The organism is Pauljensenia sp. 20925_1_25 (genome assembly GCF_041433955.1).
Taxonomy (GTDB): Bacteria; Actinomycetota; Actinomycetes; order Actinomycetales; family Actinomycetaceae; genus Pauljensenia.
Genome location: NZ_JAPWCL010000002.1, coordinates 1 through 57,671, shown reverse-complemented (window position 1 = coordinate 57,671; position 57,671 = coordinate 1). Strand labels below are relative to the sequence as shown.

Annotated in this window: 51 protein-coding genes (1 of these 51 running past the window's edge); 41 read left to right on the top strand and 10 right to left on the bottom strand. The window is 65.8% G+C overall.

The window, feature by feature from the left end:
* From O3932_RS01545 to glmM, 13 genes are all read left to right on the top strand, one after another.
* Window positions 1–175: the end of an adenylate kinase gene (locus O3932_RS01545; protein WP_009649085.1), read on the top strand. It extends 401 nt beyond the left edge of the window; the window shows 175 of its 576 coding nt (coding positions 402–576); its start codon lies off the left edge, out of view; it ends in the stop codon at window positions 173–175.
* Window positions 176–178: 3 nt separating this feature from the next.
* Window positions 179–1,087 (top strand): type I methionyl aminopeptidase, encoded by a 909-nt coding sequence (locus tag O3932_RS01540; RefSeq protein WP_371535732.1) that lies wholly within the window; start codon window positions 179–181, stop codon window positions 1,085–1,087.
* 758 nt (window positions 1,088–1,845) lie between these two features.
* On the top strand, window positions 1,846–2,067 hold the full coding sequence (gene infA, locus O3932_RS01535; RefSeq protein WP_003790580.1) for a translation initiation factor IF-1: 222 nt from the start codon (window positions 1,846–1,848) through the stop codon (window positions 2,065–2,067).
* 40 nt (window positions 2,068–2,107) lie between these two features.
* Window positions 2,108–2,221 (top strand): 50S ribosomal protein L36, encoded by a 114-nt coding sequence (rpmJ, locus tag O3932_RS01530; protein WP_003790577.1) that lies wholly within the window; start codon window positions 2,108–2,110, stop codon window positions 2,219–2,221.
* A gap of 148 nt (window positions 2,222–2,369) precedes the next feature.
* Entirely contained in the window at window positions 2,370–2,744 is a 375-nt protein-coding gene (gene rpsM, locus O3932_RS01525) for a 30S ribosomal protein S13 (RefSeq protein WP_034504845.1), read from the top strand.
* Window positions 2,745–2,805: 61 nt separating this feature from the next.
* Window positions 2,806–3,216, top strand: coding sequence for a 30S ribosomal protein S11 (gene rpsK, locus O3932_RS01520; RefSeq protein WP_003790556.1), 411 nt, complete (start codon window positions 2,806–2,808; stop codon window positions 3,214–3,216).
* Between the two features lie 124 nt (window positions 3,217–3,340).
* Entirely contained in the window at window positions 3,341–4,336 is a 996-nt protein-coding gene (locus O3932_RS01515; RefSeq protein WP_009648071.1) for a DNA-directed RNA polymerase subunit alpha, read from the top strand.
* 43 nt (window positions 4,337–4,379) lie between these two features.
* Entirely contained in the window at window positions 4,380–4,964 is a 585-nt protein-coding gene (gene rplQ / locus O3932_RS01510; RefSeq protein ID WP_009648078.1) for a 50S ribosomal protein L17, read from the top strand.
* Window positions 4,965–5,048: 84 nt separating this feature from the next.
* The gene (locus O3932_RS01505) at window positions 5,049–5,798 is read left to right on the top strand and encodes an ROK family protein (RefSeq protein WP_034504840.1); all 750 of its coding nucleotides are present in this window, start codon (window positions 5,049–5,051) and stop codon (window positions 5,796–5,798) included.
* Window positions 5,795–6,700: a tRNA pseudouridine(38-40) synthase TruA gene (gene truA, locus O3932_RS01500; RefSeq protein ID WP_371535899.1), complete on the top strand. Its 906-nt coding sequence runs from the start codon at window positions 5,795–5,797 to the stop codon at window positions 6,698–6,700. The genes O3932_RS01505 and truA overlap by 4 nt, the downstream gene beginning before the upstream one ends.
* Window positions 6,701–6,903: 203 nt before the next feature.
* Window positions 6,904–7,347, top strand: coding sequence for a 50S ribosomal protein L13 (rplM, locus tag O3932_RS01495; RefSeq protein ID WP_009054754.1), 444 nt, complete (start codon window positions 6,904–6,906; stop codon window positions 7,345–7,347).
* A gap of 38 nt (window positions 7,348–7,385) precedes the next feature.
* A complete protein-coding gene (rpsI, locus tag O3932_RS01490) occupies window positions 7,386–7,877 on the top strand; it encodes a 30S ribosomal protein S9 (protein WP_009054763.1) in 492 nt (163 codons plus the stop codon).
* A 180-nt stretch (window positions 7,878–8,057) separates the two neighbouring features.
* Window positions 8,058–9,410: a phosphoglucosamine mutase gene (gene glmM / locus O3932_RS01485; RefSeq protein WP_034504843.1), complete on the top strand. Its 1,353-nt coding sequence runs from the start codon at window positions 8,058–8,060 to the stop codon at window positions 9,408–9,410.
* A 150-nt stretch (window positions 9,411–9,560) separates the two neighbouring features.
* On the opposite strand, the gene O3932_RS01480 is transcribed toward glmM, so the two are convergent.
* Window positions 9,561–11,798 carry an exo-alpha-sialidase gene (locus tag O3932_RS01480; RefSeq protein ID WP_371535729.1) on the bottom strand — a complete coding sequence of 746 codons (2,238 nt, stop codon included), beginning with the start codon at window positions 11,796–11,798 and terminating at the stop codon, window positions 9,561–9,563.
* A gap of 262 nt (window positions 11,799–12,060) precedes the next feature.
* Here O3932_RS01480 and O3932_RS01475 point away from each other — a divergent pair, with 262 nt between their 5' ends.
* Both O3932_RS01475 and O3932_RS01470 read left to right on the top strand, forming a co-directional pair.
* On the top strand, window positions 12,061–13,536 hold the full coding sequence (locus tag O3932_RS01475) for an MFS transporter (RefSeq protein WP_314735660.1): 1,476 nt from the start codon (window positions 12,061–12,063) through the stop codon (window positions 13,534–13,536).
* A 5-nt stretch (window positions 13,537–13,541) separates the two neighbouring features.
* Window positions 13,542–14,444, top strand: a complete 903-nt coding sequence (locus O3932_RS01470) for a DUF4862 family protein (RefSeq protein ID WP_299238824.1) — start codon at window positions 13,542–13,544, stop codon at window positions 14,442–14,444.
* A gap of 128 nt (window positions 14,445–14,572) precedes the next feature.
* Here the strand turns inward: O3932_RS01470 and O3932_RS01465 are convergent, their stop codons facing one another.
* Entirely contained in the window at window positions 14,573–15,511 is a 939-nt protein-coding gene (locus tag O3932_RS01465; RefSeq protein ID WP_371535727.1) for a hypothetical protein, read from the bottom strand.
* A gap of 195 nt (window positions 15,512–15,706) precedes the next feature.
* Window positions 15,707–16,804: a LacI family DNA-binding transcriptional regulator gene (locus tag O3932_RS01460; RefSeq protein WP_371535725.1), complete on the bottom strand. Its 1,098-nt coding sequence runs from the start codon at window positions 16,802–16,804 to the stop codon at window positions 15,707–15,709.
* A 110-nt stretch (window positions 16,805–16,914) separates the two neighbouring features.
* Here O3932_RS01460 and O3932_RS01455 point away from each other — a divergent pair, with 110 nt between their 5' ends.
* The 5 genes from O3932_RS01455 to O3932_RS01435 all read left to right on the top strand — a co-directional run bounded on the left by O3932_RS01455 (window position 16,915) and on the right by O3932_RS01435 (window position 27,114).
* Window positions 16,915–19,743 carry a glycoside hydrolase family 2 TIM barrel-domain containing protein gene (locus tag O3932_RS01455; RefSeq protein WP_371535723.1) on the top strand — a complete coding sequence of 943 codons (2,829 nt, stop codon included), beginning with the start codon at window positions 16,915–16,917 and terminating at the stop codon, window positions 19,741–19,743.
* Between the two features lie 164 nt (window positions 19,744–19,907).
* Window positions 19,908–21,305: an extracellular solute-binding protein gene (locus O3932_RS01450; RefSeq protein WP_299238697.1), complete on the top strand. Its 1,398-nt coding sequence runs from the start codon at window positions 19,908–19,910 to the stop codon at window positions 21,303–21,305.
* 104 nt (window positions 21,306–21,409) lie between these two features.
* Window positions 21,410–22,321: a carbohydrate ABC transporter permease gene (locus O3932_RS01445; RefSeq protein WP_009648072.1), complete on the top strand. Its 912-nt coding sequence runs from the start codon at window positions 21,410–21,412 to the stop codon at window positions 22,319–22,321.
* Window positions 22,318–23,250, top strand: coding sequence for a carbohydrate ABC transporter permease (locus O3932_RS01440; protein WP_371535720.1), 933 nt, complete (start codon window positions 22,318–22,320; stop codon window positions 23,248–23,250). The genes O3932_RS01445 and O3932_RS01440 overlap by 4 nt, the downstream gene beginning before the upstream one ends.
* A gap of 159 nt (window positions 23,251–23,409) precedes the next feature.
* Complete coding sequence (locus O3932_RS01435) at window positions 23,410–27,114, top strand: cadherin-like beta sandwich domain-containing protein (protein WP_371535718.1); 3,705 nt, start codon at window positions 23,410–23,412, stop codon at window positions 27,112–27,114.
* A 71-nt stretch (window positions 27,115–27,185) separates the two neighbouring features.
* Here the strand turns inward: O3932_RS01435 and coaA are convergent, their stop codons facing one another.
* The gene (gene coaA, locus O3932_RS01430; protein ID WP_371535897.1) at window positions 27,186–28,133 is read right to left on the bottom strand and encodes a type I pantothenate kinase; all 948 of its coding nucleotides are present in this window, start codon (window positions 28,131–28,133) and stop codon (window positions 27,186–27,188) included.
* Between the two features lie 180 nt (window positions 28,134–28,313).
* Between coaA and glmS the strand changes: the two genes are divergently transcribed.
* The 15 genes from glmS (at window position 28,314) to tsaD (ending at window position 43,462) form a co-directional block, all read left to right on the top strand.
* Window positions 28,314–30,227 carry a glutamine--fructose-6-phosphate transaminase (isomerizing) gene (glmS, locus tag O3932_RS01425; protein ID WP_371535715.1) on the top strand — a complete coding sequence of 638 codons (1,914 nt, stop codon included), beginning with the start codon at window positions 28,314–28,316 and terminating at the stop codon, window positions 30,225–30,227.
* A 202-nt stretch (window positions 30,228–30,429) separates the two neighbouring features.
* Complete coding sequence (locus O3932_RS01420; protein WP_371535712.1) at window positions 30,430–30,981, top strand: hypothetical protein; 552 nt, start codon at window positions 30,430–30,432, stop codon at window positions 30,979–30,981.
* Between the two features lie 40 nt (window positions 30,982–31,021).
* On the top strand, window positions 31,022–31,411 hold the full coding sequence (locus tag O3932_RS01415; RefSeq protein ID WP_083836227.1) for a helix-turn-helix domain-containing protein: 390 nt from the start codon (window positions 31,022–31,024) through the stop codon (window positions 31,409–31,411).
* A complete protein-coding gene (locus O3932_RS01410; RefSeq protein ID WP_371535710.1) occupies window positions 31,404–31,859 on the top strand; it encodes a hypothetical protein in 456 nt (151 codons plus the stop codon). The genes O3932_RS01415 and O3932_RS01410 overlap by 8 nt, the downstream gene beginning before the upstream one ends.
* A gap of 373 nt (window positions 31,860–32,232) precedes the next feature.
* Window positions 32,233–33,132 (top strand): GRP family sugar transporter, encoded by a 900-nt coding sequence (locus O3932_RS01405; protein ID WP_009648119.1) that lies wholly within the window; start codon window positions 32,233–32,235, stop codon window positions 33,130–33,132.
* A 312-nt stretch (window positions 33,133–33,444) separates the two neighbouring features.
* Entirely contained in the window at window positions 33,445–35,190 is a 1,746-nt protein-coding gene (locus tag O3932_RS01400) for a bifunctional ADP-dependent NAD(P)H-hydrate dehydratase/NAD(P)H-hydrate epimerase (RefSeq protein ID WP_299241504.1), read from the top strand.
* Between the two features lie 60 nt (window positions 35,191–35,250).
* Window positions 35,251–36,513 carry an alanine racemase gene (gene alr / locus O3932_RS01395; RefSeq protein ID WP_299241501.1) on the top strand — a complete coding sequence of 421 codons (1,263 nt, stop codon included), beginning with the start codon at window positions 35,251–35,253 and terminating at the stop codon, window positions 36,511–36,513.
* A complete protein-coding gene (gene tsaE, locus O3932_RS01390) occupies window positions 36,510–37,103 on the top strand; it encodes a tRNA (adenosine(37)-N6)-threonylcarbamoyltransferase complex ATPase subunit type 1 TsaE (RefSeq protein ID WP_371535706.1) in 594 nt (197 codons plus the stop codon). Before alr ends, tsaE begins: the two co-directional genes overlap by 4 nt.
* A gap of 9 nt (window positions 37,104–37,112) precedes the next feature.
* Window positions 37,113–37,808: a tRNA (adenosine(37)-N6)-threonylcarbamoyltransferase complex dimerization subunit type 1 TsaB gene (gene tsaB / locus O3932_RS01385; RefSeq protein WP_371535703.1), complete on the top strand. Its 696-nt coding sequence runs from the start codon at window positions 37,113–37,115 to the stop codon at window positions 37,806–37,808.
* The gene (gene rimI / locus O3932_RS01380) at window positions 37,805–38,254 is read left to right on the top strand and encodes a ribosomal protein S18-alanine N-acetyltransferase (protein ID WP_371535699.1); all 450 of its coding nucleotides are present in this window, start codon (window positions 37,805–37,807) and stop codon (window positions 38,252–38,254) included. The genes tsaB and rimI overlap by 4 nt, the downstream gene beginning before the upstream one ends.
* Before the next feature lie 231 nt (window positions 38,255–38,485).
* On the top strand, window positions 38,486–39,199 hold the full coding sequence (locus tag O3932_RS01375; protein ID WP_296505225.1) for a succinate dehydrogenase cytochrome b subunit: 714 nt from the start codon (window positions 38,486–38,488) through the stop codon (window positions 39,197–39,199).
* 16 nt (window positions 39,200–39,215) lie between these two features.
* A complete protein-coding gene (locus tag O3932_RS01370) occupies window positions 39,216–41,195 on the top strand; it encodes a fumarate reductase/succinate dehydrogenase flavoprotein subunit (protein ID WP_296505223.1) in 1,980 nt (659 codons plus the stop codon).
* The gene (locus O3932_RS01365; protein ID WP_009648120.1) at window positions 41,192–41,935 is read left to right on the top strand and encodes a succinate dehydrogenase/fumarate reductase iron-sulfur subunit; all 744 of its coding nucleotides are present in this window, start codon (window positions 41,192–41,194) and stop codon (window positions 41,933–41,935) included. The genes O3932_RS01370 and O3932_RS01365 overlap by 4 nt, the downstream gene beginning before the upstream one ends.
* A gap of 152 nt (window positions 41,936–42,087) precedes the next feature.
* Complete coding sequence (locus tag O3932_RS01360) at window positions 42,088–42,327, top strand: hypothetical protein (protein WP_009648114.1); 240 nt, start codon at window positions 42,088–42,090, stop codon at window positions 42,325–42,327.
* Between the two features lie 79 nt (window positions 42,328–42,406).
* Window positions 42,407–43,462 carry a tRNA (adenosine(37)-N6)-threonylcarbamoyltransferase complex transferase subunit TsaD gene (tsaD, locus tag O3932_RS01355; protein WP_371535695.1) on the top strand — a complete coding sequence of 352 codons (1,056 nt, stop codon included), beginning with the start codon at window positions 42,407–42,409 and terminating at the stop codon, window positions 43,460–43,462.
* Between the two features lie 23 nt (window positions 43,463–43,485).
* Here the strand turns inward: tsaD and O3932_RS01350 are convergent, their stop codons facing one another.
* The 4 genes from O3932_RS01350 to O3932_RS01335 form a co-directional block, all read right to left on the bottom strand.
* On the bottom strand, window positions 43,486–45,051 hold the full coding sequence (locus O3932_RS01350) for an esterase family protein (protein ID WP_009648104.1): 1,566 nt from the start codon (window positions 45,049–45,051) through the stop codon (window positions 43,486–43,488).
* A gap of 2 nt (window positions 45,052–45,053) precedes the next feature.
* Window positions 45,054–47,732 carry a bifunctional lysylphosphatidylglycerol flippase/synthetase MprF gene (locus O3932_RS01345; protein ID WP_371535693.1) on the bottom strand — a complete coding sequence of 893 codons (2,679 nt, stop codon included), beginning with the start codon at window positions 47,730–47,732 and terminating at the stop codon, window positions 45,054–45,056.
* Window positions 47,733–47,895: 163 nt separating this feature from the next.
* Entirely contained in the window at window positions 47,896–49,065 is a 1,170-nt protein-coding gene (locus O3932_RS01340; protein WP_371535691.1) for a glutamate--cysteine ligase, read from the bottom strand.
* 66 nt (window positions 49,066–49,131) lie between these two features.
* Complete coding sequence (locus tag O3932_RS01335; protein ID WP_371535689.1) at window positions 49,132–50,373, bottom strand: methyltransferase; 1,242 nt, start codon at window positions 50,371–50,373, stop codon at window positions 49,132–49,134.
* A gap of 261 nt (window positions 50,374–50,634) precedes the next feature.
* Between O3932_RS01335 and groES the strand changes: the two genes are divergently transcribed.
* Window positions 50,635–50,931 carry a co-chaperone GroES gene (groES, locus tag O3932_RS01330; RefSeq protein WP_009647648.1) on the top strand — a complete coding sequence of 99 codons (297 nt, stop codon included), beginning with the start codon at window positions 50,635–50,637 and terminating at the stop codon, window positions 50,929–50,931.
* 110 nt (window positions 50,932–51,041) lie between these two features.
* On the opposite strand, the gene O3932_RS01325 is transcribed toward groES, so the two are convergent.
* Window positions 51,042–51,860: a DsbA family protein gene (locus tag O3932_RS01325; protein ID WP_371535687.1), complete on the bottom strand. Its 819-nt coding sequence runs from the start codon at window positions 51,858–51,860 to the stop codon at window positions 51,042–51,044.
* A 103-nt stretch (window positions 51,861–51,963) separates the two neighbouring features.
* Window positions 51,964–52,260, bottom strand: a complete 297-nt coding sequence (locus O3932_RS01320; protein ID WP_003790481.1) for a WhiB family transcriptional regulator — start codon at window positions 52,258–52,260, stop codon at window positions 51,964–51,966.
* A 290-nt stretch (window positions 52,261–52,550) separates the two neighbouring features.
* Here O3932_RS01320 and O3932_RS01315 point away from each other — a divergent pair, with 290 nt between their 5' ends.
* The 5 genes from O3932_RS01315 to O3932_RS01295 form a co-directional block, all read left to right on the top strand.
* Window positions 52,551–53,471 carry a MerR family transcriptional regulator gene (locus O3932_RS01315; RefSeq protein ID WP_371535684.1) on the top strand — a complete coding sequence of 307 codons (921 nt, stop codon included), beginning with the start codon at window positions 52,551–52,553 and terminating at the stop codon, window positions 53,469–53,471.
* A 118-nt stretch (window positions 53,472–53,589) separates the two neighbouring features.
* Window positions 53,590–54,861: an AGE family epimerase/isomerase gene (locus tag O3932_RS01310; protein ID WP_371535682.1), complete on the top strand. Its 1,272-nt coding sequence runs from the start codon at window positions 53,590–53,592 to the stop codon at window positions 54,859–54,861.
* A 174-nt stretch (window positions 54,862–55,035) separates the two neighbouring features.
* The gene (gene guaB, locus O3932_RS01305) at window positions 55,036–56,559 is read left to right on the top strand and encodes an IMP dehydrogenase (protein WP_371535680.1); all 1,524 of its coding nucleotides are present in this window, start codon (window positions 55,036–55,038) and stop codon (window positions 56,557–56,559) included.
* Window positions 56,560–56,663: 104 nt separating this feature from the next.
* On the top strand, window positions 56,664–57,353 hold the full coding sequence (locus tag O3932_RS01300) for a transaldolase family protein (RefSeq protein WP_296505207.1): 690 nt from the start codon (window positions 56,664–56,666) through the stop codon (window positions 57,351–57,353).
* Between the two features lie 16 nt (window positions 57,354–57,369).
* On the top strand, window positions 57,370–57,671 hold a 302-nt coding region (locus tag O3932_RS01295), incomplete at its 3' end, for a hypothetical protein (RefSeq protein ID WP_371535678.1).

The following is a 57,671-nucleotide window of genomic DNA, read 5'->3' as shown; positions in this document are numbered from 1 at the left end:
CACCGACGACACCGAGCCCGTCATGCGCCACCGCCTCGAGGTCTACCACCAGCAGACGGAGCCCGTTGCCACGTACTACGTGGACCAAGACCTGCTCGAGGTCGTGGACGGACGCGGCACCATCGACGAGGTGACGGAGCGTATCTTCGCGATCCTGGACTCGGTGGCGAAGTAAACGATGCCTCACATCGAGCTCAAGACCGTCGAACAGCTCCGCTGGATGCGCGAGGCCGGACTGGTCGTCGCGTCTATCCACGAGGCGCTGCGGGCTGCGGTTCGCCCGGGAGTTACGACTCGGGAGCTGGACGAGGTGAGTGCTCAAGCTATTGCTGACGGCGGCGGCACATCGAACTTCCTCGGCTACTACGGCTATCCGGCGACGGTGTGCATCTCTGTCAACGACGTCATCGTCCACGGCATCCCCGGCGACTACGAGCTGGCCCCCGGCGACATCGTGTCTTTCGACTGCGGAGCCTTCATCGAACGAGGCGGCAAGCAGTGGCACGGCGACGCCGCGTTCAGCGTCATCGTCGGCGAGCAGTTCATTGAGGACGCGGACTTCGCGGCTGGCACACGCGCCACTGGCGCAATCGCCGGAGTCGACGAGGACCTGCTCCGGGAACGTCGCGAGCTCGACGCCGTTACGCGCGAGTCACTGTGGGCCGCCCTCGCGGGCCTCGCGACCGGCAAACGAATCAGCGCCGTCGGCAAGGCAGTCGAGACGGTTGTCGCCGAGAACGCCCTCATCAACGGCTGGGAGGCCGGCATCGTCGAAGAGTTCGTGGGACACGGCATCGGCACGAGGATGCACATGCCTCCGGACGTCCTCAACTACAACGTTCGCGGTATCCAGGCCCGCCTCAAGCCCGGCATGGTCCTCGCAGTCGAGCCGATGCTCACACGCGGAGATATCGCCTCGCAAACTGATGACGACGAGTGGACGGTGCGCACGGTCGACGGCCGCGACGCAGCCCACTGGGAGCACTCGATTGCGATCACGGCGGACGGTGTGAGCGTCCTGACCGCACGCGATGGGGGAGTGGCAGGCCTGGCACCCTACGGTGTCACGCCCGTCTCGCTCGACTGACATCACAGACGGTTTCGGGCCCGGTACTCGGTGAAGTGCCGGGCCCGAGTCTTATATCGACGAGGTCGTGGCTGCGTCGCCGGTGTTCTGGGTGCCGTCGGGCCCGCCCGCTCACCACACGGGTTCGCGGTGCCTTCTGGACCTGGTGAACCTGTCTTGGTGCCTGAGGGCGGCGGCCCGCCCGCGAGATCGCCACACGCGAGCCTTCGGCTCGGAGTAGTCGATCTCGAAGCCCGGCCAGGCCCTGCCGCCGCCCTCAGGCACCCGGGAATGCACCTTGGCCCGTCGGCACCCTCCGCGCTGGTGGCGTGGGTGTGTCGTGGGCGGCCAGGCCCTGCCGCCGCCCTCAGACACCGAGGTTGTGGCTGCGTCGCCGATGTTCCGGGTGCCGTCGGGCCCGCCCGCCCGCTCGCCGTCCGCGCCGCGAGCCTATGGCTCGGCGCGTCGGCTCGAAGCCCGGCCAGGCCCTGCGGTCCCGCCGGCACCCTCCACACTGGTGGCGCGGGTGCGTCGTGAGTGGCCAGGCCCGAACGTGGCGGATCCACGGTCTCGGCGCAGAATTACCGTGCACACGACGGCGTGTGCGAAAAATGTGACGGATTGAACGTGAGCGAACCGACAGAGCATAGCACTATCGCCCGGGGTGCGCATGCCGTAGAGTAGTTCCTTGGGCGTATCCACATGTCATCCCTGACAGGGGTGCGCCCAGCGGCATCCGCCGCAACCTATCCGAGACATGTAGAGGATAAACGGAGGATATGGCGAAGAAAGACGGCGTCATTGAGATGGAAGGCACGGTCGTTGAGGCCTTGCCTAACGCGATGTTCCGTGTGGAACTCAAGAATGGCCACGTGGTTCTCGGCCATATTGCGGGAAAGATGCGTCAGCACTACATCCGCATCCTGCCCGAGGACCGAGTTGTCGTCGAGCTGAGCCCCTACGACCTCTCCCGAGGCCGTATCGTCTACCGCTACAAGTGATCCGACACAAACTGCCCGACGGGCAGTGGAGGTAACAACCATGAAGGTCAAGCCGAGTGTCAAGAAGATCTGTGACAAGTGCAAGGTGATTCGTCGCCACGGCAACGTCATGGTCATCTGCGACAACCCCAGGCACAAGCAGCGCCAGGGCTGAGACCCGCTGCGACCCGCGGGGCATCACGCCCCACAGCATCACTCTAAGCGCCCACCCGTGGGCGACCCTCGGTTCGGAGGCCGGGGCCGGGCTGCTCGCCCGGACTGAGCGATGACGACCTCCGATGAACAACTGGAGCAACATCACCATGGCACGTATTGCCGGCGTCGACCTCCCCCGCGAGAAGCGGCTCGAGATCGCGCTCACATACATCTACGGAGTCGGCCGCACCCGCGCGGCAGAGACCCTCGCCGCCACCGGCGTCAGCCCGGACACCCGCGTCAAGGATGCGACGGAAGAGGATCTCGTCAAGCTTCGTGACTATATTGAGGCAAACTTCAAGGTTGAGGGTGACCTCCGCCGTGAGGTTCAGGCCGACATTCGTCGCAAGATCGAAATCGGTTCGTACCAGGGCCTTCGCCACCGTCGTGGCCTGCCGGTCCACGGTCAGCGCACCAAGACCAACGCGCGTACCCGCAAGGGCCCCAAGCGCACCGTTGCAGGCAAGAAGAAGGCCAAGTAAGGCCTAGGAGAGTCCGTCCCCTCGGGGACGCTTTCCGCGACAAGAAGGAACTGAACCAGAAATGGCAGCAGCAAAGACCTCGCGCTCGGGCGGTGCCCGCAAGCCGCGTCGCAAGATTTCGAAGAACGTCACCAACGGCCACGCCTACATCAAGTCGACGTTTAACAACACCATCGTTTCCCTGACGGACCCCACCGGCGCGGTTGTCGCCTGGGCGTCCTCCGGCCAGGTTGGCTTCAAGGGTTCGCGTAAGTCCACCCCCTTCGCCGCGCAGCTCGCGGCCGAGGCGGCGGCTCGTCGCGCCCAGGAGCACGGCATGAAGAAGGTTGACGTCTTCGTCAAGGGTCCCGGCTCCGGTCGTGAGACCGCGATCCGCTCCCTGCAGGCCGCCGGCCTCGAGATCGGCTCGATTCAGGACGTCACGCCTCAGGCCTTCAACGGCACCCGCCCGCCGAAGCGCCGCCGCGGCTGACTTGTGGACGGGAGGGCGCGTCCCTCCCCACGTCTGAACCTTCGCGTTCACACTCCCTTAGCCTGCTCACGCAGGTTCCCACATCCGGTGTCATATAGCGGGCACCGGTCAGAAAGGAATAGACGTGCTCATTGCAGAGCGACCCATCCTGACCGAAGAAAAGGTCAGCGACCTGCGCTCCCGTTTCACCCTGGAGCCCCTCGAGCCCGGGTTCGGCTACACGCTGGGTAACTCCCTGCGTCGTACCCTCCTGTCCTCGATCCCGGGTGCAGCGGTGACGTCCATCCGCATCGATGGCGTCCCCCACGAGTTCCGCACGATCGAAGGTGTGAAGGAAGATGTCGCTGAGATCATCCTGAACATCAAGCAGATCGTCCTGTCCAGCGAGAATGACGAGCCTGTCGTCATGTACCTGCGCAAGGCTGGCCCCGGCGAGGTCCTCGCCGGCGACATCACGCCTCCCGCCGGTGTCGAGATCCACAACCCCGATCTGCGTCTTGCCACCCTCAACGAGAAGGGCAAGCTGGAGATCGAACTGACCGTCGAACGTGGCCGTGGCTACGTCTCCGCCGCTCAGAACAAGGATCCGCAGGCCGAGATTTCCCGCATCCCGATCGACTCGATCTACTCGCCCGTCGTCAAGGTGACCTACAAGGTCGAGGCGACGCGTGTCGAGCAGCGCACCGACTTTGATCGCCTCGTCATCGACGTGGAGACCAAGCCGGCGATCACCCCGCGCGATGCCCTGGCCTCGGCCGGCAAGACGCTGGTGGAGCTGTTCGGCCTCATGCGTGAACTGAACGAGGAAGCGGAAGGCATCGAGGTGGGTCCGTCCACTACGGACGCCACCCTCGCAGCCGATCTGGCTCTCCCGATCGAGAACCTGAACCTGCAGTCGCGTTCCTACAACGCGCTGCGTCGCCGCGGCATCCTGACCGTCGGCGAGCTGGTTGCTCACTCGGAGGCCGACCTGCTCGACATCCGCAACTTCGGTACCAAGTCGATCGAAGAGATCAAGGAGTCCCTGGCGGCTCTCGGCATGACGCTGAAGGACTCGGTGATGCCGAGCTTCGGCGACTCGGAGTCCGCCGCGATCTTTTCGGACGACCAGTCCATCTGACCCCGTGCGTCCGATGGACGCATTGAATCCGTAGGAGAAACACATGCCCACCCCCAAGAAGGGTGCTCGTCTGGGCGGAAGCCCGGCACACCAGAAGCTGATTCTGTCGAACCTGGCGGCTCAGCTCATCGAACACCGCGGCCTCACGACCACGGAGGCGAAGGCCAAGATGCTGCGCCCCTACGTCGAGAAGCTGATCACCAAGGCCAAGCGCGGCGACCAGCACGCTCGCCGCACGGTCCTGAAGAAGATCCCCAACAAGGGCATCGTCGCGATCCTCTTCGAGGAACTCGTTCCCGCGATGGATTCCGAGCGCGCTGGCGGCTACACCCGCCTGATCCGCGTCGGCAACCGCAAGGGTGACAACGCTCCCCTGATGCGCATCGAGCTCGTCATGGAGAAGGTCGAGAAGAAGGCTGTCGTCAAGGCCGCCGAGAAGACGGCTGAGAAGGCCGCCGAGGCCAAGGCTGTTGCCGCCGAGGCTGAGGAAGCTGCTGAGGCTGCTGCCGAGCGCGCTGAAGAGGCTCGCGAGGAAGGCGATCTCGCCAAGGCCAACGAGGCCGAGGAAGTCGCCGAGGAGGCCGGTAAGGCTGAAGACGCCGCCGAGCAGGCCGCCGAAGAGAAGTGACGCCTGATCACTGATCGACTCGAGTAAGGGCCGGATACCCCGCGAGGGGTATCCGGCCCTTGCCGTATCCGGTAGCCTGAAGCCATGACACGTGAGATGACGCTGGCTATTGACTGCGGCGGGGGTGGCATCAAAGGATCCGTCGTGGATGAGCGCGGAACCATGATGGCTCCGGCACGCCGCGTACCGACACCGTACCCGCTGCCCCCGGAGCTGCTCGTGGAGACCGCGGTGGGCCTCGCGAAGGAGCTGCCGCCCGCGACCCGCGTGACGATGGGCATGCCCGGCATGATCCGTCACGGTGTCGTCATCGCGACCCCTCACTACATCACCCGCGATGGGCCGCGTTCGCGCGTGCTTCCCGAGCTGGTCGAGCGCTGGGATCACTTCGACATGGGCCGCGCGATCGAGCAGGCGCTGAGCCTGCCGACGAAGGTCCTGAACGACGCTGAGGTCGCCGGCGCGGGTGCGATTACGGGCCGCGGCCTTGAAATGATCATTACGCTGGGGACCGGCTTGGGCAACGCCGTGTTCGACGGCGGGCAGCTTGCCCCCCACGTCGAGGTCTCCCAGGGGCCCGTGCGTTGGGGCCTGACCTACGACGACTACATCGGCGAGCATGAGCGCCTGCGCCTCGGCGACGTGCACTGGTCGCGCCGCATCCGCCGCGTCGTAGACGGCCTGCGCCCGATGTACATGTGGGATCGCCTGTACCTGGGTGGCGGTAACTCGAAGCGAATCACGGCTTCGAACCTGCGGCTCATGGGCGACGACGTCATCGTCGTGCCCAACGACGCGGGAATCATCGGTGGCGTTCGGGCGTGGGAACTGTGACACGCCGCCTGCGCCTAGACCTTGGCTACGACGGCACCGACTTTCGCGGGTGGGCCGCCCAGCCGGGCCTGCGTACCGTCCAGGGAGAGATCGAAGCGGCCCTCGCCATGGCCTCGCGCGAAGAGGCGGCGACGACCGTCGCTGGACGCACCGATGCGGGCGTGCACGCGCGCCATCAGGTCTGTCACGTCGACCTCAGCGACGAGGCCTGGGCGCGGCTGACGCCCAGGGGAGGGGAGACCGCGGAGGCGACCACGGCCTCGTCCATCGTGCGCAGACTGAACAAGATCCTCTCGGGGCGCTACGGCGAGCGCGCACGCGGGCGTGACCTGGCCGCCGCGCGAGGCACCTGCGACGTGCGCATCTACTCGGCGGAGGTCGTCGATGGGAGTTTTGATGCGCGATTCTCCGCGCTCGGTCGCCGCTACGCCTACCGTGTGTCGGATCACCCCGAGCCGCTCGGGCGCTGGGACCGACTGTGGGTCGAGGACCCCCTGGACGAGGCGGCCATGAACGAGGCCGGGGCGCGCCTCCTCGGGGAACACGACTTTCTCGGGTTCTGCCGTCCGCGTGAGGGCGCAACGACGATTCGTACCCTGCGGACTCTGCGCGCCGAGCGAGATGTCGAAGGTACCCTCGTCTTCCGTGTTGAGGCCGACGCTTTTTGTCACTCGATGGTCCGTTCGCTCGTCGGTGCCCTCCTCCTCGTGGGGCAGGGGGTACGCGACACCGACTACCCGGCGCAGATTCTGCGCGCCCGCTCCCGTGCGAACGCCGCACCTATCGCGCCGGCCCACGGCCTTACCCTCGAAGGCGTTGACTATCCCGAGCCTTCCCAGTGGGCCGCGCGCGCCAAGCAGGCCCGGGCCAGGCGCGATGCGTGCTGCGGTGATAAGTGCTGAGGAATGTGACACAGTGTCCGTCGCGCTTTGACCGTCGGCCTGCGTGCCGATAATATGGCAAGTGCTGTGCGTTGGCAGAGTACCTAGTGTCTCCCACTCGCTAGGAGCGCTCGCCGACGCCTCGCGCGAACCGTTTCATCGTGGATGCCCCCGGAAAAACCGGCGCGGCGTCCCATGACCAACAAGAATTGAAGGTTACGCCCGTGCGCACCTATTCACCCAAGCCCGGGGACGCGGACAAGAAGTGGTACGTCATTGACGCCACCGACGTCGTCCTCGGTCGCCTGGCAGCTCAGACCGCTGCCCTCCTCCGTGGGAAGCACAAGCCGACGTTCGCCCCTCACATGGACATGGGCGACTACGTCATCATCATCAACGCGGACAAGGTTGCCCTTACCGGCAAGAAGCTGGACCAGAAGATGGCGTACCGCCACTCCGGACGTCCCGGCGGCCTGACCGCGACCGCTTACCGTGACCTCCTCGCCGCGACGCCCGAGCGCGCCGTCGAGAAGGCCGTTAAGGGCATGCTTCCCCACAACTCCCTCGGCCGCGCGCAGTTCAAGAAGCTGCACGTCTACGCTGGCCCGGAGCACCCCCACGCCGGCCAGTCGCCGGTTCCCTACGAACTGACCCAGGTGGCTCAGTGACCTTTGGTCACTGAACGCCTTTGACCCTGAGGAGAACCGTGGCTGAGACCATCGTTTCCGCTGAGCTGGACGAGGAAGTCGTCCCCAGCTCCTACACGTCCGAGACCGAGTCGGCTCCCGCCGGCGCCGGTCAGTCCATCACCGCGCCCGGCGCGGGCCTGGGCCGCCGCAAGGAGGCCGTCGCCCGCGTTCGCCTGGTCCCCGGCTCCGGCAAGTGGACCATCAACGGACGCACCCTCGAGGACTACTTCCCCAACAAGCTGCACCAGCAGCTGGTGAAGTCCCCCTTCGTCTTGCTCGACATTGACGGCCGCTTCGACGTCATCGCCCGCATCAACGGCGGCGGCGTCTCCGGCCAGGCCGGTGCCCTGCGCCTCGGCGTGTCGCGCGCCCTCAACGAGATCGACCGCGACGCCAACCGTCCGGCCCTCAAGAAGGCTGGCTTCCTGACCCGCGACGCCCGCGCCACCGAGCGTAAGAAGGCAGGCCTCAAGAAGGCCCGCAAGGCTTCGCAGTTCTCGAAGCGCTGATTTCATTCAGCATCTTTTCTGTTGGTCGCGCCCCGCTCTTGCGGGGCGCGACTTTCGTCTCCCGTCAACCCTGCCCAGGATGTGAGCGCTGACGCAGTTATGGCCCCGGCCTCGTACAAGGTGACGGGCGCAGTAGCGGTACGCTTAGACCAGTCATATGACCCACTGAACGGAGACACTATGCCCAGAATGTTCGGCACGGACGGCGTGCGAGGACTGGCAAACGTTGACATCACCGCGGACCTCGCGCTGCAGCTCGGCGAGGCCGCCGCCCGCCAGTTCGGTTCCGCCCGGCGAGCGGACGGCTCCAAGCCCCGCGCAATTATCGGACGCGATACCCGTATTTCGGGTGAGTTCCTGGATCACGCGCTCGCTGCGGGCCTTGCCAGCGCTGGCATGGACGTGACGCGTATCGGCGTCGTGACCACCCCGACCGTCGCCCACCTGACGGCCACGGAAGACACCGTGGACCTGGGCGTCATGATCTCGGCATCCCACAACCCTATGCCCGACAACGGCATCAAGTTCTTCGCGCACGGCGGCTACAAGCTGGCGGACGCGGTCGAGGACCAGATCGAGGCGCTCGTGAACACCGAGTGGGAACGTCCCACCGGCGACGGTGTTGGCGAGGTCAATGCGGACCATGCGTGGGCCCGCGAATCCTACATCGCGCACCTGATCGAGGCGACAGGCACCGACCTGCGCGGCATGAAGATCGCCATCGACTGCGCGAATGGTGCCGCCTACGAATTCGGGCCGGCGGTGTTCCGCGAACTCGGCGCCGATATCACGGTCATCAACGCCGAACCGGACGGACGCAACATCAACCGCAACGCCGGTTCGACGCACCCCGAAGGCCTGCAGGCCGCCGTCGTCGAGGCCGGCTGCGACTTCGGTGTCGCCTACGACGGCGACGCGGACCGTTGCCTGGCTGTCGACCACGAGGGCAACCTCATCGACGGCGACAAGATCATGGGTGCGCTGGCAGTTAACGCCCGCGACCGCGGCGCTCTCGCCAACGACACACTCGTTGTGACCGTCATGAGTAACCTCGGCCTGATCCTCGCCATGCGTGAGGCCGGCATCAAGACCGTGCAGACCGGCGTCGGTGACCGCTACGTCCTCGAGGAAATGTTGGCCTCCGGCTACTCCCTGGGAGGCGAGCAGTCCGGTCACATCATTGCCCGCGACCATGCGACGACTGGCGACGGCATTCTCTCTTCGCTGCTCATCTCGCGCATGGTGAAGGAATCTGGCCGCTCCCTGGCCGACCTGACCTCTTTCGTTCAGCGCCTGCCGCAGACCCTCATCAACGTGGGCGGCGTGGATCGCGCGGCCGCTTCCACGAACCAGGCCGTTGCGGACGCCGTGGCCGCCGCCGAGGCTCGCCTGGGCGACACCGGCCGCGTTCTTCTGCGCCCCTCGGGCACCGAGCCCCTCGTGCGCGTCATGGTCGAGGCTGCCACCCAGGAGGAGGCCGACTCCGTGGCCTCTTCGCTGGCGGATGTCGTGAAGGAACACCTGGCGCTGTGAACGCCTGAGATACATACGCGGAGGGCGGGCACCGGTTGGTGCCCGCCCTCTTTCTTTCTTCGGTCCTCACATATGGGGGACGCTGAGGAGGTTTTCGCCTGCCGTAGGCCGGGGAAGGTGCCAACGGCAGGCGGCCTCCTCACGGCGGTGTCAGATCTTGGCGGCCTTGATCCACTCCAGCGGGATGCGTGTGAAATACAGGCCCTGCATCTCGCGCTCCCACAGAAGGCCCAGTGTTCCGTCGGGCAGGATCGTCATGCACTGGTAGACGTAGTGCGCCGGGTTAAAGGTGCGCGACGCGATCCAGGTGCGGCCCCCGTCTTCCGACAGGCGCAGGACACCACGGCCTCGATACGGCCGCATCTGCGAGGCGTTGGCGAAGACGACGCGCTCAGGGCAGTCCTCCGTCGGCCAGGGAACGGCGTTGGGCTGGCAGAAGATCTCCGTGATCTCGTGCGCAAAATACACGTCGCCCCAGGTCTCGCCTCCGTCCGTGCTGACGGTGGCGGCCACCTTCCCGCTCGGATGCTGGTTGCGCATGAGCATGAGGAGCGAACCGTCGGCGCGCTCGATGAGCGTGGCCTCGTGCGTCGCCGCGGCCTCGGTGTCGAGCGTGCGCGAGTCAATCTGGCGGCCCTCGAAGATGCGCCCGTCATTGGGAGACTTGCCGCGCTTCCACGTGGCACCCCCGTCGTCAGAGTAGACGACGGACGCGGAGAAGTGACGCTTGTGGTCGCCGTTGTAGTAGATCGGGATCACGAGGCGTCCGCTGCGCAGCTGTACGCCCGTGCCCGGGGAAGTCCCGCAGAAGGACATCCACTCTTCCTTCACGTCCTGGTTCAGGTTGAAGGGACCCTCCCAGGTTTCGCCATCGTCGTCGGAGTAGACCATCTGCAGGTAGCAGGTGCGCGTCGTCAGCAGCGTCTGGTTCGGGTCCTCGCCGTCGGCCAGGAAGACGTTGCCGCCGGGCTGTTCCTCCCCGTCCTCGGTGACGGTGACGTCACCGCGCTCCGAGACCTTGAACGGTGTCTTGCATCCGTGTGCGTCCGTGACGGCTCCGTCCTCCATCCACGTGTAGGTCGCGCCCTCGGCGTCGTGCAGGATGTAGCGGCCCTTCTCGTCAACGCCGAGGCCGGCCTCGGCGTTCGGCTGACCGATGCCTCCCGGGAAGTGGTCGATGAGGACGACGAGGCGTCCGTTTCGGCGATCTTGGACGACGCAGGAGTCGATGACGGACGCGCCTGTTGCCCCGTGACCGGGGTAGCTGATGACTGTCTGGAGATCGCCCCACGTGTGCCCGCCGTCGAAGGAGCGGCGGACCGTGAAGTTGATCGAGTTGGGAGAGTCGTTCGCGATGGTCTCTCGCTGATCGGCTCCCGCGACGACGACCCCCGAGGCCAGGGTGATCAGCGAGGGAATGCGGTAGCTGATCGAGTCGTGAAAACCGGCGTCGAAGAGACACTGGGTGTCGAGGGGCGCGACCGACGACAGTTTCTTGATCTGCGCGTCATTGAGGATCGACGAGTAGACCGCGGCGTTGCGAACCTCGCCAAAGAGGCGCGACCCGGAGGTATCCTGCCCGATCACGACCTCGTCGAGGCTGTCGACGCCCGCGAAGAACGCCTGGCCGGGAAGGTGGGCCTCGAGGTAGCCGTCCACGTAGATCTGGACCGCGCCGTGACCGACGCGCACCACGACGTCATGCCAGTGTCCCTGATCCCAGCGCCCGTGGGCCGTAAATGTGCGCCACTGGCCCCTGCGGCCCAGGACTCGGTATTCGATGCCTTCTTCCGTCACGGACAGGTTGAGCTGCTCGCGCCCGGCCCCGCCGGCGGCGAGGATCGTGCCGTGCTGGCCGGGGCCTCGTACGCGGTAGCGGGCAAACACGGTGCCTGAGGTGAGTTCGGACAGCTCGGCGACGTCGTAGTCGGACAGGTGGGCTGCGGCGAATTCAATGAGGGGAGTCGGTGCGGGGGAGAGGGCAAGGATCTCTTCTGCGGAGAGGACGGCATCGTGCTCTGCGAAGGATCGGATTTCGATGCCAGCGCCCGGGGTGAGGGTGAGTGCAGCTTCGGGGCTGCTTCCGGCGGGAGAGAGGTCTGCGCAGGTTGAGAAGCACTGGTAGCCGTCGAGGAAAATCTTGGAACCGGCGGCCGTCGCCGTGATCGCGAGGCTGTGCCAAGTCCCGTCGGTCAGGTACGCGGTGTCCTCCATGTCGAGAGCGAGGGACATGGAGGAGGTCGTTCCTTCGAGGAAGAGTGCGCCCGCTCGGATAAACAGATCCCAGCCGGTGCCCTCGGGGCTACGCAGGCGCAGCAGTGAACCGTCGATGCGTGCGCGGAACTGTAAAACCCAGGAGATTCCCGGGTGACCTGCGTCGATACTCATGTTTGACACCTTTCTGTCGGTTGTGTGTTTCGCTTCGCATCATTACGAATCGAAGCATGTGATTGGTCACAGGAAATAAGTTGTCAGACAGATTATCATCCTGATCTTTTGTTGGCAATGTGCACCTTAAGCTGAAATTTACTGTTGACTCTAGGATGAGAGAGAGCTAACATTACCGCAAGTTGTCTGACAACTTGCTAGTTAGACATCTGGACTCAAGTCCCTCGTTATTCGACGATGAAATTTCAGGAAGGCACTCATCATGAGTACGTCCCCCGTACAGGCGCTTCCGACAAAGCCCTGGTATCGATACCTGACCAAAGAAGACCGCAAGGCGTTCTTCGCTGCCTGGATCGGCGTGCTGCTGGACGGCTACGACTTCGTCCTCATCTCCTTCGCCCTGCCCGCGATCAAGACAGCATTCGACCTGTCGCTCGTCCAAAGCGCATCCCTGATTTCGGCCGCGTTTATTAGCCGATGGATCGGTGGCCTCGTCCTGGGAGCCATCGGCGACCGCTACGGGCGCAAGCCGGCCATGATCCTGTCGATCTTCATGTTCGCTTTCGGATCCATCGCTTGCGCGCTCGCGCCGAACTTCTGGATCCTCTTCGTCCTGCGACTCATCATCGGCTTCGCGATGGCCGGCGAATACTCGGCCTCCGCCGCCTACGTCATCGAGTCGTGGCCCAAGCACATGCGCAACAAGGCCTCGGGCTTCCTGCTGTCGGGCTATGCCTTCGGCGTCATCGCCGCCGCCCAGGTCGACAAGTACTTCGTGACATGGGTCGATTCGATGCACCCCGGATGGGGCTGGCGCGCCCTGTTCCTCACCGGCATCATCCCGATCGTCGTTGCGATCTACATGCGAAAGACTCTGCCTGAAGCCGCCGACTGGAGCGAAGCCAAGGAGAAAGGGCACGGCGAAAAGAACGACATGCTTCAGGTGCTCTTCGGCGGGGAACGCAAGATCCTTAACTACGTCGTTGTAGCCATCGCGTTCGTCGCCCTGCTCCTGATCTTCACTCAGCAGGTCGGCGGCGTTGTGGCCGTGAGCGTGCTCGGTGTCCTGTGTGCGGTCATCTTCATCTACCTCATCATCCAGTTCGACTCCAAACGCTGGATCATTGGCATTGCGATCATGCTGACGATCTTTGCCTCCTTCATGTACACGTGGCCTATCCAGGGCCTGCTCCCCACTTACCTGCGCGGGGTGGGCATGGACCAGACGGTTGTTGCCAACGTGGTGTCTTTCGCTGGCCTCGGCAACGCTGCGGGCTACATCATTGCTGGCTTCGCGGGCGATAAGTTCGGCATGCGCCGCTGGTACGCCATCTCTCTGCTGCTCTCGCAGATCATCGTCTTCCCCCTGTTCATGCAGAACGGCAAGTACGTGGCGCTCGTGGCGGGCTTGCTCTTCTTCCAGCAGATGTTCGGCCAGGGCGTCTCGGGCCTGCTGCCCAAGTGGGTCTCGTCCTACTTCCCGGTCGACAAGCGCGCTGCGGGTCTTGGCTTCTGCTACAACGTGGGTGCCCTCGGCGGCGCGGTTGGCCCGGTTCTCGGTGCTGCTATCGCCGCGCAGTTCTCCCTCGGCTTCGCCCTGGCGATCCTGTCCTTCGGTTTTGCTGCGGTCGTCATGGTGTCGATCGGTGCGAACGTGCCGCGCCTGCTTCAAAAGAAGATTGGGCCGCAGTATGTTCGTCCTGAAGACGGTAACGACGAGATCATCAAAGAAGGCTGATCATCATGGCATGTCCATTCATCATTGGTGCTTACGCGTCGCACCCGGCACCTGAACTCGAGGCGGACTACTACCAGCTTCTCGCCGACCAGCCGTGGGTCGCCGGCGTCGAGATTCCCTACCCCGGGCAGCTCGCAACACAGCTCGACGTACTGGCCAGCCACCTGTCTCCGCATTGGGATTTCAACACCATCACGGCGATTCCCGGCACGATGCAGAACGTCTGGAAGGACGAGAACTTCGGCCTGGCCTCGCCCGACGAGGCGGGACGCGAGGCGGCCCTCGCCTTTACCCGACGCCTCTGCGACGACCTCGACAACCTGTGCGACAAGGCGGGTCGCCTGCTGGTCGGGCGGGTGCAGCTGCACTCGGCACCCACGCGTCTGGCGAACGCCGACGCATTCAAGCGTTCTCTCGAGGACGTCCTGGGCTGGGATTGGTGCGGCGCGACGCTCGTCGTCGAGCACTGCGACGCCTACATCCCCGGGCAGAACCCCGAGAAGGGCTTCCTGTCCCTCGCGGACGAGATCGACATCGTCGCCGAGCTTGGCGTCGGCATTCACCTCAACTGGGGCCGCTCCGCCGTGGAGGGACGCAGCGCGGAGACTGCCTTCGAGCATGTGCGCGAGGCCGGGGAACGCGGGGTGCTTGACGGCATCGTGTTCTCGGGTGCCGGGCCGGAGGAGACTCAGTACGGCTACTCCTGGATCGACGGACACCTGCCCGCCCAGGCCGATGAGCCGACCTCCCTCATGGACGCCGAGCAGATCGGGCGCTGCGCGCAGGCAGCGATCGCGGGCGGTGCCGAGTACCTCGGCGCGAAGGTCTGCGTCCCCAAGGACGCCTCCCTCGAGCAGCGCCTCGCGATGTTGACGGGGATCTACCGGGCCTGCCACCTCCAGGGGTGACGGTTAGCCGGGCCACGGCCTCGTCGTTTGCGAGTGTGACGAGGCCGTGGCCCGGTTCGGTCTTCATGGTGACAGCGTGCGGACGGGTGCTGGCACCTGCCTGCGCAGTCGCCGCGGGCCGTCAGGCGTCACATGTTCGAGGGATAGAAACGGGTGCGGAATCCCTCGAAGAAGTTCATGTTTTTCACGGCGAGTTCCACGAGACGATCCGCGTCCAGGTCTGGCGTCGTGAAAAGTTCCTGCACGTCGGGGTGGCCGCTTCGCGTGATGGCACCGAAGGAGCCGTCGGGCGAGCAGTAGAACAGGTCTTTGCTGAGCGTGTGCGCGGGCGTGGACCGGAGGCGCCGCATGAAGTCGATGCGGAGGTAGTCGAGGAGGCGGAGGTACTGCTCGGTGATGACGGTCGGGTCGGCGGGCGCGTAGAAGAGGACGGAACGATCAGGGATCGCGAACAAGAGTCCGTGGGGCGCGTCGATGTGGAGCGTCGAGACCAGGGGGGCGATGTGTGCGGCCTTCGATGCGATGAACAGTGATTCCCCGGCGATTCCCGTGAAGGGGCCGCAGGCGGTGTGCTCGTCGATGGCTTCGTTGTCGGTGTTGATCTGCCCCCAGTGGTAGAGCTCGTCGAGGCTCAGGGGGTACTTGTCGATGTGCTCGTTGGTGACGGTTGTGACGGTGTTAGGAAAGTCGAGGCACAGGGCGAGGGCGAGGCCACCGGGGAAGGGGCGCGCGTAGCTGAGGTGGGGGTCCGCGGCCAGGTCCGCCGGGATGATGCGGGTGCGCACGCGTTGGCGCAGCTCGTCGGGGTCGGTGACGGACTGTTCGGCGATACGGCCGGATTCCATGATGAACGCCACCCATCGCTCGATTCTGACCTCGTGCTTGGAGGGATCCGTCTGGGCGAGTTCGTCGATGAGGTTTTCCACGTTGATGCGCCTCCACCCGTCGATTTCCAGGTGGGTGCTGCCCGTGTGCTCGTCCGTGTGGGGCGTCGCGGAAATCCCCGCGTCGTGCAGCCGTCGCAGGAGGAAAGGCAGGGCGCGTTCGGTGAGCTCGTGGCGGTCCATAGGTTGATTCTACGGGGATATCCCGGGGAATTTGGGACGAGGCCTGGGTACTTTCGCGGTGTCGAGCGCGGCGGGCGGTCGCCTAGTGGGAGAAGAAACGCTGCTCGAAGGTGGGGGAGGGAGAGAGGTATGTGCGTGTGCTGACGTGGTAGTCGGCGGAGCTGCGCAGAAATGCCGCCGGGGTCGACGGGCGCGTTAGCTCCGTCGGGCGACCGATGCTCGCCATACCGGGCGCGTGGGGATCGTGGCGACGGGGATCGTCTGGGACGAGGCCGGGGTGGCTTCCTCGGTGACGGCCAGGGGGGCGGGGAGGAGGGAAGCGGTGGGCGGGCGTCCTTCGATGACGTTGATGATGGAGGTGACGGCGGCTGACGTCATGTCTGTGAGGGGCCAGTCGACGGTGGTCAGTCCCAGGGCCTCGGCACTGCGGTGGTCTTGGTTACCGAATCCGAGGATGGACAGGTCGGTGGGGACTGACAGGTCGAGGTCGGCGGCGGCCTGGAAGACGCCGGGTGCCTGCGAGTCGTCGGCGAGCGCGATGAGAGAGATGCCGGGGTTCTCGGTCAGGAGGCGAAGGGCGGCCTGGTAGGCGGTGGCGGGTTCCCAGTCGGGCAGGGAATAGAAGGTGAAGTTGGTGCCGAAGGCGCGTGCGATGGGGTGTTGGCGAGCGTGGTTGGTGTTGGGACCGGCGAGGAAGACGGCCTGGCCTGAGCCGATGCCGGTGTTTGGGTCGACGAGGGCGCAGGAGGAGATGATGTCGTGGACGCCTGCGCCTTCGTCGATGCGGATGAGGGAGGACTCGGAGCCGGTGGGGTCGGCCTCGATCATGGACATCGCGACGACGGGGATCCCGAGGTTCGCGAGGAGGCGTGAGGTGAAGGCCTCGGCTGACGTGGTCTCGCGGATGATGCCGGCCAGCTGAGTGTCGCCCAGGACCGAGCGGATGACTTCGGCGTCGGAGGCGCCGTCGCCAGCCTGGAAGAGGGGGAGGAGGAGGTAGCCGCGGCGCTGGATGTCGATCATCGCGGTCGTGAGAACCGTGTGGACGACGGGCACGAAGGGGTCGTCGGGCAGTTCGGCCATGAGGAGCGCGATGAGGTGGGATTTGCCGCGGCGCAGCGAGCGTGCGGCGGCATTGGGGATGTAGTTGAGTTCGCGTGCGGCCTGCTTGACGCGCTCGATCGTGGCGGGTGCGATCTTGACATCACGGCCGCGGCCGTTGAGGACGAGCGAAACAGTGGAGGGTGCGACGCCTGCTGCGCGGGCGACGTCGGCCCGGGTTGCGCGCTCCATGGCGGACTCCCAATCCTCGTGTGTGTTCGAAGAAACACAATAACTATAACGTGTTAGTCTTGTAGGTGACGATCGGAGTTTCGACGATGACATCCGAAAGGCACGCAGACGTGATATCGATACTACCTTCCTACGCCCCCGGTGCGGGAGCACTCCTGCCGCCGCGCGCGCATCTGGCCGATGATCCCGGCGTTCTGAGCCTCGACGGTACCTGGTCCTTCGTCTATCACTGCACCGACCCGACTCCCTGGGCGAATGTTGAAGAACCCTGGGATGAGCCAGCCGTCAGCGACGACGCGGACACGATTGACGTGCCCAGCCACTGGGTGCTGCGAGGCAACGGGCGTTACGGCCGCCCCGCCTACACGAACGTTGACTTCCCCTTCCCGGTGGACCCGCCCTACCCGCCCGAGGCGAACCCCGTCGGCGACTACCACCGCACCTTCGAGATGCCCGACGGGTGGGAGGACGACCTGGTCGCCCTGCGCTTCGACGGCGTCGAAAGCCAGGCGAGCGTGTGGGTCAACGGCGTATGGGTGGGCATGGCCCGTGGTTCGCGCCTCGCCCACGAGTTTGACATCACCGACCGCGTGCACCCCGGAGAGAATACGATCACCGTGCGCGTCCACCAGTTCAGCCCCGGGAGCTATCTGGAGGATCAGGACCAGTGGTGGCTGCCCGGCATCTTCCGATCCGTCAGCCTGCGCCGCCTCGCCCCCGGCAGCATCGAAGACCTCTGGATCGACACCGACTACGAGGCTGGGGTCGGGTATGCGACCGTCGAGGCGCGGGTGCTCGGCGCCCGCGAGGCCTCCCTGGTCGGTCGCCTCGCAATCGACGGCCTCGGCACCTATCTGCTCGCCCTCGAGAAAGGCGACGACGGGCGCTACCGCTCCGACCGCCTCCAGGTGGGAGACGTACGCCCGTGGAACCCGGAGGACCCCGCCCTCTACGAGGCGCGCGTGAGTATCAATGGGGGAGACGGCCTCGTCGATGGGGACAGACGCCTGCGCATCGGATTTAGGCGCGTCTCCATCGAGGACGGCGTCCTGACAGCCAACGGGAAGCCCCTGCGCCTCAACGGCGTCAACCGTCACGAGGTGCGCGCCGACGAGGGCCGCGTCTTTGACGAGGAGTGGGCGCGCGCCGACCTGGCACTCATGAAATCCATGGGCATTAACGCGATCCGCACCTCCCACTACCCGCCGCACCCGCGCCTGCTGGACCTGGCCGACGAGATCGGGCTGTGGGTCATGCTCGAAGGAGACATCGAGACGCACGGCTTCGAGGGGGCGGGGGAATGGATCGACAACCCCTCCGACGATCCGCGCTGGGCCGACGCCTACCTGGACCGCACGATGCGCGCGTTCGAGCGCGACAAGAACCACCCCTCGATCATGAGCTGGAGCCTGGGCAACGAGTCGGGTACCGGGGCGAACCTGGCCGCCTGCGCGCGCTGGATCCATGAGCGTACGGGTGGGCGAGCCGTTGTCCACTACGAGGGCGACCATGCCCTGGAATACACGGATATTTACTCGCGCATGTACCCGACGCTCGAGGAGGTCGCTGCCGTCCTCGACGATAGTGATCTCCACGCAGAGGTCGCCGTGCCCACGCACGTGGCAGCACAGGTCGACGACGCGGCGCGCGAACGCATCCGCCGCGCCCCCTACCTCATGTGCGAATACCTGCACGCCATGGGAACCGGCCCCGCGGGCGCGCCCGGCTACGCCGCGCAGATGAGCCATCCCCGCCACGCCGGCGGATTCGTCTGGGAATGGCGCGACCATGCCCTGTGGCGAACCCTGCCGGACGGACGCCGCGCCCTGTCCTACGGTGGCGACTTCGGCGAGGAGGTCCACGACGGCAACTTCGTGTGCGACGGACTCGTCGACGCTCTGTCTCGCCCCTACGCGGGCACCTGGGCGTGGGTGGCGGCGATGGCCCCCGACGCTCCCGCGCTCGCCCGCGCGATTGTGGAAGCCGACTCCGGCTCGGTGGGGGAGCGGGATCGCCTGCGCGCGCTCGCGGAGACCGACCTCGTGCCCTGCGCTGACGAGGCCGACTCGCCCTACGCTCTCGATGAAAGCGGGCGCGTGGCGCGGATCGGCGACATGCCTGTGCGCATCGACCTCAGCGTGTTCCGCGCGCCCACCGACAATGACCGAGGTCGCGGTCCCGTCGACTACTGGGGCATCGATGCCTCGAACCTGGGACCCCTGGGCGTCGGGCGCGGCGAAGCCGGAACATCGCACGCCATGCGCTGGGAGCGCGCGCGCCTGCACCTGCTGCGCCGACGCCTCGCCTCCATTGAGGAGGACGGGGGTGTTCGCCGCGTCGTCGAACGCTGGGCGCCACCGGCAGGCCAGTTCGGCGTCACTCTCACATGGGAATACGCACCCGTACGCATTGGTGAGGAGGGGCCGAACGCTTTGTCCGTCTTCCTGCGCGTCGCGCCCTACGGTACCTGGCCGCCCCGCGTCCCGCGCCTCGGTCTGCGCCTCGAGCTGCCGGGATCCGCGTGGCACGCCACCTGGCTGGGAGACACCATGATCGGATACGCCGACATGAGCGTGCCGGGCGCTCGCGGATGTGGCAGCGGCGATGCTTGCGATCTGTGGGATGTGTGCGTGCGCCCCCAGGAAGGCGGGCATCGCCAGGGCCTGGAGGCCCTCTCCCTTCGTGGTGAGGCCGGGGAGTTCCTCATCCTCCCCGGCTCGCCCCTGGGGTGGAGCGTCAGCCGGTGGAGCGAGCGTGAACTGGCCCAGGCCTCGCATTGGGAGGACCTGCCCGACTCGGAGCGCCTGTTCCTGTGGCTCGACGTCTTCCAGGACGGCATCGGGACCCGCTCGTGCGGCCCCGATGCGCGGCCTGAAGCTGCCGGGCGCATGCGCGACGTTGACGTCCGTGTGGTGATTGCCCAGGTTAGGGGTGATTGAGCCTGTGCCGCGTATGTTGCGTCTTGATAACGATGTGACAGCTTTCTGACAAATGATGCGTAGCACACACGAAGTCGCTATGATTCATATATCAACTAACACGAGATAGTTAGTGACTCGATCCCATCGATCGACCAACAAAAACGGACCAATGGAGGTTTCGCATGTTGAAGAAGAAGATGGCCGCCGGCATCGTTGCCCTTGCCATGTTCAGTACCCTCGGCTTGGCCGCCTGCGACAGTGGCGGCTCCGGTGGCGGTGGATCCGCCTCCGGTTCCATCCCAGCACCCGACGTCGCCTGTGACATTCCCGCTGGGAACATCGATGGCTCAGCAATCGACACCTCGAAGGTGGAAGGCGAGATCACCTTCCAGACCCAGGGTCTGCAGAATGACTTCGGCGACTTCTTCAAGGCCAAGATCAAGGAATTCGAGGACGCTAACCCCGGCGTCACGATCAACTGGACCGACCAGGGCGGCGGTGCCGAGTTCGACCAGACCATCACGGCCCAGGCCTCGAACTGCAAGATGGCGGACGTCGTCAACGTTCCCTCCTCCACGATCCTCGCGCTGTCCAAATCCAACCTCCTCATGGACTACGACGTGAAGGCCCCCGGCATCGGCGACAAGTTCGTGCCCTCCATTTGGGATTCCACCGCCCTGGGCGCGAGTGGCCACCACACGGCGCTGCCCTGGTACTTCGGTCCCTACATCACCACCTACAACAAGGAAGTCTTCAAGCGCGCTGGCCTCGACGAGAACAAACCGCCCGCAACGATGGACGAACTCTTCGACGCCGCAGCCAAGGTGGGGGCCGACGGACAGGGTGACTACGGCATCTACGGCTCACCCGAGTGGTACATGATCGCTCAGCTGCACGGCATGGGCGTCACCCTCCTCAACGAGGATAAGACCGCCTTCAACTTCGCCGACAACGAGGCTGCGATCAACTACGTCACCAAGCTTTCCGACCTCTACGCTGCCGGTGCCATTCCGAAGGACTCCCTGACCGGTGAACCCGACCCGGGCAAGGCCTACACCGACGGTAACCTCGCCTTCGGTACCCCCAACGCCTCGTTCCTGAAGTCGGTCAAGAGCAACAACGCGACCGTGTACGAGAACACCGGCGTTGGTCCCTTCCCGACCAACCCCGGCATCAAGCCCGTCTTCGAGGGGCAGTACATCGGAGTCTCGGTTACAACCAAGAACGCTCCGCTGGCCATGAAGTTTGCCGAGTGGATCACCAACGCCGAGAACGAGTACGCCTGGACGCACGACGGCGGTGCGATCATCTTCCCCGCGGCCACCGATGCTCTGGACAAGCTCGTCGCCAACCCGCCGGAGATCGCTGACGACCCGGTCTTCAAGGCCGCCTACGAGGAAGCCGCGAAGGCTGCCAAGGACGCCGAGGCCTACACCGACGTCTTCTACGCGACCGGTGCCGTGAAGGATGCCCTCATCGAGAACGTCAACAAGGCTATCCGCGGTGAGGTTGATCCCAAGACCGCCCTCAAGACCGCACAGGATCAGATGAACGAGAAGCTCAAGGCTCTCGAAGACTGATTGAACGCGGGGGGTCGAGGCCAGGCCTCGACCCCCCGACGCACCCCTCACCTCGCGCAACGCCGCAGGCTCACGGTCGCGCGCCCCTCATGAAGGACACTGGTATGCCGATACGTACGAGCGCGCAGTCGCGCTCCCTCAATGGCGCCGCCCGATTCCGCCCCGGCTGGGTTCCCTGGCTGTGGGTCACCCTGCCGGTCCTCGCCATCATCTCGTTCTACATCTATCCCTTTATAACGACCGTCTACGTGTCGTTCACGAAGACAAAACCGATGGGGCGAATCGGCCGCTTCGTCGGAATCGACAACTACGCAGCCGTCCTGGGGGACGCAGAGTTCTGGGAAGCCCTGAGGAACTCCCTCATCTACGCGGTGTGCGTCGTGCCGCTCATGGTGCTCCTGCCCCTGCTACTGGCCCTCCTGGTGAAGTCGCATGTCCCCGGCATCGGCTTCTTCCGAGCGCTGTACTACCTGCCCGCGATCTCCTCGCTGGTCGTCATCTCCCTGGCCTGGCGCTACCTCCTGGACCAGCGCGGCCCGATCAATAACCTGCTGTCCTCGTGGGGATTCGACACGATCCCGTTCCTGTCGAATCAATGGCTCATCCTGTTTTGTGCCATGATCATCACCCTGTGGCAGGGCTTGCCCTACTACATGATCCTGTATTTGTCGGCCCTGGCGAACGTGGACAAGTCCCTGTATGAGGCCGCCGAGATCGACGGTGCTGGCCCGATCCGCCGTTTTGTGACCGTCACTGTACCCGGCGTGAGGGTCATGATGTTCCTGGTCGCCACGCTGACGACCATCGGCTGCTTGAAGATCTTCACCGAGGTGTACCTGCTGGGTGGCTCCGCCTCTCCGACAAAGACCCTGACGATGTATATCCGAGACCGCATCGTCGACCCCACCTTCGGATCTCTGGGACAAGGTGACGCCGCGTCGGTGTGTCTTTTCCTCATCACCTTCGGTTTCATCATCGCCTCCCAGAGCTTGCAGAGGAAGGCTGAAGACTCATGAGCACCGCATCCCGCACCGACACCACCTCCTTCGGCGAACGCTTGGCCCAGTGGCGCAAGGAGCGTCGCCTTGAACGTCAGGGGCGCACCGTCGCCTCGCGCCAGATGCGCGGCGGCGCCCTGTTTGCGCGGTACGTGCTGCTGATTGTCGTCGCTATCGTTCTTGTTGGACCTCTCATCCTGCCACTGATGGCGGCATTCAAGGCCCCCGGCGAATCCGTCTTCGGTCAGGGCGCGACGATCCTTCCACAGCAGTGGTCGCTGGATTCCTTCGAGGCCCTTTTCGAGCGCACCAACATCCTGAGTGCGATTAAGAACTCGGCGATCATCGCGGCACTGACTGTGACCTCGAACATCATCCTGTCGTGTATCGGCGGTTACATGCTGTCGAGGCGTGGGTGGACCGGGCGCACCGTCATGTACTTCGTGGTCCTGTCCGCCATGATCTTCCCCTTCGAGTCCATCATGCTCTCCCTGTTCAAGATGATGGTGCAGCTTGACCTCTACAACACGCTGCCCGGCGTGTGGATGGTCGCGATGATCGGTCCCTTCCAGATCCTCATGATGCGTGCCGCATTCATGGGCATTCCCGACGAAATAGAGGACGCCGCCCTGATTGATGGGGCGGGCGAGCTGCGTCGCTTCTGGTCCATCTTCCTGCCCCAGGTGCGCGGTACGTTGACGGTCGTGGGCCTGACCTCCTTCATCGGGGCATGGTCCGACTTCATCTTCCCGCTGCTCATGCTGCCGAATCCGGAGAAGCAGACGCTGATGCTGACGCTGACGGCGATCCAGAACTCGCCCCAGGGCGTCACTTACCAGTTGGTTCTGGCCGGAGCAGTCGTCGCTATGATCCCCGTGGTCCTAGTCTTCATGTTCAGTCAGAAGTTCTTCTTCCGCGGTATCGAAGACGGAGGTTTGAAGTTCTAATCTCGCCCCTCGCGGGTGCGTGCGCACCCGCGAGGGTATTTTCTACCCAAAAAGGAGGTTCTGTTACAAAAAGCTAACACGTGATAGGTATTGTGGGATCCCTTTCGACAAACGAAGGTTCCCGGCCATTCACCCCATACTGACGAAGGAGTTACACTCATGGGGACTCGACCCATCATCGGTGCGCTCGGAGCGCCGATTCTCGCGGCCACCATGCTCGGCCTCACCCCCGCAGCGACCATCGCAGCCTCCGACACCCCCTACCACCCGACCGTTCTGTGGGCGACCTCCGAAGAGACAGTCGGCGAAGGTGCCCCGAATGGCACCATCGCAGCGCTCGTCGACGACGACACCGCTCGCACCGACGCGACCAAGACCTTCTGGACCACCAAGTGGAAGGGAGGCCTCGACCCCTACCCCCACGCCCTCGCCGTCCAGAACCCCACGCCTGGCACCCAGGTCTGTGGCCTCGGCCTGACCCCGCGCCCCACCTACGATTCGACGCTCGGAAACGACCAATTCCCCGGCGAATACCGGGTGTTCGCCTTCGACGAAGACCCCGGCAACCCTGCATCCGACGCGTCCTTCGACGACTGGAAGACGAAGGTCGCCGCGGGCACGTGGGACGGCGGCACCGAACTCGCCCACGGTTCCGACCTACAGTACGGGAACAAGGAACAGTACGTCACCTTCCCCGCGACGACGAAGCGCGTCATCGCCCTGGCAGGCCTGCGCTCCCTCGCCCCGGGTAAGTCGGACATGGCCCTATCCGACATCAAGCTTCTGCCCTGCGACGCCGACGGTAACGCGATCACCTCCTACGGCGGCGACGAAGGCGGCGGCGACAACGACGCGGTCCGCCCTGTCGTTCCTCACCCGGAGGCTCCCGAGCAGGGATCGGGCGCGTCCGACCTCGTCGTTGACTTCGTCATCGACCAGCTGCCTTACGGCGAACCCGGCAAGCCCGTGGACTTCGCCCCCAGCACCCACACCTACACGGCCACCGGCTACTACCACGCCACGACCGTCTCGGCCCGCATCCGCACAGTCGACGGAGCCACCGTCACCATCAACGGCGCGACCCCCGACGCCGATGGACGCGTATCCAACCTTGACCTGACCACCGGCCTAAACGTCATCACCGCGACCGTATCCAAGGACGGCAAGGAAGCCACCTACGTCGTCAACATCACCAAGGTGGAGACCGACTTCCGCGGCAACGTGCTCGTGCCCGCCACGGCCTCGGCGAATGGCGGCACCGAGGCCGACAACGCGGCCCTGACCGACCTCGACCCCGCAACGACGTGGACCTCCGATCCGCTCGTTCGTGCCAGCGACTGGTCGAGCAATGTCACCGGCATCGAGCTGCACCTGGGCGAAGCCCGCTACGTGCACCGAGTCAACGGCTGGGGCACCCCGACCCTGCCCGCCGGCGCGCAAGGATGGCACGGCGGTAACTCCGTGGCCATCGCTGTCCAGGAGGCCGACGGCGGCCCGTGGACGACCATCGTCACCCACGGCTCGCTCACGCGCGACGCGCGCGGCCTGTGGTACTGGGACTTCAACGCCTACCACCTCGCCACAAACATCCGCATCTGGATGAACGACGAGACCGAGCCCCAGACACCCCAGAACATCGCGACCGCCGTCACCTTCAACGACGTTGAGGTATGGGGCCTGCCCGCCGGCAAGACTCCCGTCGCCCCGGCAGTCGACAACTCCATGTACGAGCGATACTCCGGCTTCAACCCCGGGGAGAGCACGTGGGGCGTCAACCGCGCCCAGGCCCTCGCGCTGCAGTACGGCGTCATGATGCCCGCCTGGGTTCCCTCCGAGGGCTACGGTCGCGGCGGCTTCGACGCCAACGAGCGCGACCTCACGGGCGGCGCATTCCCCATGTTCTACGACCTGCCCATGTTCAACACCCCCATGATGGAGTCCCTGGGCAAAGGCGCGCCGTGGGCCCTCGCCAAGGCCCCCACCGGCAAGAACAGCATGTGCAACGCGGGCGATCCCCACGACTTCATGAACCAGTACATGGCGCCCTATGCCTCGACGCTCGTCGACATTCAGTACGGCGATGAGGGCGGATTCAACCGCGGCGAGTCCGAGTGCTTCAAGAACTGGTTCGCCTGGTCGAAGCAGAATATCCCCGGTGCGGTCGTCCACGCCAACTCCTGGGACGATCCCTCCTGGTACCGCGACGCAAACTTGAGCTACTACGTCGAGAACGCCCAGCCCGACCTACTCAGCTGGGACAAGTACTACTGGGGAGCCAACGGCGGCCCAGCTCCGAGCACCGTCGTCATGGACCTGCTGAACACCAACACCTGGAAGAAGCAGCGCGAATACGGCCTCAAGGGCATCACCGGTGACGGCTCCAGCCCAATCCTGTACGGCCAGTACCTGGACTACAACTGGGACGCGAACGTGTCCGCCTCCGAGAAGTCGATCGTGCCGTCCCTGGGCCTGGCCACCGGCCAGAAGTGGTTCGGCCTGTTCCGCATGGAGTACAACGGCTACGACCGCTCCTCGATCATCGACCACGATGGTGCGCCGACACGTTCGTTCTACGAGTTCTCCACCATCTTCGGCAACGTCTCCTACATCGGTAACTACACGAAGGCCATGAACTCCACGTTCGTCGCCTACAAGCCCGGCCAGTACGCGGCCCGTTCCGATACCCCGACGCTGAGCGGCTACACCTACGGTAACTTTGCCACCGGCGACGAGGCCGTGGCCGCCAACGAGGCCGTCGGCCTGGTTGACATGTCGGTGACCAACGTCGGCTCCGTCAACGACGGTCTGCCCGGTGACGTTGTTGTCGGCTACTTCGAGCAGCTGGGCGGTCTGGATGGTGCCAAGTCGGCCGAGATCTTCGGCGATTCCACGACGGCCCCCACGGGCTTCATGGTTGTCAACGCTCTGACCGGCCAGACACGCTACCCGTCCTACCTCCTCGACCCGCGCACCGACAACGGCTCGCTGGCCGAGACCGCGCAGGACATCACCCTGACCGTCAAGAAGCCAAACGCGAACGCGCACCTGATGCTCGTCAACCCCGCCGACAAGACGACGCAGGAAGTCGAGCTCGGCGATGGTGAAACCTCGCAGGTCGTGCTTCACGCTGTTGGTGGAGGTGACTCACGTTTCCTGTACTGGGTGACCCTCGAAAACCCGACCCCGGATCCGACACCGGATCCCTCACCCGAGCCGAACCCTTCCGTGGATCCGACCCCCGCTCCCACCCCGGACCCGACCGTGGATCCCACCCCGGACCCGACCCCGGATCCCGCGCCCCAGCCTCGCGCAGGCCAGTGGAAGTCCGGCTATTTCGGCTGGTGGTACGCCTACTCTGACGGCACCTACGCCGCGAACGAGACCCTGGTCATCGATGGCCTCACGTACCGCTTCGACGCAAGCGGCTACCTGAAGATGGGCTGGGTCCACGACGGCGGACACTGGTATTACCACGGCACCAGCGGCGCCCAGCAGGTCGGCTGGGTGAAGGATCGCGGCTCCTGGTACTACTTCGACCCCGCGACGGGAGCGATGACGACCGGGTGGACGCAGATCGGTGGGTCCTGGTTCTACATGTCCTCCTCCGGCGCGATGCGTACCGGCTGGGTGAAGGACGACGGTACTTGGTACTACCTGTCGCCCTCCGGCTCGATGACCACCGGCTGGACGCAGATCGGCGGCTCCTGGTACCACTTCGGCACCAGCGGTGCGATGACGACCGGCTGGTATCAGGAGGGCCCGACCTGGTTCTACCTACGAGGCAGCGGCGCCATGGCCACCGGCTGGGAGCTGATCGGCTGGACCTGGTACCACTTCGCGCCCTCGGGCGCGTGGATCGGCTAACCGAGTTGCCACGTGAATGACGAGGCCGTGGCCGGGTATTCCGGCTGCGGCCTCGTCCGCGTGGGGGAGGGTCAGTCCTTGCGAATCGCCAGGGACTCGACGCGGTGATCGGCACCCTTGGTGAAGATGAGGGTGGCGCGCTCGCGGGTGGGCTGGATGTTTTCGCGTAGGTTCGGCAGGTTGATCGCATTCCACACCATGTGTGCGGTGGAGACGGCCTCGGTGTCGGTCAAGGATGCGTAGGTCTTGAAGAATGAGTCCTCGCGGGTGAACGCTGTCGCTCGCAGTTTGAGGAAACGCTCGACGTACCACTGCTCAATATGTTTCTCGTTAGCGTCGACGTAGATGGAGAAGTCGAAGTAATCGGAGACGGCGACGGAAATGGAGCCGGGCGCGGAGCGTGGGGGCTGGAGGACGTTGAGGCCCTCGACGATGAGGATATCGGGGCGGTCCACGTCGATGTAGGTGTCTGGAACGATGTCGTAGGTGACGTGGGAGTAGACGGGGGCCTTCGCGTGGGGGTTGCCGGCTTTGACGGACGCGAGGAAGGAAATGAGGGCCGTGCGGTCGTAGGATTCGGGGAATCCTTTGCGGGCGATGAGGGAACGCTCCTGCAGGATGCGGTTCGGGTAGAGGAAGCCGTCCGTGGTCACCAGGTCCACGCGGGGCGTGGAGTCCCAGCGCGAGAGCAGGAGCTGGAGGAGGCGGGCGACGGTGGACTTGCCGACGGCGACCGACCCGGCGATGCCGATGACGAAGGGCGTCGAGTGAGCGTCGGATTCACCCAGGAATGCGTGGCGCTCAGCGGAGATGCGCCGACGCCCGTCGATGTAGAGCTGGAGGAGGGCCGACAGGGGCCGATAAATCGTGTCGACCTCGGTCATGTCGATGGGGTCGCCCAGCGACGCGATCTGGTCGATGTCCTCCTGAGTGAGCGGCAGGGGAGTGCGGTCGGTCAGGGCATCCCACTCGTGGCGGTCGAAGCGCGCGTAGGGGCTGGGGTTGGCCCGCCATCCCACGTTCGGGGCCGTTCCCGACGAGGCCGTGGATGGGGTGGGCGAGGAAGCGTCAGTGGTGCTCACGGGGTTATTGTCCCTCACATGGGGTCCTCTTGCGCCCCGTGTTCACCTGACGTACGCCACGTGAAGCGACACGCGTTCGGTGTGCCGGGACGGCACCGATGTGTTGGAATTAGGGGCATGTGCGGAATTGTTGGACATATTGGATGTAAGGCTTCCCAGCGCAGCCGCGAGGTAATCCTCGGCGGTCTGGCGCGCCTGGAGTACCGCGGCTACGACTCGGCGGGCATCGCCCTGACCGGCGCGGATGGCCTCTACGTGTGCCGCGCGGTCGGCAAGCTCGTGAACCTCGTGGAAGAAGTCGACGCGGATAGTCCCGCCGACGCTTTCGCCGGCATCGGGCACACCCGCTGGGCGACCCACGGGCGCCCCACGGTCGCGAACGCTCACCCCCACACGAGCCCCGACGGTCGTTTCTCGCTCGTGCACAACGGCATCATCGAAAACGCGGACACCCTGCGCGCCGCCCTCGTCGCCGACGGCGAGACCTTCGCCTCCGAGACGGACACCGAGGTGGTCGTCCACCTGCTGGCGCGCGCCTACGACCAGGCCACCCCGGCCTCGTACACGGGAGCGGTCGCCGGGCTGACCGGGACCGACGAGGAGGTCGCGCGCCGACTGGTCGTCGCCATGCGCGCCGTCACCGCTCAGCTCCACGGCACCTTCACTCTCCTGGTTGTCTCCAACCAGTCCCCGAACGTCATCGTCGCGGCCCGCCGCTCCTCCCCGCTGGTCATCGGCCTGGGCGAGGGCGAGAACTTCCTAGGGTCGGACGTGCTGGCCTTCGTCGAGCACACGAACCGTGCCGTCGAGATTGATCAGGACCAGGTCGTCGTCGTCTCCGCGACCGACGTGACCGTCATCGACCCCGACGGCATGCCCGTGGCTCTCAAGGAGTACGAGGTCGACTTCTCCTCCGACCGCGCCACCAAGAACGGCTGGCCGACCTTCATGGAGAAGGAAATCCACGAGCAGCCCGACGCCGTGGGTGCGACCCTCGCCGACCGCATCGACTCCTTCGGTCACCTGGCCCTGGACGAGGTGCGCATCCCCGAGTCCGTCCTGCGCTCCGTCGACAAGGTCATCATGATCGGCTGCGGCACCGCCTCCTACGCTGGCCAGGTCGCCCGCTACGCCATCGAGCACTGGTGCCGCATTCCCGTCGAGGTCGAGCTTTCCAGCGAGTTCCGCTACCGCGACCCCGTCGTCGGTGAGAAGACCCTGGTCGTCGCCATCTCCCAGAGCGGCGAAACCATGGACACGATCCAGGCGATCCGCCACGCGCGCGAGCAGGGCGCGAAGGTCGTTGCCATCGTGAATACGCCCGGCTCGACCATCTCGCGCGAGTCCGACGCCGTGATCCTCACCCACGCCGGCCCCGAGATCGCGGTCGCCTCCACGAAGGCCTTCACCGCGCAGGTCGCCGCCTGCTACATCCTGGGCCTGTACCTGGCGCAGGTGCGCGGCAACAAGTACGCCGACGAGATCGCCGACTACATGGAGAAGCTCGCGCGCGTCCCCGAGGCCATCGCCCGCGTCCTCGAGAACGGCGAGACGGTCCGCCAGTTCGCCCGCACCATGCAGGACGCGACCTCGGTCATCTACCTGGGGCGTCACGTCGGCTTCCCCGTCGCCCTCGAAGGCGCGCTCAAGCTCAAGGAAATCTGCTACATCCACGCCGAGGGCTTCGCCGCCGGCGAGCTCAAGCACGGCCCCATCGCCCTGGTGGACGAGGGACAGCCGGTCATCGTCATCGTGCCGACCCCGCGCCGCCCCGAGCTGCACGGCAAGGTCCTGGCCAACATCGCCGAGGTCCGCGCCCGCGGTGCCCGCACGATCGTCGTCGCAGAGGAAGGGGACACCTCCGTCGACGAGTTCGCCGAGGTCGTCTTCCGCGTGCCCCCCGTGCCGACCCTGTATGCACCGCTCCTGACCGTCGTGCCGCTGCAGATCTTCGCCTGCGAACTCGCCACCGTCAAGGGGCTGGACGTCGACCAGCCGCGCAACCTGGCCAAGTCCGTGACGGTGGAGTAATCCACCCGCGCGGGGCGCATGCCCCGTGAACGTTCCCGGGCCTCGTTCCTCATCTGGGACGAGGCCCGGGCCGCTTTTACGGACCGGTGTCAGTTTCCTCATGCTCGTGGGCGACTGTGAGTTCCCCTTGCATGTTGTACGAGGCAAGCCGTCGACGGCATGTGCGCTCACAATTCAATACCCCCCGGCTACCATGGAGTTCATGAGTGTCGCAGATAATTCCTCCAGGTCGAATGTGTGCCTCGACCTGCCTGCGGACTTCTATTGGTATGGCGGCGGTAATGGAACGGCTCAAGAGCACATCAGCTTAGCTGTAAATGCTCTTATGGCGGCCATCAAGGAGCCAACGAACCGTCGCTGGAATCCGTACCAAGAGGCGATGATCCGCGCGAGTTTTAGAAAGCGCCTTGAAAAAGCCGCACAAGGCAAACTTCGACCACCGGGAGAACTGAAATCTCTGCGTGGCGGTGTTACTCTCTTCGAAATTCGCTGGCGGGACATTGATGTTCGCGAAGTTAATTCCTCAGGGATTGACTCCTATGCTCAGGTTGAGGTCCGTCTCATTCACGCTCAGCCATTCGATCAGCTCGGTCGTTGCATACTGGGCCTCCATGCTCATGAGAAGGTGATCATCAAGGGCAACCCGGCTGCGACCAAGGCCGCGCAAGACGCTGAGATCGACATTGCTGAGCGTCGCCTCATCTCTGGATATTCCACAAACTGGGGTGTCGAGCGGCGCACACAACATGACTGAAGTTTGCATAACACCATCTCACACTTATATAGTTTAATCTATGACTTCAGTGAGTGATGAGAGCCTTGAGCGCCGCGCAGATCTGCTGGTCGATGCGAGGGATCGTCTTCTCGAGGGTTTGGTAAGGCTCCGCAAGGAGCATAAGCTCAGCCAGCAGACTGTCGCCGAGCGCATGGGCGTCAGTCAGCCTACGGTCGCTGCGTTTGAACGCTATGACGCTAATCCGACTGTGTCATCCATCATCCGGTACGCGATGGCCGTCAATGCGCTCCTCGACATCAAGGTTGTCGATGACTGTGGTGAGGGCGTACCCGCTACGTGGCAGATGACCGGAGCCGCCCAGGCAACTGTTCGTGTGCCTACGCCCTCGCGTAAGACGCAGGCGGTCGCCGACGACTGGAGTATTACGCAGGAGCCAGCTCATGTCTGATGTGCCCCTCTTGGTAAGCGTCGAAGAGATGCTTGCAACTGCGAAACTTCAACTTGTGGACATTCGCTTTGATCGCCTGTCGATTGAGCTTGTGGATGCTGCTCCCCAGGCTGGTTCCGATCTTGAAGGTAGTGAGCCTACGCCGATCGAGATCAACTGCATGCTCGGAACTCGGCAGGAAGGCAAACGCTTCGGAACACGGTTTGAGTTCCGGATCACGGCTCCACAGTGGGAGGCCGTTATCGCGGTCATTACCGATTATGAGGGCTGCCAGGAGTTCGCGCTCTCCCCTGAAGCCCCTGCAGACTTTGCATCGAGAGTTGCGCTCATGGCGGCGTTTCCTTACGTTCGTGAAGCCCTCAGTGATTTGACCACGCGGGTTACCGGCACGGCAGTTCTCCTGCCTCTCATTCGCCCCGGCCAAATCACGTTCGCTCCCAATAAGTAGTCTAGGCGGTTTTCTTACAAGGGCTGTGCGCGTCTCTTCCGTATTTTGTTCGCCCTATAGTCCGACACCAGGCTGCAGCCCCGTGAACGTTCCCGGGCCTCGTTCCTCATCTGGGACGAGGCCCGGGCCGCTTTTACGGACCGGTGTCAGCTTCCGGAACCGGGGCGTGCGCTGCGTCATCGAATGGGCCTGATCTGGTGAAAGGCTTCACGATGTGCATGTGAAAGAGCAGCCAAAACCGCGATGGAGATTGCAGGCGAGGGGGAGGGGGCGACTAGCGTTGAAGAGGTGGCGGGAAGCCCGCCGCACCATTCAACGCAAACAAGCCCCGGCCTCGTGAAACGGGGCCGCGACCACCCCAGGAGGTGCGCACATGACTCTGTCCACGATCCTCATCGGCATCCTGCCCTCAGTCTTCTTCGGCGTCGCTACGACGCTGATGGGAAAGACCGGTGGCTCAGACCGCCAGCGAGTCATGGGCGCCGTCCTCGGCGGCCTGCTTATGGCTGCCGTCGCCACCCCGTTCCTGCACCCCGCGTGGACACCCCTGAACCTGGGCGTCTCCTTCCTGACCGGCCTGCTCCTCGGCGTCGGCGTGTGCGATCAGCTGCGCTCCTACTCGGTGCTCGGCATGAGCCGCACGATGCCCCTGTCCACCGGCGGCCAGCTGGTCCTCATGTCCCTGGCCGGCATCGCGATCTTCGGCGAGTGGCTCCACGGCGGCGCACTGCCCTACGGCCTCGCCGCCATCGCCGTCCTCATCGTCGGCATCTGGTTCCTCTCCCGCTCCGAGTCCGGCTCCGACGCGGCCTCCCTCGACTGGAAGCGCGGCGCGTTCCTGCTGACGACCTCCACGCTGGGCCTCGTCGCTTTCCCGCTCATCATCAAGTGGTTCGGCATCCAGCCCGCCGAATTCCTCCTGCCCCAGGCGATCGGCTACACCGTGTACTGCGGCGTGTTCTTCGCGATCCAGGGCCGCGGAGGAGTAGCCCCCGAGGACTCGCTGCGCCACCGCCGCATGCTCCCCTCGACCTTCAACGGCGTCCTGTGGGGCACCGCCATCCTGCTGCTCCAGCTCAACTCCAACAACCTGGGCGCCGGCACCGGCTTCACGCTCTCCCAGCTCGGAATTCTGATCTCCACCCCGCTGGGTATCCTCTGGCTCCACGAAACCCGCACGCGCAAGGAGCTGCGCTGGACCATCATCGGCGTTGCCCTGGTCATCGTGGGCGCGGTCCTGGCGGGCGTCGCCAAGACCCTCGACGTCGCCTAACCGGCGCGTTCACTCCCCCGGAGTCGGGGGAGTGAAGAGCTGGACGGGCTGGCCCCACAGGACCGTCTGTAGAACAGGTTCCATCGGGGGCCAGCCCCGGCGCGCTCGCCGTTGCCTCGAGCGGCCCGTGGCTCGACCTCATCGTGAGGGGAGCGCGCGACCGCTACATCGGTTCCCAGAGGGCGCACGACTGCCGTGAAGCCGGAGGATCCCAGGACCGCAGTCCCTCCCAGGCCTCGGCGCAGGGCTTCGTGCCCGCGAGCGCCGTTGGGAAGCGCGCGGAGGCGCGCGAAGAGATGGGACAATGAAGACATGTTGACATGTGACGGCCCCGCCCTGACGTTCCCGCAGGCGCGCTCAATTGAAGAGCGCTTTGTCCGTGAGGCTGCGGAGATCGATGACCCGGATCTGTATATGCGCCAGGTCGGCGACGCGGTCGCGCAGCGCGTTGCCCGACTCGTCGGTGACACGGCCCCTCTGTTGACCGAACCTCACGAACCCGTTGTCCCCGGCCCTCGGGCGGATGTCGTCGCCTTCGTCGGAGGCGGCGACAACGGTGGCGATGCCCTCTACGCATGCGCGACCCTCGCTGACATGGGCGTCAGCGTGGCGGCGATCCTGCTCAAGTGCAAGCGCCACTCCCGCGCGCTGCGCGCCGCCACAGCATCCGGGGTCACCATCGTGGACCTCAAGGGAGACTCAATCAGCACAGTTCTTGACTCCCCGCAGCTCTCCCTGGTGGTATTCGCGAAAGTGTGGATCGACGGGATCGTTGGCATCGGCGGCAAGGGGGCCCTCAGAGGGAACCTCGCGGAGGCCGTTGAGCGGCTCAATGAATACTCGATCCTGATGCGCCCCGCCATCGTCTCGATTGATGTGCCCTCGGGCCTGACCGACGACGAGGGGAGCGTGAAGGGTGCCGTCATGCGTGCCACGCACACGATGGCCGTGGGCAGCTTCAAACGCGCCCAGATCCTGCCGCCCGCCGCGCAGTATTGTGGTGCTTTGGAACTCATCGAGATGGAGTGGACCGGACTCGTTGGTCTGACCCCCGCTGACACGGAGGAAACGAACGGCGAGGTCCCGGTGTACTTCTACGAGGGAACCGGCGGCAGTCGGTTCGTCCAAGCCCCGGCCTTTGACGACGACAAGTACGCGCGCGGTGTCGTCGGCCTCGTCGCGGGATCCGACACCTACCCGGGCGCTGGCCTGCTCGCCACGCGAGGGGCCCTGGCATCGGGCGTCGGCATGGTCCGCCTTAACTCGACCCGCCGCGTCCAGGACTTGGTCCTGGCCGCCGAACCGGGCGTCGTCATGGTGGGCGGGCGCATTCAGGCAGCCCTCATCGGGCCAGGCCTGGACGAGGAGCGCCGCGAGGATGCGCTCGAACTCGCGCAATTCTGCGGCCAGTCCGGCGTGCCGCTCGTCATCGACGCCTGGGCCCTCGACCTGATTCCGGAGCTGGCGGACACCATCAACCCCGAGACCACCGTCCTCACCCCGCACCACGGGGAGGCCGCGCGCCTGCTGACGAGGCTCGGCACGCCGACGAAGCGGGATGAGGTCGCCGCGGCCCCCCTGCGCTACGCGAATCTCCTCCACGATGCCACGGGCTGCCACGTCGTCCTCAAGGGCCCCGTCACCGTTGTGCGGTCCTTCGAATACGCGGACAAGCTCCGTGATCAGGCGCTGCTCGCCAGCTTCATCAACCCGGAGTTGGGCTTCCCCGACCTGGACACGATGGAGCAGACGAGCACCCGCTGCGACTCCACGCTGGTTGCGCCGACCACCACGTCGTGGGCAGGCACAGCGGGCAGCGGCGATGTCCTGGCCGGCCTGATCGCCGGTATCCTCGCCCGCCCCGTCAGGGACGAGCACGCGCTGCCGGGACCCGACGGAAAACCGCAGGCCGTGACTCCCGAACGACTGGTGTCGGCCGTGTGGCTCCACGGTCGCGCGGCGAAGTTGGCCACCGATCAGTACAACGGTCGCGCCCCCATCCAGGCGCGCGACATTGCTGACGCAATCCCGGAGGTCCTCGCCGCATTCGGCTCCTGAGATGGAAGAGTGCAGGCGCAGCCGCACGGCGCGCTCGGGTCTGCGTGAGATAATAGGGGAGTGACTTTCACGAACGAACACGGTCAAGGACGGGATTACCCGTCACGCGCGGTCGTCGACCTGGCCGCTATCCGTCATAACCTGGGCGTCCTGCGTGCCGCCGCCCCCGACGCGCTCCAGCTCGCGACCGTCAAGGCCAACGCCTACGGTCACGGCCTGGTTCCCGTCGCGCTCGCGGCCCTGGAGGGCGGTGCCGACTGGCTGGGGGTCGCGCAGCTGGCCGAAGCGTTCACGCTGCGCAAAGGCCTCGACGAGGCCGGGGTTGCGCGCGCCGACGCCCCTCTCCTCGCGTGGATTTCCACCTCCTCCTCCGATTTTGCTGCGGCCATCGAGTCCGATATTGACGTCTCCGTGTCCTGGACGTGGGTGCTTGCCGACATCTGCGCCGCCGCCCGGCAGGTGGGGCGCCCCGCGCGCGTCCACGTCAAGATTGATACCGGCATGTCCCGCGCGGGTTCGACCCTGGCGGACCTGCCCGCCCTGGCCTCGGCCCTGCGCATGGCGGCCGACGAGGGACTCGTCGACGTCGTGGGCGCGTGGAGCCACATGTCTCGCGCCGACGACCCCAGCGAGGCGGGCAACGCCTCGACCGCGAACCACGTGCGCATCTTCGAGGAGGGCCTGGCAATCCTGGCCGACGCGGGCATCACGCCGCGCATCCGTCACCTGGCCGCCACCTCCGGAATCCTATGGCACCCCGAGACGCACTACGACATGGTCCGCGCGGGCATCGGCCTGTATGGTCTGAGTCCCGACCCCGCCGTCGCGTCCTCGTCCGAACTCGGCCTGGTTCCCGCCCTGACGCTGACCGCGCCCCTCACCTCGGTCAAGGTGATCGAGGAGGGGACCCCGGCCTCGTACGGGGGAACGTGGATTGCGCCCACGCGCCGGTGGATCGGTCTGGTCCCCCTCGGCTACGGCGACGGCATTCTGCGCGCCGTCTCCAACCGCGCCCGTGTCACCGTCCACACCGCTTCCGGTCCTCTCGACGCGCCCCAGATCGGGCGCGTGTGCATGGACCAATTCATGATCGATCTGGGACCTGCCGACGGCGAGGCGGACACCCCGACCGCGCGCAGCGGACAGGCACCCGCAGCAGTCGGTGACCTCGCCGTGCTCTTCGGCGCTGACCCATCCCCTATGGCCGACGACTGGGCGCGCGCCGCGAACACCATCAACTACGAAATCGTCACCAACCTGGGCGCACACATCCCGCGCGCCTACATCGGTGATGCCGACGCGACTGACGGGACCCCCTCATGAACCAGCCCATCGCCTCCTACGCCGTCGAAACCAACGACGCTGACCAGACCCGCGCGCTGGGTGAGGACCTCGGTCGCGTCCTGGCCGCCGGCGACCTCGTCATGCTGTCCGGCGGACTCGGTGCCGGCAAGACGACCCTCACGCAGGGCATCGGCGTAGGCATGGGCGTGCGTGGCCGCGTCGCCTCCCCGACATTCATCGTCGCCCGCGTCCACCCGAACCTCGGCGGTGGCCCCGACCTCATCCATGCGGACGCCTACCGCATCACCGACCTGAACGACCTGGAGACCCTCGACCTGGATTCCTCCCTCGACGAGGCCGTCACCGTCGTCGAATGGGGCGACGGCAAGACCGAAGCCATGAGTGAGGAACGCCTCGCCATCGAGGTGCGGCGCGCCTCGGGAGGGCAGGCGCAGCGCGACGGGGACGTCATCGACTTGGAACACATGGACGACGGCCGCCGCCGCATCGTCCTGCGCGCCCACGGGCACCGCTGGGACGGCGTCCTCGAGGACATCGTCGCCGCCCACGGGGGAACGCGCATCGACCAGGACGCCTCTGAGGGCGACGAGTCCGCGACCGACGAGTAGGATCACACCGTGCGAGAGATAGCCCTGGACACCCAAGCAGCCACCGCCGTCGCGATCATCGAAGACGGTCGGGTCATTGGCCGCGCCCACAACGACTCCGGGCGACACCACGCCGAATCCATCACGCCGCTCGTCCGCGAGGCCCTCGGTGATGCCGGCCTGCCCTCCACCCTGGCCGATGCTGGGATTGATCGCGTGCTCGTGGGCACCGGGCCCGCCCCCTTCACCGGGCTGCGCTCCGGCCTCGTCTCCGCGCGCGTCCTCGCCCGGGTCGCAAGCGTGCCCGCCTACGGTGTTTCCGCCCTTGACGTCATCGCCCGCCAGGGCCTCGACCTGCTCGCCCCCGACACCCGCGTCTACGCGATCGCCGACGCGCGTCGCCGCGAACTCTACTGGGGGGCCTTTGTGGCTGCCGGACCCGACGACGTCGCCCTTGAAGGACGCCTCGAAGTTGGGGACGTCTCCTCCCTGCTTGGCGCTATGCGACACGCCCCCGGCCTTGTCGTTGCCGGAGCTCCCGTCCCCGCGCACTCCGCGTCCGCTCTCGCGCGCGCCGACCTCGGCCCCCAGGTCGATCTGGACCCCGCCGTCATGAGCCGCATCGTCGCCACGCGACTGGCCCGCGGCGAGGACGAGCGACTGCGCACCGACCCCCTCTACCTGCGCCGCCCCGACATTCACGGTCAGCCCACCGCGCGCCTATGAGTCCCCAGCTGCGCGTCGCGGGTCCCGGCGACCTCGATCTTGTCGCTGCCCTCGAGGCCGAGGTTTTTTCAGAAGACCCGTGGACGCCCTTCATGATCGCTGAGGAGCTCTCCTCCCCGGCTTCGCGCTACTGGATCGCGACGGAGGGCTCCGGCGACGTCATCGGCTACGGCGGTGCCAAGGTCGGCGGTGACCAAGCCGACGTCATGACGATCGGTGTGCGCGCCCACGCGCGGGGTGCAGGCGTCGGGGCCACCATCCTTGACGCGCTTATGGCCTGGTCCCACGAGGCCGGGGCACGTGAGATCTTCCTCGACGTGCGCCCCTCCAACGAGGGTGCCATCGCGCTTTACAAGTCGCGTGGATTCGTCGAGATCGGGCGCAGGCCACGCTATTTCCGCAACCCCGTCGAAGAGGCAGTCGAGATGAGGGCACCCCTGATCTGAGGAGATGCGACGACCACCACCAAATAGGTACGGTCGGTGTATCAAAATTCGTGCTTTCAGACCCCTGTTTATGAGGCCGATAGTCCTAGGTGTTTTCATTGCGATTGCGGGTCAAGGAGCGTGGAAGAACCGCGGAAAATAGCCGAAAATGACACCGTGTCGACAAGAGCGGCGCATCGCCTCGTGCCAACGTCCTACGAGGCGGACGAAAAGCGTCGATATGCTCAATCCATGGCCACTCAAAATGTCGCAACGAAGAAGCGCCGCGCGTGGACCACCAGCGTCTTTATTAAGCAGCTGATGGCCGTCTCGGGCTTCGTTTTCGTTTTCTTCTTGCTGTTCCACTCTTACGGCAACCTCAAGATGTTCCTGGGCGCGCAGGTTTACAACGACTACGCGCACTGGCTGCATGAAGAGGCTTTCGTGCCGATCTTCCCGCACGGCGGATTCATCTGGGTTTTCCGCGCCGCCATGGCGCTGATGCTCATCATCCACCTGTGGGCCGCTGCCTACACCTGGAAGCGTTCGCGTCGCGCTCGCTCCACCCGCTACGTCGTGAAGAAGTCCGTCACGGACTCCTACGCGGCCCGCACCATGCGTATGAGCGGTGTCCTCATTCTGCTGATCCTGATCTTCCACATCGCTCACTTCACCACCGTGAGCCTGCCCGCGAAGGTCGCCAATTTCGGCGCTGACGTCACCACTCCTTACGACCGCATGATCGCGTCCTTCCAGTCGCCGGTCCTCGTGATCCTCTACGCCGTGTTCGTCGGCTGCGCGTGCATCCACGTCTCTCACGGCTTCTGGTCCATGTTCCAGTCGCTCGGCTGGGTGCGTCCTGCCACCCGCAAGCCTCTGGTTGTCCTCTCGGGCCTGGTCGGTCTGGTCATCTTCGTGATGTTCATGGCCCCGCCCGTCGCCATCGTCACCGGCTTGATCCACTGAGGAAGGGCACGCAATCATGACCGATAAACTCATCCACGGCCTCTACCGTGAAGGCGAGAAGATCGCCGACACGAAGGCTCCCCACGACGTCCCGATCTCCGAGCGCTGGGCGCGCCGTCAGTTCGAGGCAGCCCTCGTGAACCCGGCGAACCGCCGTAAGCTGCGCGTCATTATCGTCGGTTCCGGCCTCGCGGGTGGCGCTGCTGCCGCCTCGCTCGGCGAAATGGGCTACAACGTCGACTGCTTCTTCTACCAGGACTCCGCCCGCCGTGCGCACTCCATCGCCGCGCAGGGTGGTATCAACGCTGCGAAGAACTACCGTAACGACAACGACTCCGTCTACCGTCTCTTCTACGACACGGTCAAGGGCGGCGACTACCGCGCCCGCGAGGACAACGTCTATCGCCTCGCCGAGGTCAGCGCCAACATCATCGATCAGTGCGTCGCGCAGGGCGTTCCCTTCGCCCGCGAGTACGGTGGCCTCCTCGACAACCGCTCCTTCGGTGGTGTCCAGGTGTCCCGCACGTTCTACGCGCGCGGCCAGACAGGTCAGCAGCTTCTGATCGGGGCCTACCAGGCGCTGGAGCGTCAGGTCGCTGCGGGTACCGTCACCGAGCACTCGCGTCACGAGATGGTCGAACTCATCGTCGACGAGGGCAAGGCGCGCGGCATCATCGCCCGCGACATGTCCACCGGCAAGCTCGAGACCTTCATCGCCGACGCGGTGGTCCTGGCGACCGGCGGCTACGGCAACGTGTTCTTCCTGTCCACGAACGCGATGGGCTGCAACGCGACCGCCATCTGGCGCGCGTACCGCAAGGGTGCCTACTTCGGCAACCCCTGCTTCACGCAGATCCACCCCACGTGCATCCCCCAGCACGGCGACCAGCAGTCGAAGCTGACCCTCATGTCGGAGTCGCTGCGTAACGACGGTCGCATCTGGGTTCCCAAGCGCGCCGAGGACTGCGAGAAGGACCCGCGTCAGATCCCCGAAGAGGATCGCGACTACTACCTGGAGCGCATCTACCCGTCCTTCGGTAACCTCGTGCCCCGCGATATCGCATCGCGTCAGGCCAAGAACATGTGCGACGAGGGCCGTGGCGTCGGCCCGAAGATTGACGGCGTCGCCCGCGGCGTCTACCTCGACTTCTCCGAGGCCATCTCCCGTATGGGCAAGGCGGCCGTCTCCGCGAAGTACGGCAACCTCTTCGACATGTACGAGCGCATCACGGGCGACAACCCCTACGAGGTGCCGATGCGCATTTACCCGGCCGTCCACTACACCATGGGTGGCCTGTGGGTTGACTACGACCTCGAGTCGAACCTGCCCGGTCTGTACGTGGCCGGCGAGGCGAACTTCTCCGATCACGGCGCAAACCGCCTGGGTGCCTCGGCGCTCATGCAGGGTCTGTCAGACGGCTACTTCGTCCTGCCCAACACGATCAACGACTACCTGGCGCACTGCTTCCACCTGCCCAAGCTGGACGAGAACTCGCCTTCCGTCAAGGAAGCCCTTGAGTCGGCTCAGGGACGCATCGACACCCTCATGTCGATCAATGGAACCCGCTCCGTGGATTCGTTCCACAAGGAGCTGGGCAAGATCATGTGGGAGTACTGCGGCATGGAGCGCACCGAGGCCGGCCTGAAGAAGGCCATCGGTATGATCCGCAAGCTGCGCGCAGACTACTGGAAGAACGTTCGTGTTCCCGGCAAGTCGATCGGCGAACTCAACCAGTCCCTCGAGAAGGCCGGTCGCGTGGCTGACTTCATGGAACTGGGCGAACTCATGTGCATCGACGCGCTGCACCGCGAAGAGTCGTGCGGCGGCCACTTCCGCGCGGAGTCTCAGACTCCCGAGGGCGAGGCCCTGCGCCACGACGACAAGTTCCTGTACGTGGCGGCCTGGGAGTTTGCCGGTGACGGCGAACCCCCGATCCTCCACAAGGAAGACCTGATTTACAACGACATCGAGCTGAAGCAGCGGAGCTACAAGTGAACCTGACACTGAGGATCTGGCGCCAAAACGGTCCCGAAGACAAGGGCGCAATTCATGAATACCAGGTGAAGGGAATCTCGGAAGAGTCCTCGTTCCTGGAGATGCTCGACGTCCTGAACGAAGAGCTCTTCGCACGCGGCGAGGAACCCATCGCCTTCGACTCCGACTGCCGCGAGGGCATCTGCGGTCAGTGTGGCATCGTCATCAACGGTATCGCTCACGGCCCGGAGGTCACCACGACCTGCCAGCTGCACATGCGTTCCTTCAACGATGGCGACGTCATCACGATCGAGCCGTGGCGTGCGTCGGGCTTCCCGATCATCAAGGACCTGGTGGTGAACCGCTCCGCCCTGGATCGCATTATCCAGGCCGGCGGCTACATCTCCGTGAACACGGGGGCAGCGCCCGACGCGCACGCGACCCCCGTTCCGAAGCAGGACGCGGATCGCGCGTTCGAAGCTGCGGCCTGCATCGGCTGCGGGGCGTGCGTGGCGGCCTGCCCGAACGCCTCCGCGATGCTCTTCACCTCCGCGAAGGTCACGCACCTCGGCCTGCTCCCGCAGGGCAAGCCCGAGAACTACAAGCGTGTCGTGAACATGCTCAACCAGATGGACGAGGAGGGCTTCGGCTCCTGCTCGAACATCGGTGAGTGCGCGGCGGTCTGCCCCAAGCAGATCCCGCTTGACGTGATCGCAAACCTGAACCGCCAGCTCGGAAAGGCAGCCTTCAAGGGCGTCTGATCCGCCTGAGTGGCCGTGGGCCCGGCGCACCAACGTGCGCCGGGCCCTTTTGCGTCCGCCACCTCCGACGGGTCCCTTGTGTGAGTGCTCGCGGGCGTTGTGATCTGAGGCGTATCATGGAGACATCATCGGGGCTCAGAGAGGAGCTTGCCATGCAATTTGACGAGACCGGACCGAACACGCACACGCGCCGTTACTGGGTCAGTGCAACGGTTGCAATTGGCGCAATGGTTGTTTTTGCGATCCTGTCGATCCTTCTGCTCCTGGGGGTTGTTTTCGGCTCCCCAGCAGTCAAGCTCGTCGCCGATTCGCTTGTCCCGTGGTCCCTGCTGGTGTTTGCCATCGCTGGCGTCGCGATGATCGTCGCCAACAAGCGGTCCGGACAGGATTGAGACTTCGACGGTTCACGACATGACGCACGCCCGCCCCTGCGGGCGGCGTCACCGTGCGCGCATGCTTAGACTAGAGGGCGTGAATAACCCCCTGGTCCTTGGTATTGAGTCAACGTGCGACGAGACGGGCGTCGGCCTGGTGCGTGGCACGCAGCTGCTGGTTGATCGCACGGCTACGTCGATGGACGAGTATGCCCGCTACGGCGGTATCATCCCGGAGATTGCGTCGCGCGCCCACCTGGAGTCGTTCCTGCCGACGCTCGACACTGCCCTCGACGAGGCCGGGGTGACCCTGGCGGACGTGGATGCAATCGCGGTCGCTGCGGGTCCCGGTCTGGTCGGTTCGCTGACGGTGGGTATCTGCGCGGCCAAGGCCCTGGCCTCGTCCCTGGGCAAACCGCTGTACGGCGTGAACCACGTGATTGGTCACCTGGCCGTCGACAAGCTGGCCGAGGGGCCTCTTCCCGAGCATTTCATCGGACTGGTGGTCTCAGGCGGGCACTCGAACATCCTGGAGATCCGCAATATCGCGACCGACGTCGTGGAGCTGGGCGGTACCCTGGACGATGCCGCAGGCGAGGCTTTCGATAAGGTCGGGCGTCTCCTCGGCCTGCCCTACCCGGGCGGCCCCCACGTGGATCGACTGTCCCAGCAGGGCGACCGCGAGGCGATCCGTTTCCCGCGCGGCCTGGCCGCCGGTAAGGACAAGGAACGCCACAAGTACGACTTTTCGTTCTCAGGCCTCAAGACGGCCGTGGCTCGCTACATTGAGGGGACGACCGCGCGCGGCGAAACCGTCAGCAAGGAAAACGTGTGCGCCGCCTTCTCCGAGGCCGTCAACGATTCGCTGACCGCTAAGGCCGTGCGCGCGGCGCTGGACACCGGCTGTGACACGATTGTCGTGGGCGGCGGATTTTCCGCCAACTCGCGGCTGCGTGCCCTCCTGACGGAGCGAGCCGAGGCCGCGGGCGTGACCGTGCGCATGCCTCCACTGCGATTCTGCACGGATAACGGTGCTCAGATCGCAGCGATCGGCTCGGAGCTGGTGGCGGCGGGCCTGCCGCCGTCGGACTGGGACTTTTCGCCGGATTCGGGCATGGAGCTGACGACGACCTACGTGCCCCCGCGCGCCTGAGCAGCGGCGCGCGGGGAGGGGCCTCAGCGCAGTCCCTCCATGAAGGACTCGGCGACGGAAGACCACGAGGTGTAGAAGCCGCCTGCCATGTTGGCGCACACGCCGATGAAGGCGGCGCAGGCGAGTGCAGCCGCGCTCAGGCACGCCAGTCGCGCCGCGTAGGTGACGCATGAGGCCGCCGGGCGTGGCAGCGTCGCGATGATGCGCGGCATCGGCAGGCGGAAGAAGCGCGAGCGAGTTGAGGGCAGGTCTGCGTCCCCAGCTAGGGCGGCACTCCACGTGCCCGCGGAACGCCAGGTGAGGGTCACGAACGCAGCGGATAACAGAGCCAGCACAGCAAGGCTCACGAGGCCGTTGGGTGCGGTGGGCCGCACCGTGTGCGTGACGTTCGTGGCCGGCACGATGGAGGCGTAGGCTTCGGATGCCCGCGCTGTCGCCGCAGTCGGAGATGATCCCAGAGCGTTTGCGACCTTGTCGGAGGAACCCCACCATGCCAGCATCGTCGGGATGTGCTCCCTCCACAGGGGGCCTGCGTGCCCGCCGGTGGGCGGAATATCGGTCGTCACGGTGTCGGGAGACTTGACGGCCTTTGCCATCTTGACGGCGGCAGGGGCGCCGCCGGCCCCGTCGTCTGCGGCGGCCATCGCGTAGATGCGCAGCCCGTCGGGGACCCTCTTGGCCAGCATCGTGGAGAGGGTGTTGTCCGCCAGGTACTGGTCGCCGAGATTCGTCATCTGCCCCTCGATCTGCGTGTCATAGCCGGAGAGGGAGGCGGCTGCGCCGAAGGTCTGGGGCGTGCGCATCGCCGTCCACACCGCGCAGTAGGCACCCGCGGAGAAACCGCCGAGCATCCACGCGTCGCGCTTGTCGGAGGTATTGGGGAAATTGTGGCGGACGAACGCGGGGATTTCGTGCGCGGACCACGTGTAGACGGCGGGTCGATCCTCGATATCCGCGCAGTCGTGCGCCTCCTCGTCGACGCTCAGGGACGGGACGACGATGATGGTGGGAGGGATGATCCCGGCGTCGATGGCGTTGTCGAGGGCCTCCTGGACGTGTGCACCCTGCGTGGTGCCGTCGGCCTCGCCCGGGTACCCGTGCAGCAGCTCGATGACCGCGTAGGTCTTGCCGTCGGTGGGGGAGTAGTCGCGTGGTGCGATGACGAAGACGGGCAGCGTGATGCCGCTGATCGGCCCCGTCCACGTGGTGGTGAGCATGCCGTCCTCGGTCCTCGTGAAGGTCGCGTCGAGGCTGGAGGAAGCAATCGGCTGGTCGCCGATTGTAACCTCGCCGCCAGACTCGGCCACCGGTTCGTCGACGTTGGAAGCGATGAGCGCAGCCAGGTCACCGCTGGTCTTGACGAGGCCGAGAGAGCGGTTGAGGATCAGGGCTCCCGTGGCCGTCACGAGAAGGATCGGCACGAGGATGAGGACCGCGCGGCCCAGCCAATGCCTCGTGCGCCGGGGGAAATGCCTGGGTGTCCAGCGCGGCAGGAGGAACGCCCCCGCGAGGAGGGACAGGACCGCGAGCACGGCGACGACCGCGAGGGTGCGCCCCGAGGTCAGGGAAATGGATCCGAGAAGGGACATGGTCACTCCTTCGTGGAGGGGGTTGACGAGGCCGTGGCAGCGCCGCGCTGATCGGTGGTTGTGGGCGTGGCCGAGGAGGGGGACGACGCGGAGGTGCGCTGTGTGGCGCGGGCAGAGCGCAGGTCGCCGACGCCCTTCGCGGCGAGCTTGGCGAGGCCACCGGTGACGGAAGCCAGCAGTGTGAGGGTCTGGGCGGGGGAGAGCGAGGGCACGTAGGCGTGCGAAATGGCAAGTCCGACGGTGGCCAGTGAGGCGGGTTCGGGGACAGCCAGGTACAGGGGCTGCGTGCGTGGCTTGAACTTGCGTTTGAAGGCGTGCAGCGAGGTGAAGCCGTAAAGAGGCTCCATGATGGCGGCGAGGGCGTCGGTCAGAGGTCCGAAGGCGGACGTGTCGTCGGCGGAGCGCCTCAGGGGAGCGCCGGAGAGGGACAAGAACTCCAGGCCTTCTTCCTGGGCAGCCAGAGCGGCCTTGCCGATGAGGAATTCGATGGCGGGACGCCAGCCCGTTGCGCGGCGACGCATGACGTCGAGGGTCAGGCCGACGACCTGGCCGCCGCGATAAACGGGCAGCCACGAGGTGACGGCGTGGATCGTGGAGTCGGCATCGATGGCAACGAGGATGCGCGTCTCAGGGATCGCGAGTTCGCGCACGCCTCCGAGTGTGAAGCCCATTTCGGGTAGTGCCTTGTCGGAACTCCACGCCTGCGAGATCACGGTGATCTGGTCTTTCCATCCCTGGGGGCATTCGTCCCAGGTGGTCCAGCGGGCCTCGACGCCTTCACGGGTGGCATGGTTCATGGCGGTGCGTACGTCCTGGTAGGCCTTGCCCTTGAATGCCAGGTCAGGCAGGTCGAGGAGTGACTCTTCGGCGACCTGCATGATCGTCCAGCCCTCGTCGCGGGCGGCGTAGGCCAGATCCTCGTGGACGGAATAGAGCGCCGGTGTGAGGCCCGCAGTGGCGGCGAAGGAAGAAAACTCAGCGATTGCCTGGGAGGCCTTGCCTTCCTCGTAGGCCAAGTCGGTGACTGTGAGCGCGACGCCTCCGGCTCCCCGGTAGGCAACCCCGGCCTCGTCGAAGGGGGACACCCACACCTGGTTGCCTTCCCACATGTTCATCCAGCCGAGCGTTCCGCCCCCGTGTGCGCGCACGAGCGACGTGAGGTCGTCGAGAGGTGAGGACGCGGGGATACGAGGCAGCGCGAGGAGGGCGCGCAGCACGAGGGCGAGGGTTCCCGCCCATGCAACGAGGGGCATCCACAGGACGGGAGCCTCAGCCAGGAGAGTCATGGGCACGAGCGATGGCTCGAAGATCGATGCGGTCGCCGTGGGCAGGAGTGCGAGGGCGTAGTCGTGGAAAACCTGCAAAGGTGTTGCGTTGGGCGCGTCCGAGATGTTGGCACCCGAAGCCAACGAGGAGAAGGGAATGAATGAGTCGCTCGTGAGGAGTCCGAGCACGAGGACTGCCGCCGCGCACACAGCCATGAGGATGAGCCAGCGGCGTGCCAGCGTCGAGGTCGTGGATGGCGCGGCGTGGATCGTGAAGGATCGGCGCATCCACCAGGTGATGGCGCACAGCGCGACATTGAGGAGGACAGGCATGAGCAGCAGAGAAGCAGCCGTCGTCACCTCGGGACGCAGGGGGTCATCCGGCCCGTTCCAAGCAAGGAGTTCGACGGTGGTTGACGTCAGCGTCGAAACGCCGAGGATGCCCTGGAGAATGAGGGTGCCAACGTAGGCGGCCCGCCGTCCCCTACGCAGTCCGTAGGCGAAGATCAGTTGCAGGGTGACGGGTGCCAGGCACAGAAGGGTTGTGATGACCCCCGTACGGCCCTCGAGCCACCAGGCCGGCCCCAGCGACCAGCGCATTTGCGCGAGGGGGCCTTCGGGCGCGGAGGAGACAACCGTGAGGGCTGCGGCGCACGCCCAGCACAGGGCAGCGATCGAGGCGAATTGGCGGCCGAGCGTGACCTCGTCGGTGGTTTCGGAGTTGGAACCCCGTACACCCAGCAGACGAGCAGCGATCATGCCGGCCAGGAGCGCCCACACGCGCGCGTAGGAGATCGCCGAGCCGAGGATCGCGGAGGCGAGAGCGAGGATACCGATGAGGAGGAAACGCGCCCTCCACCGCCAGCGTGCCCCTAGCGACTGCACGGCGGCACCAGCCAGGGCGATGAGCATGAGGCTCGTCCCCCACAGGGTTCCTTCGCCGATGGCCTGGCCCCACTCGGTGATCGCGCGCTTGAGCAGGGGCAGGGTCGCCCACGTCGCGGTGACGCCGACGACCTGTCCGGCGAGCGCGGCAGCGATCCACACGCGGGTGCCCAGGTGGCGTTCGGCTGCGCCACCCGCGACGATCATCGTTGCGATGCCGAGGACGGCGGTGGCCAGGAAGTGCCCGGGGACAGCTCCGACGGAGGATAAGATCGACCACCAGTGGGAGGCTGAGGGGCTAGCCTCAAGGACACTGAATTGGTCGCGCCACACCCAGTAGGTGGCGGACATCAGGGTCAGGGCAACCGTCACGACGGTTGTGGCAGGGGCGTGGGACAGCCATCGGACCGTCAGGCGCGCCAGCGATGAGAGCAGAAGCCAGAGGGTGCGTGCTGTTGCGCTCAGTGGCGCACCGATCCTGCGAAAAGTGGTGCGGCGGGGCTCGGGCGAGTCCGTCTCTTCTTGCGACACGGTGATGTCCTCTCAAGCCATTTCGTTTTTCCGGAGGATAGGATACTCCGATAGCCTGGGAGTGGACTAATAGTGCGCTGGGAAGGTGTCTGCTCAGTCACGAGGCTGTGGCCCCGCCCCGGACGCAGTTCACGCGCCTCGCTGCCGCGCCGGGGACGTGGGGTCAGGCGCTCAGGGCTGCGAACTCGGCGAGTGCCAGGGGACGACCCGCAGTCATCTCGGCGCGCATAAGGTCCACGACGGCGTCGAGGCCCTGGCCGGGGCGTGCGGCCGCGGCGACGGCGCGCTGGCGCTCGTAGGCGGCTCCGATTGACAGGATCGTGTCCAGGTCGGCGAACTCGCGCGCGCAGCCAAGATCAGCGGCCACGGGAGCCAGCTCTTCCTTCAGGCGTGCGATGCCGTCGCGGGCGCTTTCGGTCGTGCCGTCGCGCGAGATGATGAGGTCTGCGTCCAAGCCGTAGCGGGCCGAGCGCCACTTGTTTTCCGCGACGAACCAGTCCGGTAGGACGGGCAGCGGCTCACCGGCGTCGTACAGGCGCGAGAAGTACTCGACGAGGACGTGGGTGAGGGCCGCGAAGATGCCGACCTCAGTGGCGTTCGTCGCCGCGTCGTACATGCGGTTCTCGATCGTGCCGAAAGTCGGCGAGGGGCGGATATCCCAGCGGACCTCGTCGAAGCCCTCGATGACGCCCGTACGGATCATGTCGTCCGTGTAGGCCTCCAGGTCCTCCCACGTGTCGAACTGACGCGGGATACCGGCGGTGGGTAGCTGCTGGAAGACCATCGCGCGGTTGGAGGCGTAGCCGGTGTCCTCGCCTGCCCAGAACGGAGAAGACGCGGAGATCGCCTGCAGGTGGCCCAGGTAGGCGGTGAGCGCAGCCTGGATCGGCAGGATTTTCGCGCGGTCTTCGACGCCGACGTGCACGTGGACGCCGTACAGGAGCATCTGGTGGCCCCAGTAGGCGGTGCGCTCGACGAGCTGGGCGTAGCGGCGTGAGTCGGTGACGCGCTGGCGGCCCGGGCGCGCGAAGGGGTGTGTTCCGGCGGTGGCCAGGTCAATGCGCAGGTCCGAGGCCAGGGGGGTCAGGTAGTCGATGCAGTCGGTCAGGTCAGCGACGCACTCGGCGACGGTCGAGCGCGGCTTGGAAACGACCTCGATCGTGTTGAGGAGCATCTCGCGATGGATGCCGGGATAGAGCTTGCCGTCGGTCGTGGCGCGGTCGATGATCGCGTCCGCGCTTTGACGCAGATCGTGCGAGTCACGGTCGACGAGCTGGAGCTCCCACTCGACACCGAGTGTAGAACGCTGGGAGGAACCGAATGGCAAGGTCATGATCGATCCTTTCGCTGATTTCCTCCATTGTGTCAGGGCCTCGCTGTGTGCCGGTGGAGAGCTTCCTTACAGGTTTTTGGGCAACCTCTTGCAGATGATCGCGCGGTGACGCCCGGCCAGGCGCGTCGCAATGACTGTCAACTGGGCGCTACCGCCGCCCAGCTTGAGAGATTTGCGCAGCTCGTCGGGATTGATGTCCGCGCCGCGTTTCTTGATCTCAACACTGCCCGCGTCTCGCGATGTGAGCGCTGCAGAGATTGCCTTGGCGCGAAGGTTTGTCACCTCGAGCACTTCGAAGCGGTCATAGAAGGGGTTATCAGGTAAATCGTCGCCTGTCAGATAGGCGATTTTGTCGGACACGATACCCGCCCCGGTCTTGTCAGCGAGACGCCCGAGCAGACCCGAGCGAATCACCGCCGGATCGGCTTCCGCGATGAAAGCCCCGAGGGGAGCAACCTCCACGCGCTCAGCGGGCGTATTCGCAGCCATCCCCTCGGGGGAGGAGAGGGCATGGGCTGCCCCGGCCTCGTCCAGGAGGAGGCAGGACCGTCCCCGGCCCTCCGGTGCCAGTGCGGGAGACCAGAGGGAAGCTTCGACGAGATCGCCGCCCACGCTCACCCACTGCGCATGCCAATCCGCCGGAATGACGTCATGCGCGATACCGGGCGCCACCTTGACGCCGACACGCTCAATCGCATGCGCCCAGCCGAGGACCGCGGACAGGGGCGGGGACCAATCCTCCGGGTTTGTGATGCGCGCCGACCCTCGCGAGGCCCCCGTACGCCGGGCGGGGTCGGCAAAGATCGCGTCTACGCCCTCGGAAGCCAACTCCGCGATATCCAGGTCCATGACGTCGCCCAGGCGAACCTGCGCTCCCTCGAAATCGCGCAGATTCGCGGCCACGGCCCCCGCCGCCTCCGGGTCGATATCAACCGCGAGAACATCCAGGCCCAGGCCCGCAATCGCCAGCGCGTCCGCGCCGATCCCGCAGCCCAGATCCGCCACCCGCCTCGCCCCCGAGGCGCGGAAGCGCTGCGCGTGGCGCGCCGCCACCACCAGACGCGTCGCCTGCTCCAGCCCGTCGCGCGTGAACACCATGTGTGAGGCGAACGGGCCAAACTTGGCGCGCGCTGCCTGGCGCAGGGCCAGCTGTGTGAGGACTCCGGCAGCCAGGTCAGCCTCGATGCCCGAGGCGCGCAGGGCGGCCCCCAGCTCGCGCAGCGGCATCGGGTTGGTCTCCTGGCGGGCTTGGAGAGACTCCAGCAGCTCCCAGCCGGGCGAGGACAGGATCGGGGTCAAGGTGTTCACCGGGCCATTGTCCCATCTCTGGCGCGGCGAGGCCGTCACCGGCACGCTCGCGAAGCGGCGGGTGCGCGCTCGATTGCATAAATGGACGGCGGACGAATCGCCCTCGGTGAACCTCCTGGCACTCGGGTTGCCCGAGTGCCAGGAGCGCAACTACACTCGAAGAGGAAACGCGGGATCGCCCCGCGACCGGTCCTGCACCTGACCCCCGCGACGGCAGGGAAAGGACGAGCACCTTCGTGACACAGAAGAAAGGGAGCGACAATGTCGATCTCCATTAAGCCCCTCGAGGACCGCATCGTCATCCGCCAGGTTGAGGCCGAGCAGACCACCGCCTCCGGCCTGGTTATTCCGGATACCGCCAAGGAGAAGCCGCAGGAAGGCGAAGTTATCGCCGTGGGCCCCGGTCGCGTGGACGACAAGGGCAACCGTATTCCCGTCGACGTCAAGGTTGGCGACGTGGTTATCTACTCGCGCTACGGCGGCACCGAGGTCAAGTACGAGGGCCAGGAGTTCCAGATCCTGTCCTCGCGCGACGTGCTGGCGGTTGTGGAGCGCTGAGCGCCTTCGCACACTGAACGCTACGGGGGCGGCCCGGAAGGAATCCTTCCGGGCCGCCCCCGTGTACGTATGATGTGCCGTGCGCGGCGCGGGCCGCGTCGCCCGCAGTCTCAGGACGCCGTCTCGGCCAGCTGCGCCAGCACGGTGTTGCGCACGTAGGTGGCGTCGCGGAACCCGGGAATGTACGCCTTGTTAATGAACATGGTGGGCGTGCCCGTGATACCGGCCTGGTGTGCCTGCTCCTTGGCGGACTTCACCTTGGTGACGGTGTGGTCGGCGAGCATCGTCGTGCGGAACTTGTCCAGGTCGGGCACCCCGGCCGTTTGCGCGAAGTCGACGAGGGCCTGCTCGGAGTACTGGGGGTGTCCGGTCGGGTCCGCCGCCGCGTAGACGACGTCGTGGAATTCCCAGAACTTGCCCTGTTCGGCCGCCGCGAGACCCGCCTGGGCCGCCAGGGGAGAGGAGTCGGTGATCTGCGCTAGGTCGTACCACTCGACGCGCAGCGTGCCATCCTCCACGAGGTCGGTCAGCGCCGGGTCGATCTCGCGGGCGAACTTCGTGCAATACGGGCACGCGAAGTCAGAGAAGACGACCATCGTCACGGGCGCGTTGACGTCGCCCTTGGCCTGCTGATCGTTCGGGTCGTGGCGCATGAACGAGTTCATGATCGCCAGGTTGTTCGCGTTCGTCTGGCTGGGTTCGGCGCTCTGCTCAGCCGACGGCATCTGCGCGGAGGCCGCCGGGGTTCCCGGCGTTGCCTGGCTCGCCGGGGAGGTGGACGAGAGCTGGACGCCCATCCACACGCACGCGCCCGCAAGCAGGGCGGTAACCGGCGCGGTGACCATGAAGAGGGTCTTGTAGATGTTCGTTTCCTGCCCGGCGACGGCTTTCTTCTCCGTCGACGAGGCCGTGGAATCGTTGGTGGTCATGCGTCCTCCCGGGGAACGTCGATCAAGGTGTTGGGCGAGTTGTGGGCACTAAAATGGTGCGGCATCGCGGTGGCGATGCCGCACCGGCACTTCATTTGCGTGATCAGGACACGCGACGTCCACGTCCGGAGGAGCGGATCTCCTCACGACGTTCTTCCTCGGTCATTCCACCCCAGATGCCGTAGGGCTCCTGGGCGGCCAGAGCATAGGACCGGCACTGCTCGATCACCGGGCAGGTAGCGCAAATCGCCTTGGCGTTCGCAGCGCGACGCCGACGCGTGGAGCCGCGCTCACCCTCGGGATGGAAGAACAGCTCGGTGTCCAGGTCTCGGCACGCCGCTTCGTACTGCCATTCCCACGCGTCGATCATGGGGCCGGGCAGACGGGAGACGTCAGTCATTGGGTGCCTCCTTCTTGTCTGTCGTGCCGACATTTTCGGCACACGATGTCCGCAAGGATAGACACTTGTGCGGTAGTTATTCAAGGCTCTTGTCAGAAGTATGAGCCAGTTCTCATGGAGCGGCGTCCTGGGCAGTGGAAATACGGAAAAACTGAGATGGACGCACTGAATGAACAATGAACAACTTTTTGAATAACTTTGAGAGGTGTAACGCACCCGTTCCTGTGGCGTCTCCGGGCCTGACAGACAAGAATCTGTAAGCGTACGCAGGCGCACAGAGGGGAGGAGCCATGCCGCGAGCGATCCTTACGCACGTTGCGCACGCCGACCGTTCCCGCACTGTGTCCTCCGTCGCCGACGAACTCGGCGTCTCCGCCTCCACGCTTCGAACCTGGGAACGGCGCTACGGCCTCGGCCCTGCCAGGCGCGAGGCCGGCTCACGCCGCCGCTACCAGCCAGAAGACGTCGAGCGCCTACGGGCCATGGTCAACCACCTGCACGCGGGCCTCCCCGCCGCCGAGGCCGCCAAGCGTGCCCTCTCCGACGTCACCGCTCATCCCAACGCCGGACACGTCACCGCGTCCCAGCTACGTTCCATCGTTCTCTCCGACGACATCCCCCGCCTCGAGGACGCTCTCGAAGCGACCGTCGCCAGCCACGGCCTCGTCCACACGTGGTCGCGCTTCGTCGAGCCCACCCTCAAAACCCTGCGCACCACCCCGGGTGGGGACCCCGTGGGTGCCCCACCCGCGCTCATGCTGCTCAACGCCTTCCAGCGCGTGTGCCGATCCGTCCACCTCTCGCGCCCCGCCCGCTCCTTCGTCGGCGGTGACCGCGTCGCCCTGATCACCGACGCACTCCACGAGACGCCCGCCCAGGTCATCGGCGTTGCCCTGGCCTGGTACGGCTGCGACGTGCGCGTCCTGTCCAGCGAACACTACGGGGGCGTGTGCGCCGACGACCGCTTCCGCGAATACGTGCGCGGCGGCGTGCCTGCCATCGCCATCGTGCTGGGGTGCGGCCCCGCCTGCGCCGACACCATCGAAGGACTCATCTCCCGCTACGGTGGACCCACCATCATCGTCGGCACCGACGCGCCCGACATCCTGGCCCCCCACGTGCAGCGCGTGCGCACGATCAACGCCTGCGTCGAAGAAGCCCTCGCGCTCCTGGCACCCCAGGCGGACCTTCAACTGGTCGGTCGGTCCTAGCCCCTTGACGAGGCCGACGGGCCTCATGTTTGACTGATCGCCCACGCGGGGTGCGCGTTCGCGCCAAGAGCCCTGGTCAGGTGGTACCGTGAGGGTACGGACAGGCAGGAGAACAGTCATGAACGCCCCCTGGAACAATGAGGATCTACGCCGCGCCTTCGACGCCGATTTCGACGCGCTCGTTGCCTTCGCGTCCCGGTCGAAAGCCCGAGTTGGCTACGCCTTCCTGCGCGCCGACGGTCAGGTCGACCTTGGACGTCCCCTCGACGCACGCATCAGCGCGCGCATGACCCACGTGTTCGCACTCGCGCAAATGCGCGGAATCGAAGGCGCGTCCCACCTTGTGTCCCACGGCCTCGCCGCCCTGACCGGTCCCCTGCGCGCCGCCAACGGCAGCTGGTACTCCGAGGTAGTCTCCACCTCCGAAACCAGCGCGATCCCCGTGCCCCGCTCCGTCCTGTCCCAGCGCGCCCAGTCCGCTATGATCGGCGCTGCCGCAGCCGCCCTCATGGCCGGGCACTCCGAGGCCGCCGACCTTCTCGCGGATCTCGAGAAGGACCAAGACCAGCGCTGGTGGGACCCCTCCTACGGTGCCGTGCGCGAAGAAATCGACGCCGCCACCGAGGTGTGCTCGCCCCTGCGACGCCTCTCCACCAATCTCGACACCGCCCAGTCATACCTGGCCGCCTGGGAAGCCACCTTGAACCGCGTGTGGTTCGACCGCGCCCGCTCTATCCTGCGCCTCGTCGGGGAAATCGCCGCCCGCTCCGGCTTCGCCATGCCCGACCTCTTCGACGAGGAATGGCGACCCCTGCCCCCGACCTGCGACCAGCCCCCGCTCGAACTCATCCGACCCGGCGATACCCTGCCCGGCCTCGGCTTCAAGGCCGCGCGCCTCATCGGGCAAGTCTGCGCCATCCTCATCCACATGGGTGAAACCCCCGGGCCGTGGATGCTCGACACCGCCATCTCCCTGTACGAACGCGCCCACGCCGACGGATGGACCGAGGACGGTGTCGGCGGCATCGTCTACACCCTCGACTCCACCGGCATCGTCGTCGCGCCCGAACGTATGCACTGGGTCGTGTGCGAGGCCGCCAGCGCCGCCCGCGTCCTCGCTGAACTGGTCGTCCCTGACCTCGCCGAAGACCTCGCCGTCGACTACGCGCGCGCCGTTGCCTGGGCCGACTCCCACGCACGCGCCGGAATGGGCCGCTGGATCCACGAGATCGCGCCCGACGGGTCCGTCTCCATGCGCGTGTGGGAAGGGCGTCCCGACGCCCTGACCGCCGCCCGCATGCTCGCGCGGGGTGCCGCTCCCATCTACTTGACAGTCACCGGGGCAACCGCGATGGCCGGGGCCTCCACGCGCGCCCAGCGGGCCGCCTGAAAGCTGGGTGGTGGCACCCCGCGGCTACCCCCATGACGGCGGGTAGCCTCGCCCGTGACGCGTCTCTCGCGCGAGGCTACTGTGCCCAGGAAGGCCGCCCAGGCCTCGTACCCGAGCCTCGCCCGGGGAAAGGGTAATGACGCGAATGCGTCTGCGACCACCTACAATTGGCCCATGGGAGAACTTTCAACACACGATCCTTTCAGCCTCACCGGCCTCACCTACGACGACGTCCTGCTCCTGCCCGAGCTCACGGACGTCGTTCCTTCATCCGTTGACACATCCAGCCGCTTGACAAAGAACATTTCCCTGCGCGTGCCGCTCCTGTCCGCCGCCATGGACACCGTCACCGAAGCACGCATGGCCATCGCCATGGCCCGCCAGGGCGGCATCGGCATCCTCCACCGCAACCTCTCCATCGAGGAACAGGCCGCGCAAGTCCGCCAGGTTAAGCGCAGCGAATCCGGCATGGTTGAGGACCCCGTCACCGTCGGCCCCGACGCCACCATCGACGAACTCGACAGCCTGTGCGGCCACTACCGTGTCTCCGGTCTCCCCGTCGTGGACGAAGACGGCACCCTCGTCGGCATCATCACCAACCGCGACCTGCGCTTCGTCCCCCAGGACGAATGGGCCACCCTGCGCGTGCGCGACTGCATGACCCCTCGCGACCGCCTCGTCGTCGGTCAGGTCGGTATCTCCCGCGAGCACGCCAAGCACCTGCTAGCCGAACACCGCGTCGAAAAGCTGCCCATCGTCGATGAGAATGACCACCTGACCGGCCTCATTACCGTCAAGGACTTCGTCAAGACCGAGCAGTACCCCAACGCCACGAAGGACTCGCGCGGCCGCCTCATCGTCGGCGCGGCCGTCGGCTACTGGGGTGACACCTGGGAGCGCGCCACCGCCCTAGCCGAAGCCGGCGTGGACGTCCTCGTCGTCGACACTGCGAACGGTGGAGCCCAGCTGGCCCTCGACATGATCCGCCGCATTAAGGCCGACCCGACCTTCGCCGGCATCGACATCATCGGCGGCAACGTCGCCACGACCGAGGGCGCGCAAGCCCTCATCGACGCGGGCGTCGACGCCGTCAAGGTCGGCGTGGGCCCCGGCTCGATCTGCACGACCCGCGTCGTCGCCGGCGTCGGCGTCCCCCAGATCACCGCCATCCACCTCGCCGCCAAGGCCTGCGGACCCGCCGGAGTCCCGCTCATCGCGGACGGCGGCCTGCAGTACTCGGGCGACATCGGCAAGGCCCTCGTCGCCGGCGCCGACACCGTCATGCTCGGCTCCCTGCTGGCCGGCTGCGAGGAGTCCCCCGGCGAAGTCGTGTTCACCAACGGCAAGCAGTTCAAGCGCTACCGCGGCATGGGCTCGCTCGGTGCCATGAGCTCGCGCGGTCGCAAATCCTACTCCAAGGACCGCTACTTCCAGGCCGACGTCACCTCCGACGACAAGATCGTCCCCGAGGGCATCGAGGGCCAGGTGCCCTACACCGGCTCCCTCGCCTCGGTGATCTATCAGCTCGTCGGCGGCCTGCACCAGACCATGTTCTACCTGGGAGCCTCCACGATCGCCCAGGTCAAGGCCAACGGTCGCTTCGTGCGCATCACCAGCGCAGGCCTGCGCGAGTCGCACCCGCACGACGTCCAAATGACGACGGAAGCACCGAACTACCACTCCTCCTCCGCGAAGTAACCGCAGGTCGAGCATTCGTGACGGGCGGGAGCAGCCGGTGGGCTGCTCCCGCCCGCGCTATCCTATAGGTGCGAAAATCCCACGAATGCGCAAAGGAGCTCCACATGCTCATCCTCATCGACCACGCCAACGTCGATTCCATCAAGAAGACCCTGGAATACCTGCCCATCGACGGCGTGACGACCAACCCGACGATTCTCTACCGCGAAGGCAAGGAACCCCTCGAAGTCCTCCACGCCATCAAGTCAGTCCTACCCGACGGTGCTCAACTGCACGTCCAGATCGTCTCCCAGCGCGCCGACGACATGGTCGCCGAAGCCCGCGCCCTGCGCGGCGAAATCGGCGGCAACCTCTTCATTAAGCTCCCCGTCACGCGTGAGGGCTTCGCCGCGATCCCGCGCATCGTACGCGAAGGCATGCAGGTCACGGCCACCGGCATCCACTCCTCCATGCAAGGCTTCATGGCCGCCAAGGCGGGTGCCCGCTACGTCGCCCCCTACGTCAACCGCATGGACAACTACGGCATCGACGGCGTGCGCGTCGCCTCCGAAATCCACCGCACCCTGCGCACCTACGACCTGAAGGCCGACGTGCTGGCCGCCTCCTTCAAGAACTCCGAGCAGGTCCTCGAGCTGGTCCGCCAGGGCGTCGGCGCCATCACCGCAGCCCCCGATGTACTGGCCGCCCTCATCAAGAACCCCGCCACCGACGCCGCCATCGCCGACCAGAACCGCGACTTCGGCATCCTCGTCGGCGAGCGTCGCACATGGCTGGACCTGGTCAACGACAAGTGAGCTTGTAACGCCGCCGGTGTTCCTGCTGGCTGCGCCACCGGTGTTCCTGCTGGCTGCGCCGCCGGTGTTCCTGCTGGCTGCGCCGCCGGTGTTCCTGCTGGCTGCGCCGCCGGTGTTCCTGCTGGCTGCGCCACCGGTGTTCCTGCTGGCTGCGCCACCGGTGTTCCGGGTGCCGTCGGGCCCGCCCGCCCGCTCGCCGTCCGCGCCGCGAGCCTGCGGCTCGGCGCGTCGGCTCGAAGCCCGGCCAGGCCCTGCGGGCCCGCCGGCACCCTCCACACTGGTGGCGCATGGTGCGCGTTGCCCAACAAAACCGTGTAG

Excerpts from the sequence above, each read along its gene's own strand:
- O3932_RS01445 (WP_009648072.1), top strand. The coding sequence starts at position 21,410 with ATGCCGATACGTACGAGCGCGCAGTCGCGCTCCCTCAATGGCGCCGCC.
- O3932_RS01440 (WP_371535720.1), top strand. The coding sequence starts at position 22,318 with ATGAGCACCGCATCCCGCACCGACACCACCTCCTTCGGCGAACGCTTG.
- O3932_RS01370 (WP_296505223.1), top strand. The coding sequence starts at position 39,216 with ATGACCGATAAACTCATCCACGGCCTCTACCGTGAAGGCGAGAAGATC.
- rpsM (WP_034504845.1), top strand. The coding sequence starts at position 2,370 with ATGGCACGTATTGCCGGCGTCGACCTCCCCCGCGAGAAGCGGCTCGAG.
- O3932_RS01340 (WP_371535691.1), bottom strand. The coding sequence starts at position 49,065 with ATGACCTTGCCATTCGGTTCCTCCCAGCGTTCTACACTCGGTGTCGAG.
- O3932_RS01540 (WP_371535732.1), top strand. The coding sequence starts at position 179 with ATGCCTCACATCGAGCTCAAGACCGTCGAACAGCTCCGCTGGATGCGC.
- O3932_RS01465 (WP_371535727.1), bottom strand. The coding sequence starts at position 15,511 with ATGGACCGCCACGAGCTCACCGAACGCGCCCTGCCTTTCCTCCTGCGA.
- O3932_RS01375 (WP_296505225.1), top strand. The coding sequence starts at position 38,486 with ATGGCCACTCAAAATGTCGCAACGAAGAAGCGCCGCGCGTGGACCACC.
- O3932_RS01320 (WP_003790481.1), bottom strand. The coding sequence starts at position 52,260 with ATGACTGACGTCTCCCGTCTGCCCGGCCCCATGATCGACGCGTGGGAA.
- O3932_RS01480 (WP_371535729.1), bottom strand. The coding sequence starts at position 11,798 with ATGAGTATCGACGCAGGTCACCCGGGAATCTCCTGGGTTTTACAGTTC.
- O3932_RS01360 (WP_009648114.1), top strand. The coding sequence starts at position 42,088 with ATGCAATTTGACGAGACCGGACCGAACACGCACACGCGCCGTTACTGG.
- O3932_RS01300 (WP_296505207.1), top strand. The coding sequence starts at position 56,664 with ATGCTCATCCTCATCGACCACGCCAACGTCGATTCCATCAAGAAGACC.
- O3932_RS01435 (WP_371535718.1), top strand. The coding sequence starts at position 23,410 with ATGGGGACTCGACCCATCATCGGTGCGCTCGGAGCGCCGATTCTCGCG.
- glmS (WP_371535715.1), top strand. The coding sequence starts at position 28,314 with ATGTGCGGAATTGTTGGACATATTGGATGTAAGGCTTCCCAGCGCAGC.
- O3932_RS01505 (WP_034504840.1), top strand. The coding sequence starts at position 5,049 with ATGACACGTGAGATGACGCTGGCTATTGACTGCGGCGGGGGTGGCATC.
- O3932_RS01350 (WP_009648104.1), bottom strand. The coding sequence starts at position 45,051 with ATGTCCCTTCTCGGATCCATTTCCCTGACCTCGGGGCGCACCCTCGCG.
- O3932_RS01450 (WP_299238697.1), top strand. The coding sequence starts at position 19,908 with ATGTTGAAGAAGAAGATGGCCGCCGGCATCGTTGCCCTTGCCATGTTC.
- rpsK (WP_003790556.1), top strand. The coding sequence starts at position 2,806 with ATGGCAGCAGCAAAGACCTCGCGCTCGGGCGGTGCCCGCAAGCCGCGT.
- rpmJ (WP_003790577.1), top strand. The coding sequence starts at position 2,108 with ATGAAGGTCAAGCCGAGTGTCAAGAAGATCTGTGACAAGTGCAAGGTG.
- rimI (WP_371535699.1), top strand. The coding sequence starts at position 37,805 with ATGAGTCCCCAGCTGCGCGTCGCGGGTCCCGGCGACCTCGATCTTGTC.
- O3932_RS01405 (WP_009648119.1), top strand. The coding sequence starts at position 32,233 with ATGACTCTGTCCACGATCCTCATCGGCATCCTGCCCTCAGTCTTCTTC.
- O3932_RS01410 (WP_371535710.1), top strand. The coding sequence starts at position 31,404 with ATGTCTGATGTGCCCCTCTTGGTAAGCGTCGAAGAGATGCTTGCAACT.
- guaB (WP_371535680.1), top strand. The coding sequence starts at position 55,036 with ATGGGAGAACTTTCAACACACGATCCTTTCAGCCTCACCGGCCTCACC.
- infA (WP_003790580.1), top strand. The coding sequence starts at position 1,846 with ATGGCGAAGAAAGACGGCGTCATTGAGATGGAAGGCACGGTCGTTGAG.
- rplQ (WP_009648078.1), top strand. The coding sequence starts at position 4,380 with ATGCCCACCCCCAAGAAGGGTGCTCGTCTGGGCGGAAGCCCGGCACAC.
- glmM (WP_034504843.1), top strand. The coding sequence starts at position 8,058 with ATGCCCAGAATGTTCGGCACGGACGGCGTGCGAGGACTGGCAAACGTT.
- tsaE (WP_371535706.1), top strand. The coding sequence starts at position 36,510 with ATGAACCAGCCCATCGCCTCCTACGCCGTCGAAACCAACGACGCTGAC.
- O3932_RS01325 (WP_371535687.1), bottom strand. The coding sequence starts at position 51,860 with ATGACCACCAACGATTCCACGGCCTCGTCGACGGAGAAGAAAGCCGTC.
- groES (WP_009647648.1), top strand. The coding sequence starts at position 50,635 with ATGTCGATCTCCATTAAGCCCCTCGAGGACCGCATCGTCATCCGCCAG.
- O3932_RS01315 (WP_371535684.1), top strand. The coding sequence starts at position 52,551 with ATGCCGCGAGCGATCCTTACGCACGTTGCGCACGCCGACCGTTCCCGC.
- O3932_RS01460 (WP_371535725.1), bottom strand. The coding sequence starts at position 16,804 with ATGGAGCGCGCAACCCGGGCCGACGTCGCCCGCGCAGCAGGCGTCGCA.
- O3932_RS01420 (WP_371535712.1), top strand. The coding sequence starts at position 30,430 with ATGAGTGTCGCAGATAATTCCTCCAGGTCGAATGTGTGCCTCGACCTG.
- O3932_RS01475 (WP_314735660.1), top strand. The coding sequence starts at position 12,061 with ATGAGTACGTCCCCCGTACAGGCGCTTCCGACAAAGCCCTGGTATCGA.
- O3932_RS01415 (WP_083836227.1), top strand. The coding sequence starts at position 31,022 with ATGACTTCAGTGAGTGATGAGAGCCTTGAGCGCCGCGCAGATCTGCTG.
- O3932_RS01470 (WP_299238824.1), top strand. The coding sequence starts at position 13,542 with ATGGCATGTCCATTCATCATTGGTGCTTACGCGTCGCACCCGGCACCT.
- O3932_RS01400 (WP_299241504.1), top strand. The coding sequence starts at position 33,445 with ATGTTGACATGTGACGGCCCCGCCCTGACGTTCCCGCAGGCGCGCTCA.
- O3932_RS01310 (WP_371535682.1), top strand. The coding sequence starts at position 53,590 with ATGAACGCCCCCTGGAACAATGAGGATCTACGCCGCGCCTTCGACGCC.